The sequence below is a fragment of the Escherichia sp. WS3063 genome, from assembly GCF_046486595.1.
Classification (GTDB): Bacteria; Pseudomonadota; Gammaproteobacteria; order Enterobacterales; family Enterobacteriaceae; genus Escherichia; species Escherichia coli.
Window position 1 is genome coordinate 57,672 of sequence record NZ_JBJQKY010000010.1, and the last position, 57,671, is coordinate 115,342.

Consider the following 57,671-nt stretch of genomic DNA (forward strand, 5'->3'; position numbering starts at 1 on the left):
AATTGTTTACCCGCTTTCATTGGTCCAACGGTATGAGAACTGGAAGGGCCAATGCCGATTTTGAAAATATCGAATACGCTAATCATAGGAAATACATCGCGTTAAAACGGAGGAAGCGCCGCCCGAAAGCGGCGCGAAAGGACTTAGCTGAACAGAGAGTAGAAGATTGCGGAGATTGCAATCAGACCCATCACGACAACGAATACGTTGCTGATGTGACCGCTGTACTTACGCATTGCCGGTACTTTCTGAATTGCGTACATCGGCATCAGGAACAGGATCATCGCGATGATTGGGCCGCCCAGGGTTTCAATCATACCCAGGATGCTCGGGTTCAGGGTGGCAACAATCCAGGTCGTTACCAGCATGAACAGCGCAGTGATACGGTTCAGCTTGTTGATTTCGATAGACTTACCTTTACCACGCAGAGATTTAATCACCATACCGTTGAAGCCTTCACGTGCGCCCAGGTAGTGGCCGAGGAAGGATTTGGTGATAGCGATAATCGCGATAATCGGTGCCATCCACGCGATAACCGGTGCGTTAAAGTGGTTAGCCAGGTAAGACAGAATCGAGATGTTCTGCTCTTTAGCCGCAGCCAGGTCTGCCGGAGTCAGGCTCAGTACGCAGCTGAAGACGAAGAACATTACGGTCAGCACCATCATGATGTGTGCGAATGCCAGGATCTTAGAGCATTTCTGTTCTGCCATATCGCCGTACTCTTCACGCTTCGCAACGGCGAAAGAAGAGATGATCGGAGAGTGGTTGAACGAGAACACCATTACCGGAATTGCCAGCCACAGGGTCATCCACAGACCGTTTCCGGTTGCAGATGCAGTGTCCAGAGACAGCGTTTCCAGTGCTGCGCCGTTCCACTGCGGGATCAGGTACAGAGCCAGCAGCATCAGTACGCCAACAAACGGGAATACCAGAATACTCATCGCTTTAACGATCATTTGCTCACCGAAGCGAACGATGGTCATCATACCCACGATCAGGATCAGCGACAGAATCGCACGCGGCGGTGGTGTCATACCCAGCTGGTGAGACATGAAGCTTTCAACTGTATTGGTGATTGCCACGCTATAAACCAGCAGGATCGGGTAGATAGCGAAGAAGTAGAGCAGGGTAATCAGTTTACCTGCGCCAATACCAAAGTGTTCTTCTACAACCTCGGTGATGTCTTCGCCTGGGTTTTTACCAGACAGTACGAAGCGAGTCAGGCCGCGGTGAGCAAAAAATGTCATCGGGAACGCAAGGATAGCCATGATGATCAGCGGGATCATACCGCCAACACCGGCGTTGATTGGCAGGAACAGCACGCCCGCGCCGATTGCCGTGCCGTAAAGGCCCAGCATCCACATGGTGTCTGTCTTGCGCCAGGCACTACGAGAGTCTTTCGACGCAATCGTGCTGGTTTGAGTTGTTTCCATCTATTTCTCCTGGAGGAATGCAAATAATTCAGCTTTTAGCCAGTTCAGCCCGGGAAGGTGCCTGACCGTAAAAATGAAATCTGTCTATCGGCGATGGCTTAATCATTTACCGCCGTAATAATTTGAGGGCGGAAAGATACACACAAGTTATGTATCTATCAGTGATCTTGATCCCAAATACAATAATCTACTTGGAAGATAGATTATCCCAACGCTTTACTCTGTAAATCAAAAGTAAAAGAGAATTTAAGGGCAATATTTGCCCATTAAACGACATCTGACTTCTTCCGGGGCGCGCAATATATGTAGGTTGAACTGAAAAAATCAATACTTTTAGTTAATCATGGCGATAATTTCTTTTTCATAGCGATAAAATGTGGTTTATGAAAATAGGGAAACGTTTGCGTTACAACATAAATTGTATGACATATTAACTGTAATGATATTTATCGCGTGAGGGTGGTAAGAAACATTCATATAACAAATGAAATAAATTGATGGGTATGTGACCAAAAACGAGAAAACCCGGCAACAAACGTCACCGGGGGAGGGAGATTACGTGCAGATTTCGTAGCAAGGGATGTAGGCTGAGCCTGGCAACTTCATACGATGCTGGGCAACAAAACCCTGTAGCAGGTCATCCATACGACGCATAATCTCTTTATCGCCGTTGATTTTATAAGGACCAAACTCTTCAATGGCGCGAATACCGACTTCTTTTACGTTACCCGCCACAATACCGGAGAACGCACGGCGCAGGTCGGCAGCCAGCACTTCAACGGGTTGATCCGGGTAAAGCTTCAGATTAGCCATATTCTCGTGAGACGGCTCAAACGGCATTTGCAAATCTGGCGCAATGCGCATTGACCAGTTAAAGCTGTAGGCATCGCCTGTGTCGCGGCGATTTTCTTTCACCAGCGGCATCGATTTTTTCATCTGACGAGCGACTTCAGCGGCGTCATCAATGATGATGCGGTAATGGCGGCGCGCGTTTTCACCCAACGTATGCACGACAAACTCGTCCAGTACGCGGAAGTAGTCGGCGCTCTCTTTCGGGCCGGTGAGGATCAATGGTAAAACCTGATCTTTGTTGGCCGGGTTCATTAAAATTCCCAGCAAATACAGCAACTCTTCTGCCGTACCCACACCGCCAGGGAAGATAATGATACCGTGAGCGATACGGACAAACGCTTCCAGACGTTTTTCGATATCCGGCATGATGATCAATTCGTTGACCAGCGGGTTAGGCGGTTCAGCGGCGATAATCGATGGCTCTGTCATACCAATAAAACGACTGTCTTTGTAACGCTGCTGTGCGTGTCCGACCGCAGCACCTTTCATTGGCGCTTCCATCGCTCCCGGACCACAGCCGGTGCAGATATTCAGCTCACGCAGGCCCAGCTGATTCCCGACGCGACGGGCATACAAATACTCGTTTTCGTTAATTGAGTGCCCGCCCCAGCAGACCACCATATTTGGCGCTTCACCAACATGCAGCGCGCGAGCGTTACGCAAGATGGAAAAGACCAGGTTAGTGATGTGGACGGAGTTGTCGAGATTCAGGTTGGGAAAACGAACGGTGTTATGGATTTGCCCGTAAACGAAGAGAATGTCGCGCAGAACCGCGAACAAGTTGGCCTGCAAAGCGCGAATAATTCGCCCATCGACAAAAGCCTCTTCCGGGGGATTAATCAGTTCCAGCTTTACGCCGCGTTCACGGCGCAGGACGTTAATATCGAAATTTTCAAAACGAGACAGCAATTCTTTGCTGTTATCGGTCAAACTACCGGAGTTCAGTACGGCAAGTGAACAGTTGCGAAACAGTTGATAGAGGTCGCTGCTGGCGGTGCGTTTAAGCATATCCACTTCCAGCTGCGACAACATATCCATGGAGCCAAGCGGGCTAATATGTGTAATCAAGAAAAACTCCTTATGGGACGAATATCGTCATTCCCTTTGATTACAATAGCCCTGCCTGATGACCTTTCACAACCTTCTGCGTGAATCCAGCACGCAAAATTGAGAAAAAATTTATTGCCGAACCAGTCTTGTGGTCGATGGGACAAAATCGTTATTACTGCGCCACGGGTTAATGTCCAGACCGCCACGACGGGTATAACGTGCGTAAACGCTCAATTTTTCTGGCTGGCAGAAGCGTAACAGGTCATTAAAGATGCGTTCCACGCACTGTTCGTGGAACTCGTTGTGATGACGGAAAGAAACCAGGTAACGCAGCAGTTTTTCTCTGTCAATTTGGCGTCCACGATACTGAATTTGGATCGATCCCCAATCTGGTTGATGGGTGATCAGGCAGTTTGATTTCAGCAGGTGGCTGACGAGCGTCTCTTCTACTACTTTTTCGCCACTGGTGGCATTCTCCAGATAGTCAGTAGTGAATTCATAGTTATCGATAGTGATATCCTGGTCATCAATGCAAGTGCCATTGAAATGACCTATCGGTTGGCCTTCCAGTTCATCAAGACGATATAACGCCACGCTAACCTTACCCTGAGCGCAAGTGCTTAAGTCGCGCTCCAGCGTCTGGCGCACCTCATCCCAGTTATTAAAACGCGTCTGGTTAAAACTGTTGAGATAGAGCTTAAAACTCTTCGACTCAATCAGATTTGCGCTGGTGTAATCAAGTTCAACGTGACCGACGGCGACCTGCGGCAAACCTTTCGCATTCAGCCAGGAAAGTTCATACAGCGTCCAGATATCCGTACCGTGAAAAGGCAGGTTATCCGCTTTCAGACCCAGCGGATCGCGATTCAGACTACGCGGAACGCCTTGCAGTAGGCTGGCGTCATAGGTATCCCGGTAATCGGTTGATTTTCCAAGAGTCAGGCCCGCAAGTGCCTGATGGTTTGCATAAGAAGACATGTTTCACCGTCATAAACCAGATAAACTAAACGACAAGTGTATCTGGTTTAAGTGAAGAGAGAAATTAGTGGACGATTTGACCGCACAAGCCCTGAAAGATTTTACTGCACGCTACTGCGATGCGTGGCATGAAGAGCATAAAAGCTGGCCGTTGAGTGAGGAACTGTACGGCGTTCCTTCACCGTGCATTATTTCAACCACCGAAGACGCCGTATACTGGCAACCCCAGCCGTTTACCGGGGAACAAAATGTAAACGCGGTTGAACGCGCTTTTGATATTGTGATACAACCCACAATTCATACCTTTTATACGACTCAGTTTGCCGGGGATATGCACGCGCAGTTTGGCGATATCAAACTGACATTGCTGCAAACCTGGAGTGAAGACGACTTCCGTCGGGTGCAGGAAAATCTGATTGGTCATCTGGTGACTCAGAAAAGGCTAAAACTGCCGCCCACGCTATTTATCGCGACGCTGGAAGAAGAGTTAGAGGTCATCTCGGTGTGTAATCTCTCCGGTGAAGTGTGCAAAGAGACGCTGGGAACACGCAAACGGACGCATTTAGCCTCAAATCTTGCGGAATTCCTTAATCAACTTAAGCCTCTTCTGTAATCCAAATACCCCATCTTGTTGTGAGAGATCTCTTACAGACTCTGTAGGAGATCGCCAGGAAATAAGCGAATACTTAAAAAGATAAGAATCGTTATTTTCATTTAAAATCAATATATTGCTTGTCAATTCTTAACTTTCATATGAAATTTTCCTTAAGGCATTGTCTGTAAGCGCCTTGTAAGACTTCGCGAAAAAGACGATTCTATCTTCGTCGACAGGGAGTCAGACAACGAAGTGAACATCAGGATGATGACACTTCTGAAGGACACACCAGGATGGTGTTTCAGGGAAAGGCTTCTGGATGAAGCGAAGAGGATGACGCAGGACGCGTTAAAGGACACCTCCAGGATGGAGAATGAGAACCGGTCAGGATGATTCGGTGGGTCAGGAAGGCCAGGGACACTTCAGGATGAAGTATCACATCGGGGTGGTGTGAGCAGGAAGCAATAGTTCAGGATGAACGATTGGCCGCAAGGCCAGAGGAAAAGTTGTCAAGGATGAGCAGGGAGCAACAAAAGTAGCTGGAATGCTGCGAAACGAACCGGGAGCACTGTGAATACAGTGCTCCCTTTTTTTATTCCTGCTATCCTTCGCGGCAGTTTTTCTTATTGAGGTTGCTTTATGACCACTCATGACCGCGTTCGTTTCCAGTTGCAGGCGCTTGAAGCGTTACTGCGTGAACATCAGCACTGGCGAAACGATGAACCCCAGCCGCATCAATTTAATAGTACCCAACCGTTCTTTATGGACACCATGGAACCACTGGAGTGGTTGCAGTGGGTGCTGATCCCGCGAATGCACGATTTGTTAGAAAACAACCAGCCGTTACCGGGCGCTTTTGCCGTTGCTCCCTATTATGAAATGGCGCTGGCGACGGACCACCCGCAACGCGCGCTTATTCTGGCTGAGCTGGAAAAACTGGATGCTCTTTTTGCGGATGATGCGAGCTAATGCTGGAAATACTCTATCAGGATGAATGGCTGGTTGCGGTAAATAAACCCTCCGGCTGGCTGGTTCACCGCAGCTGGCTGGATCGCGACGAGAAAGTAGTGGTCATGCAAACCGTGCGTGACCAGATAGGCCAGCATGTGTTTACTGCTCATCGTCTGGACCGACCCACTTCTGGTGTGTTGTTGATGGGATTATCCAGCGAGGCCGGACGGCTGCTGGCACAACAGTTTGAACAGCACCAAATCCAGAAACGTTATCATGCGATTGTGCGCGGCTGGTTGATGGAAGAAGCGCTGCTGGATTATCCACTGGTGGAAGAACTGGACAAAATCGCTGATAAATTTGCCCGCGAAGATAAAGGCCCGCAGCCAGCAGTGACGCATTATCGCGGTCTGGCGACCGTAGAAATGCCGGTAGCGACCGGACGTTACCCGACCACGCGCTACGGCCTGGTGGAACTGGAGCCGAAAACCGGACGTAAGCACCAGCTCCGTCGCCATCTTGCCCATTTGCGTCACCCGATTATTGGCGACAGCAAACATGGTGATTTACGCCAGAATCGCAGCGGTGCTGAACATTTTGGCCTTCAGCGGTTAATGCTGCATGCCAGTCAGTTGTCATTGACGCATCCTTTTACTGGCGAGCCACTGACTATTCACGCGGGCCTGGACGACACCTGGATGCAGGCGTTATCACAATTTGGCTGGCGGGGTCTGCTTCCTGAAAATGAAAGGGTTGAGTTCAGTGCGCCATCGGGTCAGGATGGAGAGATAAGTTCCTAATCCAGGGAGAAAACGGTATGGCGGAAATTGGTATTTTTGTCGGCACTATGTACGGAAATTCGCTGTTAGTGGCGGAAGAAGCGGAAGCAATTCTGACCGCGCAGGGCCACAAAGCAACGGTATTTGAAGATCCTGAATTAAGCGACTGGCTGCCCTATCAGGATAAGTATGTTCTGGTGGTTACGTCCACGACCGGGCAGGGCGACCTTCCTGATTGCATTGTGCCGCTCTTTCAGGGAATTAAAGATACCCTGGGCTTCCAGCCGAATCTGCGTTATGGCGTGATTGCGCTCGGCGACAGTAGTTATGTGAATTTCTGCAATGGCGGCAAACAGTTCGATGCCTTGTTGCAGGAACAGAGCGCTCAGCGAGTGGGAGAAATGCTGTTGATTGACGCCAGTGAGAACCCGGAACCGGAAACGGAATCAAATCCGTGGGTCGAACATTGGGGCACGCTGTTGTCCTGATATGTTCAGCGAGCGGTAAATGCCGTTTTAGCAGTGCTGAATCGAATCTTTTCAGGCAAATGCCAGTAAAAACTGCTTCATAGTGCGGATTTTTACTGGCGTTTGCCTGGAGTCAAGCGATCCATTTCATACTCTTCTTTATTTCTTCGTTTTAACCCTTCCTTTCTTGTTCTTGTTTTCATTTCCGTGAAGTGGATTCCACCGTCCAGGGCTAATGCCAAAATCGGGCCTCATTGAACGCATTAATGTTGTGTTGTTGCACGGTGAGCCGCTATGGCGCGCTTTTTATACTGCTATTGCCAGATATAAACACGCGCCGCATTCGGCGAACGACCTATAAAAACGGCAAAAAACACCCTACGTCACCTCTGATTTCCTGGCGATGTCGCAGTCCAGAGTGAGCGTGGCTAACGCGAATTTTCAGGAGTGCAACAATGAGTTCTTTAAGTCAGGCTGCGAGCAGTGTGGAAAAACGCACGAATGCTCGTTACTGGATAGTGGTGATGTTGTTTATCGTCACATCCTTCAACTACGGCGACCGCGCTACGCTCTCTATCGCCGGTTCGGAAATGGCCAAAGATATCGGCCTTGATCCTGTGGGAATGGGCTATGTGTTCTCTGCTTTCTCATGGGCTTATGTTATCGGGCAGATCCCTGGTGGTTGGTTGCTGGATCGTTTTGGTTCAAAACGCGTCTACTTCTGGTCGATCTTTATCTGGTCGATGTTTACCTTGCTGCAAGGCTTCGTCGATATTTTTAGTGGATTCGGCATTATCGTTGCCCTGTTTACGCTGCGCTTCCTGGTCGGGCTTGCTGAAGCGCCATCTTTCCCCGGTAACAGTCGCATTGTAGCGGCCTGGTTTCCGGCGCAGGAAAGGGGAACGGCGGTGTCGATTTTTAACTCCGCTCAATACTTCGCAACGGTGATCTTCGCGCCGATTATGGGCTGGCTGACGCATGAAGTGGGCTGGTCACACGTCTTCTTCTTTATGGGCGGTCTGGGCATTGTCATCAGCTTTATCTGGTTGAAAGTCATCCACGAGCCAAATCAACATCCGGGTGTAAATCAGAAAGAGCTGGAGTACATCGCCGCGGGTGGCGCGCTGATCAATATGGATCAGCAAAACACCAAAGTTAAAGTGCCGTTCAGCGTGAAGTGGGGGCAGATCAAACAGCTGCTCGGGTCACGGATGATGATCGGCGTTTATATCGGTCAGTACTGTATCAACGCCCTGACTTACTTTTTCATTACCTGGTTTCCGGTTTATCTGGTGCAGGCGCGTGGGATGTCGATTCTGAAAGCGGGCTTTGTGGCTTCCGTTCCGGCGGTTTGCGGTTTTATCGGCGGTGTGCTGGGTGGGATTATTTCCGACTGGCTGATGCGCCGCACGGGATCGCTGAACATTGCGCGTAAAACACCGATCGTAATGGGCATGTTGCTGTCGATGGTGATGGTGTTCTGCAACTACGTCAACGTTGAGTGGATGATCATCGGCTTTATGGCGCTGGCCTTCTTCGGTAAGGGCATCGGGGCGCTGGGTTGGGCTGTAATGGCTGATACTGCGCCAAAAGAGATCAGCGGTCTTTCCGGTGGCCTGTTCAACATGTTTGGTAACATTTCTGGCATCGTCACGCCAATCGCAATTGGTTATATCGTTGGCACGACTGGCTCCTTTAATGGGGCGCTGATTTATGTTGGTGTTCATGCCTTAATCGCGGTACTGAGCTACCTGGTGCTGGTGGGCGATATCAAGCGTATCGAGCTGAAACCTGTCGCGGGGCAATAAGATGACGACACAATCCAGTCCTGTTATTACTGATATGAAAGTCATTCCGGTCGCCGGACATGACAGCATGTTGCTTAATATTGGTGGTGCACATAACGCATATTTCACCCGCAATATTGTGGTACTCACCGATAACGCCGGGCATACCGGCATTGGTGAAGCGCCGGGCGGAGAGGTGATTTATCAGACACTGGTCGAGGCTATTCCGATGGTGCTGGGCCAGGAAGTTGCGCGCCTGAATAAAGTGGTTCAGCAGGTGCATAAAGGTAATCAGGCAGCCGATTTTGATACCTTCGGCAAAGGTGCCTGGACTTTTGAATTGCGCGTTAATGCCGTGGCGGCGCTGGAAGCCGCCTTGCTTGACCTGCTAGGTAAGGCGCTGAATGTTCCGGTCTGCGAACTGTTAGGGCCAGGCAAGCAACGTGATGCTATTACCGTTCTCGGTTATCTGTTTTATATCGGTGATCGGATCAAAACCGATCTTCCTTATCTGGAAAATACTCCGGGCAACCATGAGTGGTATCAATTGCGGCATCAGAAAGCGATGAACAGCGAAGCCGTTGTGCGTCTGGCGGAAGCTTCACAGGATCGCTATGGCTTTAAAGATTTCAAACTTAAGGGCGGAGTGTTACCTGGCGAGCAAGAAATCGACACTGTTCGTGCATTGAAGAAACGCTTCCCGGATGCGCGGATTACCGTTGATCCCAACGGAGCATGGCTGCTTGATGAAGCTATTTCTCTGTGCAAAGGGCTGAATGATGTTCTCACCTATGCCGAAGATCCGTGTGGCGCAGAACAGGGTTTCTCCGGACGTGAAGTGATGGCGGAATTTCGGCGGGCGACCGGCTTGCCCGTCGCGACTAATATGATCGCCACCAACTGGCGCGAAATGGGCCATGCGGTGATGCTCAATGCGGTAGATATTCCACTTGCCGACCCGCACTTCTGGACGCTTTCCGGTGCAGTCCGCGTAGCGCAGCTTTGCGACGACTGGGGGCTGACCTGGGGCTGCCATTCCAATAACCACTTTGATATCTCTCTGGCGATGTTTACCCATGTGGGCGCGGCGGCACCGGGTAATCCTACCGCTATCGATACCCACTGGATTTGGCAGGAGGGCGATTGTCGCCTGACCAAAAATCCGCTGGAGATTAAAAATGGAAAAATTGCCGTTCCTGATGCGCCCGGTCTGGGCGTGGAACTGGACTGGGAGCAGGTACAAAAGGCGCATGAGGCCTATAAACGTCTGCCTGGCGGTGCGCGTAACGACGCGGGCCCGATGCAGTACCTGATCCCCGGCTGGACCTTTGACCGTAAACGTCCCGTTTTCGGCCGTCATTGATTTTGAAAAAGGACATAAAGATGAGTTCTCAATTTTCGACGCCTGTTGTTACTGAAATGCAGGTCATCCCGGTGGCGGGCCATGACAGTATGCTGATGAATCTGAGTGGTGCACACGCACCGTTCTTCACGCGTAATATTGTGATTATCAAAGATAATTCTGGTCACACTGGGGTAGGGGAAATTCCCGGCGGCGAGAAAATCCGTAAAACGCTGGAAGATGCGATTCCGCTGGTGGTGGGTAAAACGCTGGGTGAATACAAAAACGTTCTGACGCTGGTGCGTAATACATTTGCCGATCGTGATGCCGGCGGGCGCGGTTTGCAGACATTTGACCTGCGGACCACTATTCATGTGGTTACCGGGATAGAAGCGGCAATGCTGGATCTGCTGGGGCAGCATCTGGGGGTTAACGTGGCATCGCTGCTGGGCGATGGTCAACAGCGTAGCGAAGTCGAAATGCTCGGTTATCTGTTCTTCGTCGGTAATCGCAAAGCCACACCGCTGCCGTATCAAAGCCAGCCGGATGATCAATGTGACTGGTATCGCCTGCGTCACGAAGAAGCGATGACGCCGGATGCGGTGGTGCGCCTGGCGGAAGCGGCATATGAAAAATATGGCTTCAACGATTTCAAACTGAAGGGCGGTGTACTGGCCGGGGAAGAAGAAGCAGAATCTATTGTGGCACTGGCGCAACGCTTCCCACAGGCGCGTATTACCCTCGATCCTAACGGTGCCTGGTCGCTGAACGAAGCGATTAAAATTGGTACATACCTGAAAGGTTCGCTGGCTTATGCAGAAGATCCGTGTGGTGCGGAGCAAGGTTTCTCCGGGCGTGAAGTGATGGCAGAGTTCCGTCGCGCGACTGGCCTGCCGACCGCAACCAATATGATCGCCACCGACTGGCGGCAGATGGGCCATACGCTCTCCCTGCAATCCGTTGATATCCCGCTGGCGGATCCGCATTTCTGGACGATGCAAGGTTCGGTACGTGTGGCGCAAATGTGCCATGAATTTGGCCTGACCTGGGGTTCACACTCTAACAACCACTTCGATATTTCCCTGGCGATGTTTACCCATGTAGCCGCTGCTGCACCGGGTAAAATTACTGCTATTGATACGCACTGGATCTGGCAGGAAGGCAATCAGCGTCTGACCAAAGAACCGTTTGAGATCAAAGGCGGGCTGGTACAGGTGCCGCAAAAACCAGGATTGGGCGTAGAAATCGATATGGATCAGGTGATGAAAGCCCACGAGCTGTATCAGAAACATGGGCTTGGTGCGCGTGACGATGCGATGGGAATGCAGTACCTGATTCCTGGCTGGACGTTTGATAACAAGCGCCCGTGCATGGTGCGTTAAGACTGAAAACAAAAACCGGCTCTGTCAGGAGCCGGTTTGAGACTGATGCCAAACGCAAAATTGCCTGTTGCGCTACGTATCAGGCCAACATACTTTTTAATTCATTGAATTTAATTGGTTTTGTAGGCAGGATAAGGCGTTAACGCCGCATCCGGCATAAACACAGGCACTTTGTCACCAGTCTGAAACCAGCTTCATAAAAAGCCGATTGCTACTCGACAAGACGTCCGTTACCCGAGAATTTTGCTGGCTTCGCGCGCTACATTATCCATCTCGTCTAACAGTTCCAGCAGCTCCGGCTCCAAATCTTCTTCTTTAGTACCGCTACGTAGCTGTTGTTCGATCAGTTGGCAGAGATTCTTCATACGCGGCACACCGCTATAGCCGCAACTGCCATGCAGTTTATGAATCAAATCAACCAGGCCTTCCGGGTTTTCTCCAACCAGCTGTTCCTCAACTTTGTTGCGAACTTCAGGCAGGAAATCGAGTAACATTTGCAGCATATCGCGCGCTAAATCGGTTTTTCCTGCTGCCTGGCGTAGTGCCAGTTGCCAGTCGAGGGTCGCATTCGGGTTCACCACAATTTCGTTGACTTCGGGCGTCACGACGCGAGAGGAAATACCGCTGCCAGGCTTATAGCGCAACAACAAATTATGCAATCGCTCTTCTTCAATCGGTTTCGCCAGATAATCGCTCATCCCTGCGCCAAGCAGCTTCTCTTTTTGCCCGGCCATTGCATGCGCCGTTACCGCGATAACCGGCGTTTGTTGCTGATGGGGGAGCTGGTGGATGAGTTCGCAGGCCCGAATGCCGTCCATGTCCGGCATTTGAATATCCATTAAGATCAAATCGAACGGCATCTGTTTCGCCCGTTCAACCGCCTGATGCCCGCTATCGCAAAGTTCCACATGTTGCACCATATCTTCCAGCAATGCGCCGATAAGTTTCAGGTTAGCGGGGTTGTCATCAACCGCCATGACTGTCATTGCCAGCTTACTTTCATCGGTTACAGGCAAAAGCGTGTTTTGTTTGTGATGACAAAATTCCGTCAGGGCAGGTAACAGGCGCGTAGGTGTTAATGGTTTCAGCAGACACGCGCCGATACCATCTTGCTTAAGTTTTTCAGCATTGACTTGTGCATGGCAAGGAAGTGCCAGCATCAGAAAATCGGTCATCGATACTGCTTTCGCTAATCGCTCATGTTGCATTGTTAGCGGCTCGCGGAAGGTCACCGCGATGCCTAACAACATCATGTCGTAATGCGCGGGAGGCAGCGCGGAGAACGTTGGGCTATAAACCACTTCCAGCGGCGTTTCACTTAAAATATCCAGCGTGCATTGCGCTGCTGCGGAGTTTGGTTCGACATAGGCCAGGCGCTTACCGGTGAGGCACTGGGTGGATGGCCCTTCGATAATAATGTTCGGGTTCAGATCGAGATTAATGTGGAACCAGAAAGTTGAACCACGATTCGGCTGGCTATGGAACGAAATATCACCGCCCATTTCATTAACCAGTTTTTGTGTAATCACCAGCCCCAGCCCGGTGCCACCATGACGGCGGGAAATACTGGCATCAGCCTGTCTGAAGGCCTGGAATAAGCGCGATTGATCGCGTTCAGGAATACCAATGCCGGTATCCCGAATCTGCACTTCAATTTGCACTTTGGTATTACTCAGCGCACGTTTTTCTACCAGAATATCAATGTTGCCATTCTCGGTGAATTTAATTGCATTCCCCACCAGGTTAGTGATGATTTGCTGTAATCGTAGTGGGTCGCCGATAACGTTATCAGGCACGTCGCTTTTAATATTGAGCGTCAGTTCCAGCCCTTTATCGTGAGAAGAATGTGCCAGCAGGGTAACGACTTCATCCAGCGTGCTGCGTAGTGGGAATGGAATACTTTCCAGAATCAGCTTACCTGCTTCCAGTTTCGAGAAGTCGAGAACATCATTAATAATTGCCAGCAAATTATTTGCCGAACGTTCAATCGTATTCAGGTGATCGCGCTGCGTTGGTGTTAATTCTGTTTTCAGCGTCAGGCGGGTAAAGCCAATAACACCATTCAGTGGTGTACGCAGCTCGTGTGACATATTTGCCAGAAACTCGGATTTAATACGCGCCGCTTCCTGGGCGCGCTTTTTCGCCAGATCCAACTCAACGTTCTGAATCTCCATTTGCTCCAGCGTCTCACGCAGATCGGACGTCGCCTGGTCGATATTGTGTTGCATCTCTTCGTGATAAGCCGCCAGCGACATTGCCATCGAGTTGATACCGTTTTTCAGCATATCCAGCTCGCCGAGCATAAATCCTTCCACCCGGCTGTCGAGTTGCCCGCGACGGATGCGGTCGACGGTATTCACCATGTTGCGAATCGGGCCGGTAACATCGCGCATTAAGCGCCAGCCAAAAATAAGCGCAATACCGATACAAAACAGCATCATCACGCTGGAAATAAAGATCTCTTTATATTGCTGCAAGCGAACCGATTTAAGATCCAGCTCCAGCGCAATATATCCCAGCATATTTTGACTATTTTTGGCATCGCTACTGGGCGATTCGTCGGGGGAGTAACTTTCAGAAATAATCGGCGTGCGGAGGATCATTATATCGCCGTCACGAGTGACAGTGAGCTGGCGAGGAAATGGCACGTTGCTGCCGAGCTGCATTGATGAGGGATCAAGATGAAAATTGGAGGTGACAAAGAGTCGGTTATTTTCATCATAAACCGAAATCGCGCGAACAATATCAGAATGGCGACGATGCAGTACGCTTATTAACTGACCGATAGATTCGCGATTTTGCAGACTCATGCCATATTCAGTAGAAACTGCAAGCGGCTCAATAATGCTGGCACCGGCATCTTCCAGTTGACGCTGCAAGTCGTTATAGCGATGCACGACGAAAAAGATACTCAGCAATAAACCAATAAGGACGGTCGGTGCCAGGATCAGAATCATCATGCGTGCGCGCAGGCTGTAGTTGGTCATGGAGTTCCGTTATGGGACAATTAAGGTCACACTGTTAAATTGAGAAAGTCTCGCCAATGGCGCAATTCTACTCTGCAAAACGACGCACGACGACGCGTCAGATCATAACCGTTTCAGTCAACGACCTCGACTCTTTTGGTCAGGGTGTGGCGCGACATAACGGCAAAACGTTGTTTATCCCCGGATTATTGCCGCAGGAAAACGCGGAAGTTACTGTTACTGAAGATAAAAAACAGTATGCCCGCGCTAAAGTCGTACGCCGGTTAAGCGATAGTCCGGAACGCGAAACGCCACGCTGTCCTCATTTTGGCGTATGCGGCGGCTGTCAGCAACAACACGCCAGTGTGGATTTACAGCAGCGAAGCAAAAGTGCGGCACTCGCCCGATTAATGAAACACGAAGTCTCTGAAGTGATCGCCGATGTTCCCTGGGGCTATCGCCGTCGCGCGCGTTTAAGTCTGAACTACTTACCGAAAACACAGCAACTTCAGATGGGGTTTCGCAAAGCGGGCTCCAGTGACATTGTCGACGTTAAACAATGCCCCATTTTAGTGCCCCAACTTGAAGCATTGCTGCCCAAAGTCAGGGCATGCCTGGGCAGCTTACAAGCTATGCGCCATCTTGGTCATGTTGAACTGGTACAGGCAACCAGCGGCACGCTAATGATTTTGCGCCATACCGCACCGCTAAGTTCGGCAGATCGCGAAAAACTGGAATGCTTTTCGCATTCTGAAGGCCTGGATCTGTATCTCGCCCCCGATAGTGAGATACTCGAAACCGTCTCTGGTGAGATGCCCTGGTATGACTCAAATGGGTTGCGCTTAACTTTTAGCCCGCGCGATTTTATTCAGGTCAATGCGGGTGTGAACCAAAAAATGGTAGCGCGTGCGTTGGAATGGCTGGATGTGCAACCTGAAGATCGCGTACTGGATCTGTTCTGCGGTATGGGCAACTTTACACTGCCATTGGCGACACAAGCTGCCAGTGTGGTGGGTGTAGAAGGTGTTCCGGCGCTGGTGGAAAAAGGCCAGCAGAATGCGCGTCTTAATGGCTTACACAATGTGACGTTTTATCACGAAAATCTTGAAGAAGATGTCACAAAGCAGCCGTGGGCGAAAAACGGCTTCGATAAAGTGTTGCTGGACCCGGCGCGAGCAGGTGCCGCAGGTGTTATGCAGCAAATTATAAAACTGGAACCTATTCGTATAGTTTATGTATCCTGTAACCCTGCAACGCTGGCTCGGGATAGCGAAGCGTTATTAAAAGCAGGATATACCATTGCGCGACTGGCGATGCTGGATATGTTCCCACACACGGGACATCTGGAATCGATGGTACTTTTCTCGCGCGTTAAATAGTTGCGATTTGCCGATTTCGGCAGGTCTGGTCCCTAAAGGAGAGGACGATGGTTGCGGTAAGAAGTGCACATATCAATAAGGCTGGTGAATTTGATCCGGAAAAATGGATCGCAAGTCTGGGTATTACCAGCCAGAAGTCGTGTGAGTGCTTAGCCGAAACCTGGGCGTATTGTCTGCAACAGACGCAGGGGCATCCGGATGCCAGTTTGTTATTGTGGCGTGGTGTTGAGATGGTGGAGATCCTCTCGACATTAAGTATGGACATTGACACGCTGCGGGCGGCGCTGCTGTTCCCTCTGGCTGATGCCAACGTAGTCAGCGAAGATGTGCTGCGTGAGAGCGTCGGTAAGTCGGTCGTTAACCTTATTCACGGCGTGCGTGATATGGCGGCGATCCGCCAGCTGAAAGCGACGCACACTGATTCTGTTTCCTCCGAACAGGTCGATAACGTTCGCCGGATGTTATTGGCGATGGTCGATGATTTTCGCTGCGTGGTCATCAAACTGGCGGAGCGTATTGCTCACCTGCGCGAAGTAAAAGATGCGCCGGAAGATGAACGCGTACTGGCGGCAAAAGAGTGCACCAATATCTACGCGCCGTTGGCGAACCGTCTTGGGATTGGGCAACTGAAATGGGAGCTGGAAGATTACTGCTTCCGTTATCTGCACCCGACCGAATACAAACGCATCGCAAAACTGCTGCATGAACGCCGTCTCGACCGCGAACACTATATCGAAGAGTTTGTCGGCCATCTGCGCGCTGAGATGAAAGCTGAAGGCGTTAAAGCTGAAGTGTATGGTCGTCCGAAACACATCTACAGCATCTGGCGCAAAATGCAGAAAAAGAACCTCGCCTTCGATGAGCTGTTTGATGTGCGTGCGGTACGTATTGTCGCCGAGCGTTTACAGGATTGTTATGCCGCACTGGGGATAGTGCACACTCACTATCGCCACCTGCCGGATGAGTTCGACGATTACGTTGCTAACCCGAAACCAAACGGTTATCAGTCTATTCATACCGTGGTTCTGGGGCCGGGTGGAAAAACCGTTGAGATCCAAATCCGCACCAAACAGATGCATGAAGATGCAGAGCTGGGTGTTGCTGCGCACTGGAAATATAAAGAGGGCGCGGCTGCTGGCGGCGCACGTTCGGGACATGAAGACCGGATTGCCTGGCTGCGTAAACTGATTGCGTGGCAGGAAGAGATGGCTGATTCCGGCGAAATGCTCGACGAAGTACGTAGCCAGGTCTTTGACGACCGGGTGTACGTCTTTACGCCGAAAGGTGATGTCGTTGATTTGCCTGCGGGATCAACACCGCTGGACTTCGCTTACCACATCCACAGTGATGTCGGACACCGCTGCATCGGGGCAAAAATTGGCGGGCGCATTGTGCCGTTCACCTACCAGCTGCAGATGGGCGACCAGATTGAAATTATCACCCAGAAACAGCCGAACCCCAGCCGTGACTGGTTAAACCCAAATCTCGGTTACGTCACAACCAGTCGTGGGCGCTCGAAAATTCACGCCTGGTTCCGTAAACAGGATCGTGACAAAAACATTCTGGCTGGACGGCAAATCCTTGATGACGAGCTGGAACATCTGGGGATCAGCCTGAAAGAAGCAGAAAAACACCTGCTGCCGCGTTACAACTTCAATGATGTCGACGAGTTGCTGGCGGCGATTGGTGGCGGGGATATCCGTCTCAATCAGATGGTGAACTTCCTGCAATCGCAATTTAATAAGCCGAGTGCCGAAGAGCAGGATGCCGCCGCGCTGAAACAGCTTCAGCAAAAAAGCTACACGCCGCAAAACCGCAGTAAAGATAACGGTCGTGTGGTGGTAGAAGGTGTCGGTAACCTGATGCACCACATCGCGCGCTGCTGCCAGCCGATTCCTGGAGATGAGATTGTCGGCTTCATTACCCAGGGACGCGGTATTTCAGTACACCGCGCCGATTGCGAACAACTGGCGGAACTGCGCTCCCATGCGCCAGAACGCATTGTTGACGCGGTATGGGGCGAGAGCTACTCCGCCGGATATTCGCTGGTGGTCCGCGTGGTGGCTAATGATCGTAGTGGGTTGTTACGTGATATCACGACCATTCTCGCCAACGAGAAGGTGAACGTACTTGGCGTTGCCAGCCGTAGCGACACCAAACAGCAACTGGCAACCATCGACATGACTATTGAGATTTATAACCTGCAGGTGTTGGGGCGCGTGCTGGGTAAACTCAACCAGGTGCCGGATGTTATCGATGCACGTCGGTTGCACGGGAGTTAGGCCGAAATTTGCTCGTATCTACAATGTAGATTGATATATACTGTATCTACATATGATAGCGGTTTGAGGAAAGGGTTATGATCCACAGTAGCGTAAAGCGTTGGGGAAATTCTCCTGCAGTGCGGATCCCAGCTACGTTAATGCAGGCGCTCAATCTGAATATTGATGATGAAGTGAAGATTGGCCTGGTGGATGGCAAATTAATTATTGAGCCAGTACGTAAAGAGCCCGTATTTACGCTTGCTGAACTGGTCAGCGACATCACGCCGGAAAACCTCCACGAGAATATCGACTGGGGGGAGCCGAAAGATAAGGAAGTCTGGTAATGGTAAGCCGATACGTACCCGATATGGGCGATCTGATTTGGGTTGATTTTGACCCGACAAAAGGTAGCGAGCAAGCCGGACATCGTCCGGCTGTTGTCCTCAGTCCGTTCATGTACAACAACAAAACAGGTATGTGTCTGTGTGTTCCTTGTACAACGCAATCAAAAGGATATCCGTTTGAAGTTGTTCTATCCGGTCAGGAACGTGATGGCGTAGCGTTAGCTGATCAGGTAAAAAGTATCGCCTGGCGGGCAAGAGGAGCAACGAAGAAAGGAACAGTTGCCCCAGAGGAATTACAACTCATTAAAGCCAAAATTAACGTGCTGATTGGGTAGGTGTTACTAACTCACTTCTATTCTGGTCACAGGTTTCCACCTGACGGACCCGCAATTTTCAGGACAATTCAATGAATCAAATCGACCGTTTGCTCACCATCATGCAGCGCCTGCGCGACCCGGAAAACGGCTGCCCGTGGGATAAAGAGCAGACATTTGCCACCATTGCGCCTTACACCCTTGAAGAAACCTACGAGGTGCTGGACGCCATCGCCCGTGAAGATTTTGACGATCTGCGCGGTGAACTGGGCGATCTGCTGTTCCAGGTGGTGTTTTACGCGCAAATGGCTCAGGAAGAAGGGCGCTTTGACTTTAATGATATTTGCGCCGCGATTAGCGATAAATTAGAGCGTCGCCATCCGCATGTTTTTGCTGACAGTTCTGCCGAAAACAGTAGTGAAGTGCTCGCCCGTTGGGAGCAAATCAAAACCGAAGAACGCGCGCAGAAAGCACAGCATTCGGCGCTGGATGATATTCCTCGTAGTTTACCGGCTTTAATGCGTGCGCAAAAAATCCAGAAACGTTGCGCCAACGTTGGCTTCGACTGGACGACGCTTGGTCCGGTAGTCGATAAAGTCTACGAAGAGATCGACGAGGTGATGTACGAGGCGCAGCAGGCTGTTGTCGACCAGGCTAAACTGGAGGAGGAAATGGGTGACCTGCTGTTTGCCACGGTCAATCTGGCTCGTCATTTAGGGACAAAAGCGGAAATCGCATTGCAAAAAGCGAACGAAAAATTCGAGCGTCGTTTTCGCGAAGTGGAGCGTATTGTTGCCGCGCGTGGACTGGAAATGACAGGTGTTGACCTCGAAACAATGGAAGAAGTCTGGCAACAGGTAAAACGGCAGGAAATTGATCTCTAAGGGAATTACGCGGTCAAGCGCCATTTGTGTCATTTTTTAAATGACAAGCGCTTGATTTGCGTCAAAAACATTTACCCCAAAGGGGCTATTTTCTCACTCCTGATTTCAATAGTGCGCTGGCGAAGAGGAGGGATAATGAAAGTTTGTGGCACAGGTCATGTTCGGGTATACTGCTTTCCCGTCCTGGTTATTCCATCGTCTTTTCAACCTAACTTCTCAGGTTCAGCATGACAACGAACTATATTTTTGTGACCGGCGGGGTCGTATCCTCTCTGGGTAAAGGCATTGCCGCAGCCTCCCTCGCAGCCATTCTTGAAGCCCGTGGCCTCAATGTGACCATCATGAAACTGGATCCGTACATCAACGTCGATCCAGGTACTATGAGCCCAATCCAACACGGGGAAGTGTTCGTTACTGAAGACGGCGCTGAAACCGACCTGGACCTGGGGCACTACGAGCGTTTCATTCGTACCAAAATGAGCCGCCGCAACAACTTCACCACGGGTCGTATCTACTCTGACGTTCTGCGTAAAGAACGCCGTGGCGACTACCTCGGCGCAACCGTACAGGTTATTCCGCACATCACTAACGCTATCAAAGAGCGCGTGCTGGAAGGCGGCGAAGGTCATGACGTGGTACTGGTAGAAATCGGCGGTACTGTAGGTGATATCGAATCCCTGCCGTTCCTTGAAGCGATTCGCCAGATGGCTGTTGAAATTGGCCGTGAGCACACCCTGTTTATGCACCTGACGCTGGTGCCGTACATGGCAGCGTCTGGTGAAGTCAAAACCAAACCGACTCAGCACTCTGTAAAAGAGCTGCTTTCAATCGGTATCCAGCCTGATATCCTGATTTGTCGTTCAGATCGCGCCGTTCCGGCGAACGAACGTGCGAAGATTGCATTGTTCTGTAATGTTCCGGAAAAAGCGGTTATTTCTCTGAAAGACGTCGATTCCATCTATAAAATTCCGGGCCTGTTGAAATCTCAGGGGCTGGACGATTATATTTGTAAACGATTCAGCTTAAACTGCCCGGAAGCGAATCTGTCCGAATGGGAACAGGTTATCTTCGAAGAAGCGAATCCGGTAAGTGAAGTCACCATTGGTATGGTCGGCAAATACATTGAGCTGCCGGATGCATACAAATCCGTGATCGAAGCACTGAAACACGGTGGGCTGAAGAATCGTGTCAGCGTCAACATCAAACTGATCGATTCACAAGATGTTGAAACGCGCGGCGTTGAAATCCTTAAAGGTCTGGACGCAATCCTCGTACCTGGCGGTTTCGGCTATCGTGGCGTAGAAGGCATGATTACGACCGCGCGTTTTGCGCGTGAGAACAATATTCCTTATCTGGGCATTTGCCTGGGTATGCAGGTGGCGTTAATTGATTACGCTCGCCATGTTGCCAACATGGAGAACGCCAACTCTACGGAATTTGTGCCAGACTGTAAGTACCCGGTTGTGGCGCTGATTACCGAGTGGCGCGATGAAAACGGCAACGTTGAAGTTCGTAGCGAGAAGAGCGATCTCGGCGGTACCATGCGTCTCGGCGCACAGCAGTGCCAGTTGGTTGACGATAGCCTGGTTCGCCAGCTGTACAATGCGCCGACAATTGTTGAGCGTCATCGTCACCGTTACGAAGTCAACAACATGCTGTTGAAACAGATTGAAGATGCAGGTCTGCGCGTTGCGGGCCGTTCCGGGGATGATCAGTTGGTCGAGATCATCGAAGTTCCGAATCACCCGTGGTTCGTGGCTTGCCAGTTCCATCCGGAGTTTACTTCTACTCCACGTGATGGTCACCCGCTGTTTGCAGGCTTTGTGAAAGCCGCCAGCGAGTTCCAGAAGCGTCAGGCGAAGTAAGAAAAAAGTTAGAACGGCAACGCGTACCCTGGGTACGCGTTGTTTGTCTGGAGTTTCAGTTTAACTAGTGACTTGAGGAAAACCTAATGTCCAAAATCGTAAAAATCATCGGTCGTGAAATCATCGACTCCCGTGGTAACCCGACTGTTGAAGCCGAAGTACATCTGGAGGGTGGTTTCGTCGGTATGGCAGCTGCTCCGTCAGGTGCTTCTACTGGTTCCCGTGAAGCTCTGGAACTGCGCGATGGCGACAAATCCCGTTTCCTGGGTAAAGGCGTAACCAAAGCTGTTGCTGCGGTAAACGGCCCGATCGCTCAGGCGCTGATTGGCAAAGATGCTAAAGATCAGGCTGGCATTGACAAGATCATGATCGACCTGGACGGCACCGAAAACAAATCCAAATTCGGCGCGAACGCAATCCTGGCTGTATCTCTGGCTAACGCCAAAGCTGCTGCAGCTGCTAAAGGTATGCCGCTGTACGAGCACATCGCTGAACTGAACGGCACTCCGGGCAAATACTCCATGCCGGTTCCGATGATGAACATCATCAACGGTGGTGAGCACGCTGACAACAACGTTGATATCCAGGAATTCATGATTCAGCCGGTTGGCGCGAAAACTGTGAAAGAAGCCATCCGCATGGGTTCTGAAGTTTTCCATCACCTGGCAAAAGTTCTGAAAGCGAAAGGCATGAACACTGCTGTTGGTGACGAAGGTGGCTATGCGCCGAACCTGGGTTCCAACGCTGAAGCTCTGGCTGTTATCGCTGAAGCTGTTAAAGCTGCTGGTTATGAACTGGGCAAAGACATCACTCTGGCGATGGACTGCGCAGCTTCTGAATTCTACAAAGACGGTAAATACGTTCTGGCTGGCGAAGGCAACAAAGCATTCACCTCTGAAGAATTCACTCACTTCCTGGAAGAACTGACCAAACAGTACCCGATCGTTTCTATCGAAGACGGTCTGGACGAATCTGACTGGGACGGTTTCGCATACCAGACCAAAGTTCTGGGCGACAAAATCCAGCTGGTTGGTGACGACCTGTTCGTAACCAACACCAAGATCCTGAAAGAAGGTATCGAAAAAGGTATCGCTAACTCCATCCTGATCAAATTCAACCAGATCGGTTCCCTGACCGAAACTCTGGCTGCAATCAAGATGGCGAAAGACGCTGGCTACACTGCAGTAATCTCTCACCGTTCTGGCGAAACTGAAGATGCTACCATCGCTGACCTGGCTGTTGGTACTGCTGCAGGCCAGATCAAAACGGGTTCTATGAGCCGTTCTGACCGTGTTGCTAAATACAACCAGCTGATTCGTATCGAAGAAGCTCTGGGCGAAAAAGCACCGTACAACGGTCGTAAAGAGATCAAAGGCCAGGCATAAGTCTGACTTTATCTGATTTAAAAATGCCAGCCTTCGGGCTGGCATTTTTTATGGTTGAGTTACCAGCGACCGGACGCGCCGCCACCGCCAGAAGAACCGCCCCCGCCGCTAAATCCGCCGCCACTTGAGCCGCCACCGGAACCGCTGTTGTCTGAATGATAACTTCTACCAGATGCTTTTTTCTGAAGTACACATAAACAGGTAAAGACCATAATGGTGGTGAAAGTAAAAAAGAAGAAAAATACAGCAATGGAAAAAGTTTTATCGGAGAACAGGAATAAATCTAAAAGATAGATTGCTGAAATACAGACACTGCTTTTACATGCGCGACAAAAATTACTGCCTTGATGAAAAAACCAGAAAGGGAAGAACATCACTGCAAATACCCAAAAAATAGCAAAGTAATAATGATCACTGGAAGACGCTGATTCAATTTCTGAAGGATTAGCCGGATATTGGTGTTGTGAAGTGAGTTGGTTATTCAAAGCGTTTATAGCTAGCTCTAATCCCTGAGCTAATTTTTGTTGTTTAAATGCGGGTATCATGTTGCTACGGATGATATCTCCAGCCAGAGCATCGGTTACCTTTTCTTCCAGCCCATAACCTACCTGGATGCGGACAGTGCGGTCCGACCAGGCAACAATGATCAGTATCCCATCATTGCGTTTGGCATCTCCTAAACGCCAATTGTTAAAAACCCTTGTAGCATATTGTTCAATAGAATCGTCTCCGGTGGATGGCACTATTAATACAGCGACCTGTGCCCGTGTTTTTTGTGTAATATCCTGCAGCTGTTGTGTTAGTGATTGTTGTTCAGACGTGCTTAAGGTACCAGTAATATCGGTCACCTGTTGGCGCAGCTCCGGCACTGCAATTTGCTGGGTAAGCCCAGGAAGGCACCATAAAGTAAGTAGAAAAAAGATTAAGCGCATAATGATCACCAGCGTCCGGATGAACCGCCGCCTCCTGAAGAACCGCCACCACCGCGGAAAGAATTTCTCGACGAAGAGCGAGAATGAGCATTACGATTCCCCGTTTTCCTGTTGCTTTTTTCTCCTGACCCCAGTTTAAGATTGCCAGTAAATTTGGCCACAATGATCAGCAGAACGATGCCAGCAATGGTTATTGGGCCGATAAAATGATCAATTAACCCAATAATTGTTGAGATGAATGCAATATCTTTATTACTGGCGAACACCAGGCACCATCCCACAACAATTATCAGCATCACGACAAACAATGAATTTCGTCCTGATTCAGGAAATTGCTGGGTCTTCTTTTGTTTTTTCACTTTAGTGTTTTTATTTTTGGGGGCCAGCATCATAGGAAATGCGCGGCACATATTAAAAACTACCGCGAGACGCTGCCAGCAGGTTGTTGCTAACAATAAACTAAAACAAACGATCGACACCCGCCGAATGATGACATCATCCTGAAAGAAGAAAAACCAGACCATAGGGGTAATCATCGATATCATCCATATGCCAGGCCCAGGACGGCTGGTAAATCGCCAGAGGACAACGATGGCAACGATCATCAGCAGTGTCCAGGCAAGACATGGCAGCGAACGTTGTGGATTAGCAAACAGATGATTGGCTAAAGCATCCAAAGGGCTAAGGTTCGCTTTGATATGGGTAAACTGTGCGATGCTTTCAATTCCGCCCGTTAATCCAGCAAAGAGATTGCTTTTTTCGAATTCTGGCTGCATATGGTAACGAACAATTTGCGCAGCTTGTTCTGGCGGCAACATCTGTTCCAGTCCATGTCCAATCTTCATTGACGCCAGCCCTTCCGGCCATACGACGAGAATTAAGATACCTTCGCCATATCGCTTCTCTCCAACGGGTTTCCAGTGATATAACCCGTATCTCTGCGAGGCTGCAAGTTTAATGTTTTTGCCCCCTGTAGTCGGCGTAACCAACACGGCCACCTGGAAGTGGTTTTGCTGCTCGAGAGTCTGTAATTGTTGATTTAAAGCAGTTTGTTCTTCTGTCGTTAATGTCCCGGTTAAGTCAGTTACTGAAGGCAATTGTTCAGCGAATACCTGAAAACCGCATAGCATCAGAAGTAAGAGAAAAATACGCATATCAATTCCTTTTGTTACCAGCGTCCGGAAGCGCCACCGCCACCAGATGAACCGCCACCACCGCGGAAATTGTCATTGTCGAATGAAGAGGATGACGATGACGAATAGTGGGAGGAAGAATTACTTCTTGTATGGCGTGATGGCTGGTTGGTATTACGCATCGAATCCCGAACCTTTTTGCCGAAGGGAGTAAAAGCGATGGCGACAGCCAGGAACGGTGTGGCGAAGCAGAGTAATGTTGCGAGCACTCCCCAGCTTCCGCTGAAACCTGCTATAGGTAAAACAAAGGCCAGTACAATAGCTGCGAAGCAAATCAGTCCCAGCGTTTTGATATATCCTCTGGCAGAAATAAACGTCAGTATTATCGCCCAGACTAACAAAGCCCACCAACCGCTAAAGGGCAAAGGGTGATCGGTCGGTGTTATCGTTGCTGAATTATTCCCCGTCAGGCGACTTTCAATATCGTTGATCCCCTTTTGTAAACCACCAGCCAGGTCGCCTTTTTTAAATGCCGGAATAATACTGTTGCGAATAATTTTCCCGGACTGTGCATCCGTAATAATACCTTCCAGTCCGTAACCGATTTCAATACGCACGGTATGATCCTGCCAGGCGACTAACAGTAGAACGCCATCATCGCGGTCTTTATCACCCGGTTTCCAGCTATCGAATACCCGCGTTGCGTACTGCTCGATGGTTTCATCGCCTGTTGTATCAACCACTAACACGACCAACTGTGCGTGGTTTTTTTGCGTCAGGGCTTTAATCTGGTTGGTCAGGGTGTTTACTTCGCTGTTTGTTAATGTGCCGGTTAAGTCATTCACATACTTGGGGGATTCAGGTACTGGAATTTGTGTGGCAAACACAGATGAACAGAAGAAAGCCATAAGGAAGATAAAATTTCGCATAGAACTTCCCCGCTTAATGCGCATTAGCATTCTGGCTAAAATCTATTGTTGGGGCTTTACTTACTGCGGTGACATCATCCGGCAAATAATTTTTCTTTGGTGTGTAATCCATGACCTTTGCGGTTAATACAGCGGGGAATTTGCGGATAGTGACATTATATTGTTCAATGGCTTTAATATATCTTCCTCGCGCAACGGCAATTCTATTTTCACTTCCTTCGAGCTGTACCATTAAGTTTTGATAGAGTTCCTGAGCTTTTAACTCAGGGTAACGTTCACTAATTATCGTTAACTGACCGAGAGTGCGAGACACCTGCGCCTGGGCTTGTTGCCAGGCTTGTAATTTTTGCGCATCTCCCGGAGCTTGCTGAAGATCGCTACTGGCGCGATTAGCCTGGCTACGTGCCAATGTTACGGCTTCCAGTACCTCTTGTTCATGGCTGGAATAACCTTTAATACTGGCGACAAGATTAGGAATAAGATCGGCGCGACGTTGATATTGATTCAATACCTCAGACCAGGAGGCGTTAACCTGCTCATCATAGGTTTGAATATCGTTATATCCACAGCCTGATAAATTGACAATAAATATAATTACGATGAATATCCTGAGCATGTCTATGTCCCTTTTAATTAATTCCTTAAAACATAATACGCCGCTTCATTTTATTCTTTATGATCTCATCCACTTTTTGCCTTAAACCTGCCTGTAACAGAATGTTAATAAGACATGATTGTTGTGGCAGGATCTGCAATAATTAACAATTATCCACTTCACAGAGAATGCTATGCAGTACCCGATTAACGAGATGTTCCAGACCCTGCAAGGTGAGGGTTACTTTACCGGCGTCCCCGCCATTTTTATTCGTTTACAGGGATGCCCGGTTGGCTGTGCCTGGTGCGACACCAAACACACCTGGGAAAAGCTTGAGGATCGGGAAGTTTCCCTTTTCAGCATTCTGGCGAAGACCAAAGAGAGTGATAAGTGGGGGGCTGCGAGCAGTGAAGATTTGCTGGCTGTCATTGGTCGCCAGGGATACACCGCGCGGCATGTGGTGATTACGGGTGGTGAGCCTTGCATTCATGATTTGCTGCCACTGACTGACCTGCTCGAAAAGAACGGTTTTAGCTGCCAGATCGAAACCAGTGGTACTCATGAAGTACGCTGCACACCGAATACCTGGGTTACCGTATCGCCAAAGCTGAATATGCGCGGCGGCTATGAAGTGTTGTCACAGGCACTGGAGCGAGCCAACGAAATCAAGCATCCAGTGGGACGCGTACGTGATATCGAAGCACTGGATGAATTGCTTGCGACGCTGACCGATGATAAACCGCGAGTCATTGCACTTCAGCCAATTAGCCAGAAGGAAGATGCTACGCGTTTATGTATCGATACCTGCATAGCGCGCAACTGGCGTTTGTCGATGCAGACACATAAATATTTGAATATTGCCTGATTTGATTATTCATCATTAATATTTAACGTTCAGAATGAAAATAATCGCCCCGTTTTACAGGGGCGATGCAAGATAGTGACGGGATTATCGGTAGCGTTTTTGTAGACTGGCTGGAAGATAACGCTGTAATGGGGATGGCGTTTCACCTTCAATCAGTTGCGAAATAAGCTCAAAGCAGTGAAAAGCAAGTTGGCGATTATCCTGTTGTATTGTGTCGATTCTTACCGAAAGTGAATCATACAAGTAATGATCATCAAAACTCGCCAGGTGGATTTTACTGTCGAGTAAATTATATTGGCTCATATAGCGCAGAACGCCTTCCAGTAATCCACAAGCGGCAGTGAATAAGGCTTTAGGGGGACGTCCTAAACGAGCGCATAGCGCGGCAAACATTTCATAGCCTGAGCTCGGATGATAATTACCGTGAATAATCCATTCAGGTTGTAGCGTTACTCCGGCTTGCTGCAAGCCTTGTGTAAATCCTTCCAGTCGATCGCGAGTCGGTGACAAACGGGGTTGTCCCCCCAGAAAATAGAATTCATCCGGGTGACTCCGTGCAATATCTGCCACCAGAGCGGTGGTGGGAGAAACAGAGTCAGTAATGACCAATGGCAATGTGCTGCCGTTCATGTGGCGATCGAACAACACAACAGGTAATTGCTCGCTAAGTTTTTGATAGTCATTATCATGCAGCATACTGGATGCGACGATTAACCCATCAACCTGGCGGGCAATCATATTGTTCACCACCATTGTTTCCTGTGAAGGATTTTCATCAGTACAGGATATGAGGAGTTGGACGCCCGCTTCCCGACACAATGTTTCCAGTTCATGGGAAAATACTGCAAATCCGTAGTTAGTGATTTCAGGAACGACGAGACCAATGGTATGACTGCGGTTGTCCCGTAATGAGCGGGCATGAATGCTGGGCTGATAATGCTGCTGTTGGGCAATACTCAGCACACGCTCACGCGTTTCCTGCGCAACACGTAACTCTTTGCCACGACCATTGAGAACCAGACTGGCGGTTGCTTTCGACACTCCCGCCAGTTCAGCAATGTCTTTAATAGTAACGCGTTTGGTTTTTCTCACGACGAGGATCCGTAATTCAAAACCCTCATTCTACCATGCAGGCGCGTAGCGACCAGTAGCGTAACGTGACGTCAGACTCACCCTGTAATATCAGCGAAGCTGGATGATGGGGAAAATAACGATTACTCATTACACCTTCACCATTATTGATGAATATCTCTACGCTGGAACTGTCACAGAGAATCTTCAGTGACGTTACGCTTCCTCGCCAGTAACGAGTTAGTTTCTCTTGCCCTGCAAGGCTTCTCCTCTGTAGTTGAATACCATCGTCATTAAGATGCAGTGCCAGCGCATTGCCAAAATTCAGATACAGCTCACCCGACGGAATGATGTCCATTTCCAGGCGTTCAATTTCGACATGCGGCGCATGATCTGCTTTTCCTTGCCAGAAGTGTTCAGCTTCACGCAGTTGCGCGAGTTCCCTGATTGGCATCTGAAACAATTTTCCCTTCTGGAATGAGAGTTCGCGAAAACAGGTCATTTGATGCTGCCAATGATGCTTTCTGGTTGGTTGCAACATCTCTTCGCCATCAGGAACCCCCATCCAGCCGACCAGCAATCGTCGCCCGTCCGGGGCTTCCATCGTCTGTGGTGCATAGAATTCAAATCCCGCATCCAGCTCTGAGAAAGCGCCATGCGTAAATTTGCCTGTCTCGTAATCAAACTGTCCATGTAGCCAGGCGCAGGGATAAGTATTCAGATAGCGCTCATGTTCGCGCACCATTCCCTGGGGGCAACAGAGGAGAATGTATTCACCATCAAGGGCGAAAAAATCAGGACATTCCCACATGTATCCTGCGTTATCTATTTCATTCAGACCGTTACCAGCAATTTCTCCATGAAAAGACCAGGTATAGAGATCGACAGAGGAATACAGCAGCACTTTCCCCCGTTTCTCTTTATCTTGCGCGCCAAGCACCATGTACCATTGGCTGTTGTGCTTCCAGACTTTTGGATCACGAACATGTCCGGTGTAACCATCAGGTAACGGTATGACAGGGCCTAGTTTATCAAACCCGCCCTGGTTATTTTCGGTGGCCAGGCATTGCCATGCCGTTCTGCTGCCATCATCAAACTTAACATTACCGGTATAGCAAAGTGTGAGAACGCCCTGATTATTAACCGCGCTTCCTGAGTAACAACCATTACGGTCGTACTCTTTATCGGGCATTAGCGCTAATGGTTCATGCTGCCAGTGCAATAAATCCGTCGAACTCCAGTGCCCCCAACATTTGTACTTATGATCACAAGCCAGTGGATTCCACTGATAAAACAGATGATAGCGGCCTCCAGACCAGCAAAAGCCATTTGGATCGTTCATTAGTCCAGTGACGGGAGCGAGATGCCAACAAGGATAGTGGGCATCTGCCAGTACTTTGGACTGACCTTTCATCACTGCCTGTAAAATCGCGGGCATTTGTGAAGGCATCGACATTACTCCTCGTCCGTTTTGTATTTGAGTAATAAAGAGAGGCTAAAAGCGACAGCGAAAGCAATCACCATTCCAATAATATAATTAACCAACGATGTTGGCTGAACGATTGCCATGCCGGGTATTGCGGTCAGACCAACGGCAGTCATATAAACGTGAACAGAGACAACCCAGGCACCGCCGGCAGCGCCACCAATTAAGGCCGCAATAAAAGGTTTAACAAAACGAAGGTTGATACCAAAAATAGCGGCTTCAGTAATCCCTAACATTGCGGAAAAGGCCGAGGGTAGGGTGATTGCTTTAATTTTTGTATCTTTGGTTTTAAACCATACCGCCAGACATGCACCGCCTTGCGCAACGTTTGCCATTGCCCAAATAGGCAGCAGGAAATTAACACCGATTGCAGGGTTACCTAAAAGTCCTGCTTCAATTGCGTGGAAGCTATGATGAATACCCGTAATAACAATCGCTGAATATAGTCCGCCGAATAACAACCCTGCTAACCAGCCTGCGTGTGCAATCAGCGTGCTGAGAACGAAAGAGATACCGTCACCTAACGCTCGTCCTGCCGGACCAATAATCAAAAGAGCGATAAAGCCAGAAATGACGACAGTCAGAAATGGCGTCAGAATGAGATCCAGAGCATCAGGGATAAACCTGCGTAACTGTTTTTCCACTATGCTCATAAACCATACTGCCAGAAGTACGGGGAAAACCGTTCCCTGATAGCCAATCATGGCGATTTCAAAACCGAAGAAGTTCATTGTCTGAAATCCCGCAGCAACGCCCCAGGCATTTGTGAGTGCCGGGTGAGTCAGAATCCCTCCTAATGTCGCGCCAAGATAAGGATTTCCACCAAATTCACGAGCAGCAGTAAAGCCAATAAGGATGGGGAGAATAATAAATGCGGCTGAACTGCACATATCCAGCAGGATATAAATCGCATTATCGGCATTCACCCAGCCATATATTTTCACCATTCCCAGAAGCCCCATTAATAAACCAGAAGCAACAATGGCTGGAATGATGGGGACAAAAATATTAGAAAGTAGCCGTGCTATTCGCTGAAAAGGATTGAGTTTTTGAGCGGCGAGTCGAGCGGTATCTGCTTTACTGGATTCGCTAATACCTGCAACCTGAATAAAGGCAGCATAGACTTTATTAACCACGCCGGTGCCAAAGATGATTTGCATTTGCCCTGAATTACGAAAACAACCTTTCACTCCATCAATCTGGCCAATGGCATGTTGATCGGCAAGTGTGTCGTCAACCAGTACCAGCCGTAGGCGAGTGGCGCAATGTGCTGCACTGGTGATGTTCTCCTTACCACCTAATAAAGGAAGCAACGATTGGGCGATTTTATCGAAATCCATATAACCCTCTAATTCATTGTTATTTCAGTAAAAGCCTCACATCCGTGAGGCTGTCTGGTATTAAAACCAGGTTTCCATTTGGACACCAAAATTCCACTCTCCGCCAGTATTGAAACCACTGCTGCCGAAAGCGTCATTGCTGGCAAAATCATCAAGTTTGCTGCTCCAGTCCATCCAGGTGGCAAACAGGCGAAGCTCCGGACGGCTAAAGAAATTATTGATATCGTTAGCTTTTAGAGTTGGAGCAAAGGTGAGTTTATAGAAGCTGCCGTTTACGGCGTTGTGGTTTTGATACCCCTTTGGCTTCAGATCCATATATTGATAGCTACCCTCAAAGGCCAGAGCAAAATTCTGTGTTACCTCTTTGATCAGACGTGTATTGAAGGTCACCCATTCGTAGCTATCGCCTTTGACGTAACGATCTTTACTGCTTTGCGCGAGAATTGCTGGCGCAACATACCAACCGCTTCCCAGAGGTGTTGTGCCGTAAGATGCGAAGCGCCAGGTATTCGCCTCAGACAGCAGAGCGCCATCGGAGCCAATCCCTTTGACTTCCGCACCCAGGCCATGGCCATATAGCAGTGCTGTTTTTGCCGTCCCTTCACGCAGGCCATAGAAAGTGTCATTGTGCAGACCAACTAACGCATGTACGCCAGTATTTGCAGCATCAGTTTGAATGAGATCACCATTGGCATCTTTTCGATCATCATTATCTTTTGCCCGTAATCCGCTAACCATCAACTGGAAGGGGCCTGCATAATGATTCATGGTGAGGATGTAGTTCTGAACGTTATTGTCGATATCATCAAGATCGCCGAAATTACGTCCGTAGAGAGAAAAGTTACTGCGGAATGTATCGTTCCATTTTACGTCATAGATACCGCCGCCCGTTCCCGCTAAAAATACGACATCGGAGTCTAACCAGTGAATATCAAAATTGTCGCGATCAAAGCGTTTACCAGCCCAGACAGTACTGTCTTTGAATGCTCCGGTAAAACTTGGTAATGCGCCCAGTTCGGCAAAAGCCTGTCGGATATTCAGGTTACTGGAGCCGCCAGTCCAGTCGTTGTAATCTCTTTGTCCGTCAGCCAACATAGCTTTAAAGCGTGTGGTCGCACCGTTATCCAGTGTTTGTTTATGTTCTACATTTAACTCGACATAGGTATCGGCTTCATCTCCCAGACGGCCAACAGCTCCACCAGTTTCACCTGCGGGAGTCAGATACGGCCCACTTTTGCTACTGGAAGCGGCATCATTCATCAGTAACCCGGAACGGGCATAGCCATGAAACTCAAAACCACTGTTTTCTGCGGATTTCTGTTCGAGCTGAACTGTTCTCTGTGCTACTTCTTGAGTTGTTAGCTGATTTTGTTGTTGTGTTTCAGCCAGTTTCTGAACCTGTAATTCAGCTGTTTTGGCCCTTGCTTCTGCCGCCTGGGCGCGGGATTCCGCATTTTTTAAACGTTGTTCCAACGCCGCCAGTCGAGATTCGATACTGCTAATATCCGTTTGCGCATGTACCGTTGTAGCACCGGTCAGCAAAGCAATTAACATTGCCAAAGTTGTTTTTTTATACATAATTTGTCGCGTCCCATCAGAGAATTATAAAAATTGCTAAAATGCTAAACCGGTTTAGGTGTTGATAATAAAGCTGACTTTTTAGCCAGAGCAATTATTTTCGCTAAACCGATTTAGTAAATGTGACAGGCACGACAAATCGGGTTACAGATACAACAGCAGGATCACTATTATGAAGGGAGATCGTGTTGTCGGGGTAAGGCGGTCATCGCGCCTTTAGCCGTGGTCGCCAGAGCACCACAAATCTGAGCTTGTGCAATGATTCGTTCAAGCTGTCTGGTATTTGTTGGTATTCCAGAATCAGCCAGACCTGCAAGTAATCCAGCGACAAAAGCATCTCCTGCCCCGGTCGTATCGACGACAGAAACAGGTTTGGCGGGATAGTGGATAAACTGCCCCTGAAAATACACAAGTACGCCATTTTTTCCTTGTGTAATAAGCAATAAAGTCAACGAATAACGTTGTACTAATGAATATGCGCCTTGCTGAACCTGGCTTTCGCCACTGATGAATAGCAACTCTTCTTCGGACAATTTAGCGATATTCGCCAGCGAAAGTGCGCGATCAAGGTATTTCCTTAATAGCGCTTCACTCTGCCAGAGATCGCTGCGGATATTGGGATCAAAACTGATGTTTCCGCCAGCCTGACGTATTTTCTCCATAGCCAGAAATGCGGTACTTCGGGAAGGTTCTGCACTGAGCGCAATGGAACAAAGATGGAGCCATTCACCCGGCCCAAATGCAGGAAGGTCACCAGGTTGTAAAAAAAGATCGGCACTTGGGCGTACCATAAAGGTAAAGTTTCTTTCTCCTTGCTCATCAAGTCCTACAGCCACAATTGAGGTGCGTTGTTGAGGATCAAGAGACATATAACGTGTATCAACATTTTCTGTACTCAGTGTCTGATACATAAAGCGACCGAAAGGATCATCGCCAACTTTGCCAATAAAGGCACTTTTCCCCCCCAGCCTTGCGATACCGACTGCAACATTAGCAGGCGCCCCGCCAGGACACTGTAGTAGTCTCCCCTGGCTTTCGGGTAATAAATCAACAACCGCATCACCGAGTACCCATACTCTTGCGCTCATAAAGGCTCCAATATACTAATTGCTAAACTAATTAAATCGGTTTAGCAATTAAAGCATAAACGCTGCTCAGGAGAGAACAATATTCAGCAGTGGTTACCCGGTATTTTGTGGTGGAAACGTGAATATGCCGGGATTAATCATCTACCCGGCACTGTTTATCTCACTTACGCATTCGACCAGCTCTGGATCGAATCTTCATTCCCCAGCTCACCATGCATCACTTCATACGATTTTTTCAGGATCACATCAGTGTGCTTGGTTAGGTCTTTGAAAATGCCTTTATTCATCGCGTCGTAGCGTTTGGCATTGCTCTCAATCGGTATGAAGATATCTTTCACGCGAACCATTTTATCGACAGCCGTTGCGTAATCCGGGTATAGCCCCAGACCTACCGCCGTATTGATCGCTGCCCCCAGACTTGCACAACCATTAATGGCGTTACGGCGTGCCGGAAGGTTGAACACGTCGGCAAAAATCTGCATAAACAGATCGCTGTTCGAACCGCCGCCAGTAATGATCACATGCTTTGCAAAGTGATTCATTTCATTACACATATTGTCGTAATTGTTCTTCAGCGTCAGCGCCACGCTTTCCAGTATCGAACGATATATCCATGCGTAATCCATGCTGGAATCAAAGCCGATCATAATCCCGCGTTTGTATGGTTCCCACGGATTGGTCAGCCAGTCCAGCACCGTCATCAGACCATTACAGCCAGGCGGCACACAAGACGCTTTTTTGTTGAGCAAATCTTCCGGTGAAAGATCCTGTGCTTTGGCATCCTGAATTAACGACTCGCCTAGCATGTCGCGTAGCCAGCTCACCGTCCACATGCCTTTGCGAATACCGTAACCTTCATACAGCAAGGTTTGCGGAATAGAAGACATAATCGGCCAGTACGCTACCGGATCTTTCGGCAGTGCTTTACCGTTCATCATCAGCGCGATGTAGGTGCCAAGAGAAATCACCGCCGTTTCATCATCCAGTAATCCGGCTCCCAGAGCTTCTACCGGTTTATCACTGGTGGTACAAACAACCGGCAGCCCAGCCGGGAAATGTGTCGCCAGCGCGGCTTGACGAGTGATATGCCCAAGAACAGTGCCCGGCATTTGCACATCAAAAAGCATCTGTCGGGGAATATTAAACTTCTCCATTACCGCGGTATCTTCGCTCCATGCCCAGGTCTTATAATCCACCGGCCACTGACCAAAATAGTTGGCGATATTGTCTTTAAACTCGCCGGTTAAGCGATGCGTCAGATAACCTGAAAAAGAGGTGACATATGCCACGTCAGGATTCGTATGTTCGTAAGGGCGTGTAACGCGTGCATCCTGCCAGCTAATCAACGGCGCAGCTGGCGTGCCATCGGCTTTCAATAACGCACGGCAGCAACGGATGGATCCCAGACCAATACCGACAATATCTTCTTTATTTCCGGCAAACTGACTCATCAAATCGTGACCGGCAAAACATAATGATGCCCATAAATCGTCGTCAGGATGTTCTGCGGTATCGGCATCTGGCGTGTGCATCGGCTGCAATAAGCCTTTGCCTTCGCAAACCACATTACCTTCCAGATCGTACATCACCACTTTTGTGCTCTGACTTCCGCCATCAATCCCTATGATGTATTTTTTCGACATGATTTTTCTCCTGTAATTTTCCTGGCTTACTTGCTGCTAGCCATTGCGGGGGCGCTATCAGCAGTACGAATTTTTTGGAACAGCAAAAAGGTAAAGATGATCACCATGGCAAGCGCCGCCATGCCCATTAGCCACATGTTGCGGTAGGCTTCTGCAGCGGGCAGGGTGTCTTGCCAGTGGCCGATAATCGGGTAAACGAAGACATCCGGCAGGAATCCAATCACCGAACAAATACCTACCGTGGTGCCCATAATGTAAGACGGTGTTCTCGCTTCGCCGGGGCAGGCCCAGTACAGTCCACGTGAGGCGTAGCAGGTGAATCCCAGTAGTAAAATCAGGCCAATCCCCATAGCGACCGATTGCGGGTTAGAGTTGGTAACAAGCAGGGCAGTCAGTGCCAGCAGGCCGATGATGGAAAGGATTTGAATTACGCGGGTAGGGGATTTCACTTTACTGTAGGTGGTGATAATGCCGCCAAGTGGACCACACAGCGCGCGGAATATTTTGTTGATCACAATCCCCATGTAGCTCGCCGCCACCAGCGACATGCCGTACATTTCGGTGAGATAGTTGGTGGAGTAACTCAGAATGGCGTAGATGGTGAAGACGCCAAAAATCACCATGCTGCAATACCAGGTGGTGCTGATGCGCAAAACGGCCAGGATGTCGCTAAGCTGGAATGATTGTTTTTCTTCGTTATTGGCACTGCGCAGGTTGTTGTTATCGCTAACAAAAAACCAACACAGAATCCCCAACAAGATGTAAACCACACTATAGATGATAATGACCGTTTTCAGGCTGGCGCTGTCATCCGGTGCAAAGCGAGAAAAGACCCACATGGTAAACACCGCCAGCGACATTACACCGACGCCGCGCAGCCCTTCCATCCAGCCCATAATTTTCCCTTGCTCGCTATGATCGCCCAGCAACGATGCGGCTTTAATCGACACCGACCACAGCATTAAAATCGTCGTTATCGCAAAGGCAACCTGAATACAGAGCATTACCCACAGCGGTGGATAAGTTGCCATTAACAGACCCAGTAATCCGGTAATGATCATCGCGGAAGTAATCATTTTGCGATGTGAGAATTTATCGGCAATAACGCCACTGGGCGCATAAAGAATAATAGCTGCAATACCAAAGGTACTCATTATTAAACCTATCTCGGTATTGCTGAATCCCATAAATTTCGCCATGGGAATTTGATAAATATAACGTAAATAAGCCAGGTCGAAACTAACGCCGCCGCTAAAACTAATTATCGCGAGGGTTATCCAACGGCGATATGAGTTGTGTTGCATATCGTATTCCCATTTGTAATAGACAAAAAAAGAGAAAAGTAAGCCGCCCTTTCAGGTGGATTACTTTTCTCAGGTCTCTAGTAATTGCAATAAGAAATAACATGGAAAGCAGTGGTGTTGTGTGAGAGTAGTCACGCTTCTGCTTTTTAAAATTATTTGATAATACGAATATCACACTGTGATTACGATCACATTAGCGCTTATGCCCTTATGCTAAAAATTATATCCAGTTACCAGAGATAATGAGAAAGGTAACTTCCCTCTCGCGGGGGAAGTTACCTTTCTTTTTTTTTTGCTTTACGGAAATTGGAGCTAACTATGTCAATCGAATCTCTCAATGCGTTCTCAATGGATTTTTTCTCCCTGAAAGGTAAAACATCAATTGTTACCGGCGGGAATAGTGGATTAGGCCAGGCATTTGCCATGGCGCTGGCCAAGGCTGGCGCAAATGTCTTTATTCCAAGTTTCGTCAAAGATAACGGCGAAACAAAGGAAATGATTGAAAAACAGGGTGTTGAAGTGGACTTCATGCAGGTGGATATCACCGCAGAAGGCGCACCACAGAAGATTATCGCTGCCTGCTGTGAGCGTTTCGGTACCGTCGATATTCTGGTTAACAATGCCGGTATATGTAAGCTGAATAAGGTGCTGGACTTCGGGCGTGCCGACTGGGATCCGATGATTGACGTGAACCTTACCGCCGCATTCGAGTTAAGCTATGAAGCTGCAAAAATTATGATCCCGCAGAAAAGCGGTAAAATCATTAATATCTGTTCATTATTCTCTTACTTAGGTGGACAATGGTCACCTGCATATTCTGCCACTAAACATGCTCTTGCCGGATTCACCAAAGCTTATTGTGATGAACTAGGTCAATATAATATTCAGGTAAATGGTATTGCCCCTGGATATTACGCTACCGATATCACCCTGGCGACACGCAGTAATCCAGAAACCAATCAGCGCGTTCTTGATCATATTCCAGCAAACCGTTGGGGCGATACTCAGGATTTAATGGGCGCAGCCGTCTTCCTCGCAAGTCCGGCTTCAAATTATGTTAACGGGCATTTATTAGTGGTCGATGGCGGTTATTTAGTGCGCTAATCCATAACGGTGGTTTCTGTTTTCTCTTATTAATGATTATTCTATTTTTATTATCAGGAAGGAATTACTATGTCTTTATCTCGCGCAGCGATTGTCGACCAGCTAAAGGAAATTGTTGGTGCAGATCGCGTAATTACCGATGAAACAGTATTAAAGAAAAACAGTATTGACCGTTTTCGCAAATTTCCGGATATTCATGGCATTTATACTTTGCCGATTCCGGCAGCGGTCGTAAAACTCGGTTCCACAGAACAAGTATCCCGTGTGCTGAATTTTATGAATGCGCACAAAATTAACGGTGTGCCGCGTACCGGTGCTTCCGCTACCGAAGGTGGACTGGAAACCGTTGTGGAAAACTCGGTGGTGCTCGACGGCTCCGCCATGAATCAAATCATTAATATTGATATTGAGAATATGCAGGCCACGGCGCAATGTGGCGTTCCGCTGGAAGTGCTGGAAAACGCGTTGCGTGAAAAAGGTTACACCACGGGGCACTCTCCGCAGTCAAAACCGTTGGCGCAGATGGGTGGACTGGTGGCGACCCGTAGTATCGGGCAGTTCTCCACACTCTACGGCGCAATCGAGGATATGGTCGTTGGTCTGGAAGCAGTATTGGCTGATGGCACCGTCACACGTATTAAAAACGTGCCACGCCGCGCGGCTGGCCCGGACATTCGTCACATTATCATCGGCAACGAAGGTGCATTGTGCTATATCACTGAAGTAACAGTGAAAATCTTTAAGTTCACCCCGGAAAACAACCTCTTCTACGGCTATATCCTGGAAGACATGAAAACCGGCTTCAACATCCTGCGTGAAATCATGGTGGAAGGGTATCGTCCGTCGATCGCTCGTTTGTATGACGCTGAAGATGGCACCCAACACTTCACCCATTTTGCCGATGGTAAATGTGTGCTGATCTTTATGGCTGAAGGTAACCCTCGCATTGCGAAGGCGACGGGCGAAGGGATTGCTGAAATCGTGGCACGTTACCCGCAATGCCAGCGCGTGGACAGTGAGCTGATCGAAACCTGGTTTAATCACCTGAACTGGGGGCCGGATAAAGTGGCTGCCGAACGTGTGCAGATCCTCAAAACCGGCAACATGGGCTTTACCACCGAAGTGTCCGGCTGCTGGAGCTGCATCCACGAAATCTACGAAAGCGTTATTAACCGTATTCGTACCGAGTTCGCGCACGCCGACGACATCACCATGCTGGGCGGTCACTCCTCTCATAGCTATCAGAACGGCACCAACATGTACTTCGTCTACGACTACAACGTCGTTGACTGTAAGCCGGAAGAGGAAATCGACAAGTACCACAATCCGCTCAACAAAATCATCTGCGAAGAAACCATTCGTCTCGGCGGTTCGATGGTGCACCACCACGGTATCGGTAAACATCGCGTTCACTGGAGCAAACTGGAACACGGCAGCGCGTGGGCGTTGCTGGAAGGGCTGAAAAAGCAGTTCGATCCTAATGGCATTATGAACACGGGTACTATCTATCCGATTGAAAAATAATGTGTCAGGCAGCGTTCCGCGATGACGGTGCGTTGCCTTTTCGGCTTCTCAGGCGAGAAGCCGTTCTTATTACCGGACAATGAAGGGGTAAAGATGAACACTTCACCGGTGCGAATGGATGATTTACCGCTTAACCGTTTTCACTGTCGAATTGCTGCGCTCACTTTCGGTGCACACCTGACCGACGGTTATGTTCTCGGCGTCATTGGTTACGCCATTATTCAGCTTACGCCCGCCATGCAACTGACGCCGTTTATGGCGGGAATGATCGGCGGCTCGGCGTTACTTGGTTTGTTTCTTGGCAGCCTGGTTTTGGGGTGGATCTCCGACCATATCGGGCGGCAAAAAATCTTCACCTTCAGTTTTATGCTGATTACGCTCGCTTCGTTCTTGCAATTTTTTGCCACCACGCCAGAGCATCTTATTGGATTGCGCATTTTGATCGGCATTGGTCTGGGAGGCGATTACTCAGTCGGTCACACCTTGCTGGCTGAATTTTCCCCGCGCCGCCATCGCGGTATTTTGCTGGGCGCATTCAGTGTGGTGTGGACCGTAGGCTATGTGCTGGCAAGTATTGCCGGACATCACTTTATTACCGAAAGCCCGGAGGCCTGGCGCTGGCTGCTGGCATCAGCAGCGTTACCAGCCTTGCTGATTACGCTGCTACGTTGGGGCACGCCGGAATCGCCACGCTGGCTACTGCGCCAGGGGCGTTTTGCTGAAGCTCACGCTATCGTGCATCGCTACTTTGGTCCCCATGTTTTACTGGGCGATGAAGTGGCAACGGCGACCCATAAACACATCAAAACCTTGTTCTCTTCGCGCTACTGGCGGCGCACAGCGTTTAACAGCGTCTTCTTTGTCTGCCTCGTAATCCCATGGTTTGTGATTTATACCTGGCTGCCAACTATCGCCCAGACTATTGGACTGGAAGATGCGCTGACTGCCAGCCTGATGCTTAATGCGTTGTTAATTGTTGGCGCGCTGCTGGGATTAGTTCTGACGCACCTGCTGGCACATCGCAAGTTTTTGCTGGGAAGTTTTTTGCTGCTGGCGGCAACGCTGGTAGTGATGGCCTGTTTGCCTTCCGGCAGTTCATTAACGCTGCTGCTTTTTGTTCTCTTCAGCACCACCATTTCGGCAGTCAGTAATCTGGTGGGCATTTTGCCTGCGGAAAGTTTTCCTACTGACATTCGCTCGCTGGGCGTCGGTTTTGCCACCGCCATGAGTCGGCTCGGCGCGGCGGTAAGCACTGGTCTGCTGCCGTGGATTCTGGCGCAGTGGGGGATGCCGGTCACTTTATTGCTTCTGGCGGCAGTGTTGTTGGTTGGTTTTGTTGTGACCTGGTTATGGGCGCCAGAAACCAAAGCTCTCCCGCTGGTGGCGGCGGGAAATGTAGGAGGTGCGAATGAACATTCTGTTAGCGTTTAAAGCCGAACCGGATGCCGGAATGCTGGCGGAAAAAGAGTGGCAGGCGGCGGCTCAGGGTAATATTGGACCAGATGTTTCGCTACTGCGAAGTTTACTCGGTGCTGATGAACAGGCTGCCGCCGCGCTGCTGTTGGCGCAGAGAAAAAACGGTACGCCGATGTCTTTAACCGCGTTGAGCATGGGGGATGAACGGGCGTTGCACTGGCTGCGCTATCTCATGGCTCTTGGGTTTGAGGACGCTGTATTGCTGGAGACGGTGGCAGATCTGCGCTTTGCGCCGGAATTTGTCGCTCGCCATATTGCCGAATGGCAGCGTCAGAATCCGCTGGATCTGATAATTACCGGCTGCCAAAGCAGCGAAGGGCAGAATGGGCAAACGCCATTTTTGCTGGCGGAAATGCTGGGCTGGCCCTGCTTCACCCAGGTGGAGCGTTTTACTCTCGACGCGCCGTTTATCACCCTTGAACAGCGTACTGAACATGGGCTGCGCTGTTACCGGGTTCGCTTGCCTGCGGTGATTGCCGTGCGCCAGTGTGGTGAAGTGGCCTTGCCAGTACCGGGAATGCGCCAGCGAATGGCTGCGGGGAAAGCAGAAATTATCCGTAAAACTGTTGCTGTCGAATTGCCAGCGATGCAGTGTCTGCAACTGGCAAGAGCAGAGCAACGACGCGGAGCGACGCTGATTGATGGGCAAACGGTAGCAGAAAAAGCGCAAAAGCTATGGCAGGACTATTTACGCCAAAGGATGCAGCCATGAATATCGCCATTGTGACAATAAATCAGGAGAATGCCGCAATAGCGAGCTGGCTGGCGGCACAGGATTTCAGCGGTTGTACCCTGGCGCACTGGCAGATTGAACCTCAGCCCGTAGTGGCGGAACAGGTGCTGGATGCGTTGGTGGAACAGTGGCAGCGAACGCCAGCGGACGTTGTTCTCTTTCCGCCGGGAACGTTTGGTGATGAACTGTCGACACGGCTGGCCTGGCGTTTACATGGTGCAAGCATCTGCCAGGTGACTTCATTAGATATTCCAACCGTAAACGTACGCAAATCCCACTGGGGAAATGCGCTAACGGCGACGCTGCAAACAGAAAAACGCCCGCTATGCCTTTCCCTTGCCCGCCAGGCGGGAGCAGTGAAAAACGCCACATTGCCCTCTGGTATGCAGCAACTGAACATTGTCCCCGGCGCGCTTCCCGACTGGCTGGTTAGCACAGAGGATCTGAAAAATGTTACCCGTGACCCATTAGCTGAGGCCAGACGGGTGCTGGTGGTGGGGCAGGGCGGAGAGGCAGATAACCAGGAAATCGCTATGCTGGCAGAAAAGCTGGGAGCCGAAGTGGGCTACAGTCGGGCGCGAGTAATGAACGGTGGCGTTGATGCCGAAAAAGTGATTGGTATTTCCGGACATCTGCTGGCACCTGAGGTGTGTATTGTTGTTGGCGCTTCTGGCGCAGCAGCGTTAATGGCAGGCGTATGCAATAGCAAGTTTGTGGTGGCGATTAATCATGACGCCAGCGCAGCGATATTTTTACAGGCAGATGTTGGCGTGGTTGATGACTGGAAAGCGGTGCTGGAGGCACTGGTGACAAACATTCACGCAGATTGCCAATAACGTGTTGCCGGATGATCCTGCCTACGGTTCTGGCCTGGGGACTTGTAAGCCTGATAAGACGCGTCAAGCGTCGCATCAGGCGCTGAATGTCGGATGTGGCGTGCAGCCTACAAATCACACAAATTCAATTCGTTACGAATATCCCGTCAAAGCAATTTTTTCGCTAATGTCCAGACCCCGGTATTCGTGGTGGAAAGCGCCACGACACCTGCGTTAATCGCATTACGCGCATCTTCTTCATCGCACACCAGCCCGCCAGCAATCAGCGGTTGGCGGATTTTCTCCGTCACCCAGCCCAGCACTTTGGGCATACAGCCAGGCAGGATCTCAATACAATCCGGATTCGATTGCGCAACTTGCTTATCAATGTTGTGAAACGAAATCGAATCAACAATAAACAGGCGATGAATACAGAAAAAACCTTCCGCTCTTGCTGCTTTCAGCATCGATGCTTTCGTGCTGATAATGCCGTCCGCCTCGGTCACCAGTTTCAGAAACTGAATCACCACTTCTTTGTTCGATGCGCCTTCCAGCAAATCGACATGAATAAATGCATATTTCCCGGCACTTTTAATCTTTTTGACGATATGACTGATGGTGCAGATATTGCCGTACAACACGGAAATAAACTGGCATTCAGAGTCGATTGCCAGTTGCAGGCTGGCATTATCTTTAACGGCAGCAATCACCGGATTCTGGCGGAGCAGGTGTAAGAGGGGCATAAATTATCCTTATTATTTATCCAAAACGGTAGGTGATGCCGAATCCGGAAGGCGGATAGCGCCACTGTTGTAGTGTTGATTCGTCGCACAGCAAACGGCAGGTGCCACACTCCAGGCAGCCGCGATAATCAACGCGTAAGTCACCTTCCGGTGTGAGCGAAAAAAGACCAGCCGGACAAGCGTTAATCAACCGTTGTACCGTCTGGCGCTCAACGGAGTCAGCCGGAACAATGTGCGGCGCATCGGCAACGCGCCAGAGATTACGGGCTACAGACATCGCAGACTCCTGATAACATCGCCCGCCAGATGCCACAGGCCGTGACGACGTAAATGACGCCAGAATAACTGGCGCAGCGGTGGAACAGGTTTATCACCCTGATCCCATAAATCGCGGGAAATATCCTGCATTAACGCAGGCCACGCCCGATACCAGCCAGGGCGTTGCAAAAGCGCCGGAACATGCTGATAACGTTGTAGAACATCCCATAGCAGGCTGCGCTCTACGTTGTGATGATAAAGCGCAAACAGATTTTGCGGCTCGCGGTGCTGGCAGGCGCTTATCAGCGTTTGTGCCGCCGCCTGCGCGCCAGTTAGCGCCATATCCATGCCGCGCACGGAAATTCCGGTATTGACGCAACTGCGCAACGCATCGCCCAGCAGCAGCCAGCCGTTACCGGCGTATTGCACCGGCATACTGTGCAAGCCACCTTCTGGCACCAGATGCGCACCATACTCCAGTGATTCTGTGTTTTTGATAAGCGGGCGCACTGCCGGATGCGTTTTAAAGCGAGCCAGCAGCTCGCTTGCCGGAACACGACTTTGCGTAAGGGAAGAGAGCGGGCAAACAATCCCTAACGAGAGCGTTTGTTGATTAGTATAAAGAAATGCGCCGCCGGGTAAGTCATCACAGATCCCGCCGCTGAACAGCAACGCTGCGCCTTCGTTATTCTCCAGATGAAAACGTTCTTCAATAGCGGATGTTTCCAGCGACAGCACTTCTTTGATCCCCAACGCCATCGCTTCGCCAGCAGGACGAGTCACTAACCCGTGACGCTCAGCCAGGACGCTGTTGGCACCTTCTGCCAGCACCACATAACGGGCGCGGAGAATATCGTCACCACAAATGACACCACACACCCTGCCGTTTTCTTCATACAGCGCATCCACCGTCGCACCGGGGATGCATTCGACACCTTCTTTTTCGGCTTCGGCAACCAGCCACGGATCGAACCGTGCACGTAATACACTCCAGGATTCACCGCCGGGCTGTAAGCTGGAAAACGTCGTTGCGCCATCCGGCGTTAACAGGGAAAGGCTTTCGTGAGTGATGCGTCGTTCAAGAGGCGCGGTCAGATGAAATTGTGGGAGGAGTTCCGCGAGCGCCTGGGTATATAAACGCCCGCCGGAAAGGTTTTTACTGCCGGGGATTTCAGCGCGTTCCAGTAACAAAACGGATAAACCCGCTCGCGCGCAGCGTAACGCGCAAGCGGTGCCTGCAATACCGGCACCAATAATAATAATGTCGCAGTCGTCTTCCATGTCATGCCCCAGATATCCAGAACACAACACCCTAACATAGCGTTACTTAAGGGAAATTGACCGCCGACACACTCTTATCATTCGCCGCGATAGATACAACCTGCGGTGCAGGTTTCTTTTACCATCACCGCACTTAACAGCGGCACAACGGGTTTAACCTGATCCCAAATCCATTTTGCTAAAACTTCGCTGGTTGGGTTTTCCAGACCTGGAATATCATTGAGATAATGGTGATCGAGGCGCTCATAAGTTGGCTTAAACGCCGCTTTCAGTTCAGCGAAATCGATAATCCAGCCCGTATGCGGATCGACTTCCCCGGTAATTTCCAGTCGCACCATAAAGGAATGCCCGTGCAGGCGACCACATTTATGTCCTTCCGGGACGTGTGGTAAGCGGTGAGCGGCTTCGAAGGTGAAATCTTTAAATAACGTGGTGGACATCATAATTTCTCTACAGGACGATAAAACCGCCGTAGAGTACCGGAAAGCCTGTTTTTTCGCATTATCTAAAACGACTTTGTTGCGCAAAATCGCTGATTTATCTTGATGATGGGAAATATTCATTTATTTTTCATTGGGTTGGTTAATCTGTTTTGTTGTTAAAGACTATTGCTAAAACAGGTTAGTCGATTTGGTTATTAGTTATCGCTATCCCGTCTTTAATCCACACCGTTCGCCCCGTTAACCTTACCTTCTCTTCTGTTTTATGGGCGCTGACAGGGCGCAGAAACAGCTTTGCTTACTGGAACATAACGACGCATGACGACACAGGCCCCACCTTCCGCGTTGCTTCCGTTGAACCCGGAGCAACTGGCACGCCTTCAGGCGGCCACGACCGATTTAACTCCCACCCAGCTTGCCTGGGTTTCTGGCTATTTCTGGGGCGTGCTCAACCAGCAGCCTGCTGCGCTTGCAGCGACGCCAGCGCCCGCCGCAGAAATGCCGGGTATAACTATTATCTCCGCCTCGCAAACCGGCAATGCGCGCCGGGTTGCTGAAGCATTACGCGATGATTTATTGGCAGCAAAACTGAACGTTAAGCTGGTGAACGCGGGCGACTATAAATTCAAACAAATCGCCAGCGAAAAACTGCTTATCGTGGTGACGTCAACGCAAGGAGAAGGGGAACCGCCGGAAGAAGCCGTCGCGCTGCATAAGTTCCTGTTCTCCAAAAAAGCGCCGAAGCTGGAAAACACCGCATTTGCCGTGTTTAGCCTCGGCGATAGCTCTTATGAATTTTTCTGCCAGTCCGGGAAAGATTTTGACAGCAAGCTGGCGGAACTGGGCGGTGAACGCCTGCTCGACCGTGTCGATGCCGATGTTGAATATCAGGCCGCTGCCAGCGAGTGGCGCGCCCGCGTGGTTGATGCGCTTAAATCGCGTGCGCCTGTCGCGGCACCTTCGCAATCCGTCGCTACTGGCGCGGTAAATGAAATCCACACCAGCCCGTACAGCAAAGACGCGCCGCTGGTGGCGAGCCTCTCTGTTAACCAGAAAATTACCGGGCGTAACTCTGAAAAAGACGTTCGCCATATCGAAATTGACTTAGGTGACTCGGGCCTGCGTTACCAGCCGGGTGACGCGCTGGGTGTCTGGTATCAGAACGATCCGGCACTGGTGAAAGAACTTGTCGAACTGCTGTGGCTGAAAGGCGATGAACCTGTCACCGTCGAGGGCAAAACGTTGCCTCTGAACGAAGCGCTACAGTGGCACTTCGAACTGACCGTCAACACCGCCAACATTGTTGAGAACTATGCCACGCTTACCCGCAGCGAAACGCTGCTGCCGCTGGTGGGCGATAAAGCGAAGTTACAGCATTACGCCGCGACCACGCCGATTGTCGACATGGTGCGTTTCTCTCCGGCGCAACTGGATGCCGAAGCGCTGATTAATCTGCTGCGCCCGCTGACCCCGCGCCTGTATTCCATCGCCTCCTCGCAGGCGGAAGTCGAGAACGAAGTACACGTCACCGTTGGCGTGGTGCGTTACGACGTGGAAGGCCGCGCCCGTGCCGGTGGTGCCTCCAGCTTCCTCGCGGACCGCGTGGAAGAAGAGGGCGAAGTCCGCGTATTTATCGAACATAACGACAACTTCCGCCTGCCAGCCAACCCAGAAACCCCGGTGATTATGATTGGCCCAGGCACCGGCATCGCGCCGTTCCGCGCCTTTATGCAGCAGCGCGCCGCTGACGAAGCGCCGGGTAAAAACTGGTTGTTCTTTGGCAACCCGCACTTTACGGAAGATTTCCTCTACCAGGTGGAGTGGCAGCGCTACGTCAAAGAGGGCGTGCTGACGCGTATCGATCTTGCCTGGTCGCGCGATCAAAAAGAAAAAATTTACGTACAAGACAAACTGCGCGAACAGGGCGCAGAGCTGTGGCGCTGGATCAATGACGGTGCCCACATTTATGTCTGCGGCGACGCTAATCGCATGGCGAAAGACGTTGAGCAGGCACTTCTGGAAGTGATTGCCGAATTTGGTGGCATGGACACCGAAGCGGCGGATGAATTTTTAAGTGAGCTGCGCGTAGAGCGCCGTTATCAGCGAGATGTCTACTAATGAGCGAAAAACATCCAGGGCCTTTAGTGGTCGAAGGAAAACTGACAGACGCCGAGCGCATGAAGCTTGAAAGCAACTACCTGCGCGGCACCATTGCGGAAGATTTAAACGACGGCCTGACCGGCGGCTTTAAGGGCGATAACTTCCTGCTGATCCGCTTCCACGGCATGTATCAGCAGGATGACCGCGACATCCGCGCCGAACGTGCTGAACAGAAGCTGGAGCCGCGCCACGCGATGCTGTTGCGCTGCCGTCTGCCGGGTGGCGTGATCACCACCAAACAGTGGCAGGCGATAGACAAATTTGCCGGTGAAAACACCATCTATGGCAGCATTCGCCTGACCAACCGCCAGACGTTTCAGTTCCACGGCATTCTGAAAAAGAACGTCAAACCGGTGCACCAGATGCTGCACTCGGTCGGTCTTGATGCGCTGGCGACCGCCAACGACATGAACCGTAACGTACTCTGCACCTCGAACCCTTACGAGTCGCAGCTGCACGCGGAAGCCTATGAATGGGCGAAGAAAATTTCTGAACATCTGCTGCCTCGTACCCGCGCGTATGCGGAGATCTGGCTCGATCAGGAAAAAGTCGCCACTACTGATGAAGAGCCGATCCTTGGTCAGACCTACCTGCCGCGTAAGTTCAAAACCACGGTAGTGATCCCGCCGCAGAACGATATCGATCTGCACGCCAACGACATGAACTTCGTGGCGATCGCCGAAAACGGCAAGCTGGTGGGCTTTAACCTGCTGGTGGGCGGTGGGCTTTCCATCGAACATGGCAACAAGAAAACCTACGCCCGCACGGCGAGTGAGTTTGGCTATCTGCCGCTGGAGCATACGCTGGCGGTGGCGGAAGCCGTCGTGACAACTCAGCGTGACTGGGGTAACCGAACCGATCGTAAAAATGCCAAAACCAAATACACGCTGGAGCGCGTAGGGGTTGAGACGTTTAAAGCGGAAGTGGAGCGTCGCGCGGGGATCAAATTCGAGCCGATTCGCCCGTATGAGTTTACCGGACGTGGCGATCGTATTGGCTGGGTTAAGGGCATTGATGATAACTGGCACCTGACGCTGTTTATCGAAAATGGTCGCATCCTTGATTATCCGGGGCGTCCGCTGAAAACCGGCTTGCTGGAGATCGCGAAGATCCACAAAGGTGATTTCCGCATTACGGCGAACCAGAATCTGATCATCGCCGGCGTGCCGGAAAGCGAGAAAGCGAAGATCGAGAAGATCGCCAAAGAAAGCGGGTTAATGAATGCCGTCACGCCGCAGCGTGAAAACTCAATGGCCTGCGTGTCATTCCCGACTTGCCCGCTGGCGATGGCCGAAGCCGAGCGTTTCCTGCCGTCTTTTATCGACAACATCGATAATTTAATGGCGAAACATGGTGTCAGCGATGAGCATATCGTGATGCGTGTAACAGGCTGCCCGAACGGTTGTGGTCGCGCGATGCTGGCGGAAGTGGGCCTGGTGGGTAAAGCGCCGGGTCGCTACAACCTGCATCTTGGCGGCAACCGCATTGGGACACGTATCCCACGGATGTATAAAGAAAACATCACCGAACCGGAAATCCTGGCGTCGCTTGATGAACTGATAGGGCGCTGGGCGAAAGAGCGCGAAGCGGGTGAAGGCTTCGGCGACTTTACGGTGCGTGCGGGCATCATTCGCCCGGTGCTCGATCCGGCGCGCGATTTGTGGGATTAACCATCAGCCCGGTCTTGTAGGCCTGATAAGACGCGTGAGCGTCGCATCAGGCAAGGCAAACAGTGAGGAATCTATGTCCAAACTCGATCTAAACGCCCTGAACGAACTGCCGAAGGTAGATCGCATTCTGGCGCTGGCGGAAACTAACGCCGAACTGGAAAAACTGGACGCTGAAGGCCGCGTTGCCTGGGCGCTGGATAATCTGCCTGGTGAATATGTACTTTCTTCCAGCTTTGGCATTCAGGCGGCGGTGAGCCTGCATCTGGTGAATCAGATTCGCCCGGATATTCCAGTGATCCTCACCGATACGGGTTACTTGTTCCCGGAAACCTACCGCTTTATTGACGAGTTAACGGACAAACTCAAACTCAACCTGAAAGTGTACCGCGCTACCGAAAGCGCCGCCTGGCAGGAAGCACGTTACGGAAAACTATGGGAGCAGGGCGTTGAAGGCATTGAAAAGTACAATGACATCAACAAAGTCGAACCGATGAACCGGGCGCTGAAAGAACTAAACGCGCAAACGTGGTTTGCTGGCCTGCGCCGTGAACAATCCGGCAGCCGCGCCAATTTACCGGTGCTGGCAATTCAGCGTGGCGTATTTAAAGTGCTGCCGATTATCGACTGGAATAACCGAACGATATATCAGTACCTGCAAAAACATGGCCTGAAATATCACCCATTATGGGACGAAGGATATTTATCGGTCGGTGATACCCATACAACCCGTAAATGGGAACCCGGCATGGCGGAAGAAGAAACGCGTTTCTTTGGCTTGAAAAGGGAATGTGGATTACACGAAGGGTAAATATTGCTGCTTAAATTAAACGCCTCTGTCTGAAAAGATGGGGGCGTTTTTATTTTGCGAGCAGGATTCCTGATTTTAAACGTGAACGCCGCAGGAAGAATCAACAGGCATAGAATGGCGTTGGGTGCTTGAGGCTGTCTGGCGTTAAGCATTCGCGAGGTTCCAGATGGACAAAAGCCCCAGGCGATATTTCTATCAACCTGAGGCCAGCGTTCGAACCTAAGCAATTCGGATGTTAGTCTCTTCTTTGCAGGGAGGCAAGACATGCTGACAAAATATGCCCTTGTGGCAATCATCGTACTGTGTTGTACAGTACTGGGATTCACGTTGATGGTAGGCGACTCGTTGTGTGAGTTGAGTATCAGAGAACGTGGTATGGAGTTTAAGGCAGTTCTCGCTTACGAATCGAAGAAGTAGCCACCACGCGGGGTAAAACCCCGCGTACTGAATTGTGATTGTTTGGCCTCCTGCACCCCTTTTTTATACTCTGTTTCTGGTGGCATTGATTTCCTGCAGGCAAGGGAGTAATCATTTCAAACCCATTAAGATGCCTTCGCCAGCTCCTTCACCAACGGTAGCATTATCCGCATAACATCACGGCAGCGACGTTCTATTCTTCCTGGAAGTGCCTTATCAATATGCTGTTGATTATCCAGTCTTACGTCATGCCAGCTATTTCCTGCAGGGAATGCGGCTGTTTTTGCGCGTTGCTGATAACCATCCTTATTCCCAAGATTCCAGTTTGTCGCTTCCACCGAAAGTACAGCAATGCCCGCTTTGTCGAATATTTCTGCGTCATTACAACACCCAGTGCCTTTCGGATAGTTTTTATTCAAACCTGGATTTGTGGTGGCGGCAATTCCATGACTGCGGGCAATTGCCAGCGCCCGGTCGCGCGTTAATTTCCTTACTGCTTCAGGTGTTTTTACGCCACTGTTGAAATACAGCTTATCGCCAACAATCAGATTATCGAGATTAATCACCAATAAAGTATTTTTCTTTTCGGTATCACTCATGCGCTTGAGTAAATTCTCAGCGCCTAATTTCCCTTCTTCTTCACCACTGGTTGCCACAAAACGAATGCCATATTCGGTTGGCGTATTTTTCAGGCGTTCAGCCAGCTCCAGCATGACACCTAAACCTGCGGCGTTATCATCCATTCCTTGTAACGTCAGCCCGCCGAGATTGGCATCGGCGTCAGCATCGCTCAGCGGGGCGTAAGTATCCAGATGCGCCATAATGATGATCTGCTGCGGCGCTTTGCCTTCATGAGCGGCAATCACCGTACTTCCCGTCACGTTATGCCAGCTCTTGCGATTATCGCGGGCGGTATAAATATACCGACTATTAAATGTCCGAATATCACTGCGATAACCCATTTGCTGAAACTGTTGGCGAATATAATCGGCAGATAACATTTCTGCAGGAGTTCCGGTCATGCGTCCCGGAAAGAAAGTAGCAATATGTCGTGCCTGGGTATTAGCAAAATCGCCAGGTTTAGGTGACGAGGCGTGTACGGGGAGAATAAAGCATACGCCGAGCGCCAGGGCAGCGGTACGGTGGCGCAATGCGGAAAACATAGTGAGTCCTTAAATACCATGCAAATTTTTTTACCGCCATAGTATGAAACTGCCGCTGCGCTAAAACAATTTCAAATCTTCCTAAACGCCCGAAATCCGGTGCCTTAAGCACTTTTTGATATTAGCTTTGCCAAATCGTTATTCCGTTAAGGAACTACTCATTCTAATTGGTAATTTCATTCGTTCTCTTACGCTCCCTATAGTCGAAACATCTGATGGCAAGAAAATAGCGGTATTGCAAAGGAACGGTTATGGATCAAAAACGACTTACCCACCTGCGGCAACTGGAGGCGGAAAGCATCCACATTATTCGCGAGGTGGCTGCAGAATTCTCAAATCCGGTGATGCTCTACTCTATCGGTAAAGATTCCAGCGTCATGCTGCATCTGGCGCGCAAGGCGTTTTATCCAGGTACGCTGCCTTTCCCGTTGCTGCATGTCGATACCGGCTGGAAATTCCGCGAGATGTATGAGTTCCGCGATCGTACGGCGAAAGCCTACGGCTGCGAGCTGCTGGTGCATAAAAACCCGGAAGGCGTGGCGATGGGGATTAATCCATTCGTACACGGCAGCGCGAAACATACCGATATTATGAAAACTGAAGGCCTGAAACAGGCGCTGAACAAATACGGTTTTGATGCCGCCTTCGGTGGTGCGCGCCGTGACGAAGAGAAATCCCGCGCTAAAGAGCGAATCTACTCTTTCCGTGACCGCTTCCATCGCTGGGATCCGAAAAATCAGCGCCCGGAGCTGTGGCACAACTACAACGGGCAAATTAACAAAGGCGAAAGCATCCGCGTCTTCCCGCTCTCTAACTGGACCGAGCAGGATATCTGGCAATACATCTGGCTGGAAAATATCGACATTGTGCCGCTGTATCTCGCTGCGGAACGTCCGGTTCTGGAACGCGACGGTATGTTGATGATGATTGATGACAACCGTATCGACCTGCAACCGGGCGAAGTGATTAAAAAACGGATGGTGCGTTTCCGTACGCTGGGCTGCTGGCCGCTGACCGGTGCGGTGGAGTCAAATGCACAAACACTGCCGGAGATCATCGAAGAGATGCTGGTTTCCACCACCAGTGAACGTCAGGGCCGCGTGATTGACCGCGACCAGGCGGGGTCTATGGAGCTGAAAAAACGTCAGGGGTATTTTTAAGATGAACACCGCACTTGCACAACAAATCGCCAATGAAGGCGGCGTCGAAGCCTGGATGATTGCGCAACAACATAAAAGCCTGCTGCGTTTTCTGACCTGTGGTAGCGTCGATGACGGCAAAAGTACCCTGATTGGTCGCCTGCTGCACGATACCCGCCAAATCTACGAAGATCAGCTCTCATCGCTGCATAACGACAGTAAGCGTCACGGCACCCAGGGCGAAAAGCTGGATCTGGCGCTTCTGGTGGATGGTCTGCAAGCCGAGCGTGAACAGGGCATTACTATTGATGTGGCCTACCGCTATTTCTCTACCGAGAAGCGTAAATTTATTATCGCCGACACACCTGGGCACGAGCAGTACACCCGCAATATGGCGACCGGCGCATCGACATGCGAACTGGCGATCTTACTGATCGACGCCCGTAAAGGCGTGCTCGATCAAACCCGTCGTCACAGTTTTATCTCCACACTGTTGGGGATCAAACATCTGGTCGTGGCGATCAACAAAATGGATCTGGTGGATTACAGTGAAGAGACGTTCACCCGTATTCGTGAAGATTATCTGACTTTTGCCGGGCAGCTGCCGGGTAATCTGGATATCCGCTTTGTGCCGCTCTCTGCACTGGAAGGCGACAACGTGGCTTCGCAAAGTGAAAGTATGCCGTGGTACAGCGGTCCGACACTGCTCGAAGTGCTGGAAACCGTGGAGATCCAGCGAGTGGTGGATGCCCAGCCAATGCGCTTCCCGGTGCAGTACGTTAATCGCCCGAATCTCGATTTTCGTGGCTACGCCGGAACGCTGGCATCCGGTCGCGTGGAAGTCGGGCAACGTGTCAAAGTGCTGCCCTCTGGTGTGGAATCAAACGTCGCGCGGATCGTGACCTTTGATGGCGATCGCGAAGAAGCCTTTGCCGGAGAAGCGATCACCCTGGTGCTGACGGATGAAATCGACATTAGCCGTGGCGATCTGCTGCTGGCGGCAGACGAAGCGTTACCGGCTGTGCAGAGCGCGTCGGTGGATGTGGTATGGATGGCGGAACAGCCGCTTTCCCCGGGCCAGAGTTATGACATCAAAATTGCCGGTAAGAAGACGCGTGCTCGTGTTGATGGCATTCGTTATCAGGTTGATATTAATAACCTTACCCAACGCGAGGTTGAAAACCTGCCGCTGAACGGCATCGGCCTGGTGGATCTCACTTTTGACGAGCCACTGGTGTTAGATCGTTATCAGCAAAATCCGGTGACCGGTGGGCTGATTTTTATCGATCGCCTGAGCAATGTGACCGTGGGTGCCGGTATGGTGCACGAGCCAGTTAGCCAGGCAACTGCTGCGCCATCTCAATTCAGTGTATTCGAACTTGAATTGAATGCTCTGGTTCGCCGCCACTTTCCGCACTGGGGCGCGCGCGATTTGCTGGGAGATAAATAATGGCGCTGCATGACGAAAACGTCGTCTGGCATAGCCATCCAGTCACTGTGCAACAACGCGAGCTACACCACGGTCATCGTGGTGTAGTGCTGTGGTTTACCGGCCTCTCCGGGTCCGGTAAATCAACGGTCGCCGGGGCGCTGGAGGAGGCGTTACATAAACTCGGCGTCAGTACGTATCTGCTGGATGGCGACAATGTTCGCCACGGATTATGCAGCGATCTCGGTTTTAGCGATGCCGATCGTAAAGAGAATATCCGTCGCGTCGGTGAAGTGGCGAATTTGATGGTTGAAGCCGGACTGGTGGTGCTGACCGCATTTATCTCGCCACACCGCGCCGAACGCCAGATGGTTCGTGAACGCGTAGGAGAAGGGCGCTTTATCGAAGTGTTTGTCGATACACCGCTGGCGATTTGCGAAGCCCGCGATCCAAAAGGCTTATATAAGAAAGCGCGTGCCGGTGAACTGCGTAACTTTACGGGAATAGATTCTGTTTACGAAGCGCCTGAATCGGCAGAAATTCATCTCAATGGTGAACAATTAGTAACAAATTTGGTACAGCAATTATTAGATCTGTTGAGACAGAACGATATTATCAGATCCTGAGACACCACCGGGTTTCCATGCCCGGTTCGTCAAAGTAACAGGATCAAATATGCGTAATAGCCATAACATTACACTAACAAATAACGACAGCCTTACTGAGGATGAAGAAACCACATGGTCACTGCCTGGTGCCGTGGTCGGTTTTATCTCCTGGTTATTTGCGCTGGCGATGCCGATGTTGATTTATGGCTCTAACACGCTGTTCTTCTTTATCTACACCTGGCCTTTCTTTCTGGCACTGATGCCTGTCGCGGTAGTGGTGGGGATTGCGCTGCATTCATTGATGGACGGAAAGCTACGCTACAGTATTGTTTTCACCCTGATGACAGTAGGCATTATGTTTGGCGCACTGTTTATGTGGCTACTGGGCTAATTTGTACTTTCTTGTCTCCTCTGTTCATAATTCAAACCGTAACTAATAATGAGATTATGTTCTGCACGCCCTGGGTATACGTAACAATGGACAAATGTGGTACATTTGCCCGCGTTGTCGCGGTATCCCCAACAGAGGATGTAGAGTCGTCTTCGGATGCATGGGATGATGATGCCGTTTTTCAGGGGGCAGGATGGGTAAACTAACGCTGCTGTTGCTGGCTATTCTGGTCTGGCTACAGTATTCGCTGTGGTTCGGTAAGAACGGTATACATGACTATACCCGCGTCAATGATGATGTGGCGGCACAGCAAGCTACAAACGCGAAACTTAAAGCGCGAAACGATCAACTTTTTGCCGAAATTGACGATCTCAATGGCGGCCAGGAGGCGCTCGAAGAGCGTGCGCGTAATGAACTCAGCATGACCAGGCCGGGCGAAACTTTTTATCGTCTGGTGCCTGACGCGTCGAAGCGCGCACAGTCTGCGGGGCAAAACAATCGATAAATCAGCCCAGGAATTAACATGGCAACCACTCATTTGGATGTTTGCGCCGTGGTTCCGGCGGCCGGATTTGGCCGTCGAATGCAAACGGAATGTCCTAAGCAATATCTCTCAATCGGTAATCAAACCATTCTTGAACACTCGGTGCATGCGCTGCTGGCGCATCCCCGGGTGACACGTGTCGTCATTGCCATAAGTCCTGGCGATAGCCGTTTTGCAAAACTTCCTCTGGCGAATCATCCGCAAATCACCGTTGTAGATGGCGGTGATGAGCGTGCCGATTCCGTGCTGGCAGGTTTGAAAGCCGCTGGCGACGCGCAGTGGGTATTGGTGCATGATGCCGCTCGTCCTTGTCTGCATCAGGATGACCTCGCGCGATTGTTGGCGTTGAGCGAAACCAGCCGCACGGGAGGGATCCTCGCCGCACCAGTGCGCGATACGATGAAACGTGCCGAACCGGGCAAAAATGCCATTGCTCATACCGTTGATCGCAACGGCTTATGGCACGCGCTGACGCCGCAATTTTTCCCTCGTGAGCTGTTACATGACTGTCTGACGCGCGCTCTAAATGAAGGCGCGACTATTACTGACGAAGCCTCGGCGCTGGAATATTGCGGATTTCATCCGCAGTTGGTCGAAGGCCGCGCGGATAACATTAAAGTCACGCGCCCGGAGGATTTGGCGCTGGCCGAATTTTACCTCACCCGAACCATCCATCAGGAGAATACATAATGCGAATTGGACACGGTTTTGACGTACACGCCTTTGGCGGTGAAGGCCCAATTATCATTGGTGGCGTGCGCATTCCTTACGAAAAAGGGCTGCTGGCGCATTCTGATGGCGACGTGGCGCTCCATGCGTTGACCGATGCATTGCTTGGCGCGGCGGCGCTGGGGGATATCGGCAAACTGTTCCCGGATACCGATCCGGCATTTAAAGGTGCCGACAGCCGCGAGCTGTTGCGCGAAGCCTGGCGTCGTATTCAGGCGAAAGGTTATGCCCTCGGCAACGTCGATGTCACTATCATCGCTCAGGCACCGAAGATGTTGCCGCACATTCCACAAATGCGCGTGTTTATTGCCGAAGATCTCGGCTGCCATATGGATGATGTTAACGTGAAAGCCACTACTACGGAAAAACTGGGATTTACCGGACGTGGGGAAGGGATTGCCTGTGAAGCGGTGGCGCTACTCATTAAGGCAACGAAATGATTGAGTTCGATAATCTCACTTACCTCCACGGCAAACCGCAAGGCACCGGGCTGCTGAAAGCGAATCCGGAAGACTTTGTGGTGGTGGAAGATTTGGGCTTTGAGCCTGATGGTGAAGGTGAGCATATTCTGGTTAGAATCCTCAAAAACGGCTGCAATACCCGTTTTGTGGCGGATGCACTGGCGAAATTCCTGAAAATTCATGCCCGTGAAGTCAGCTTCGCTGGGCAAAAAGATAAACATGCTGTTACGGAACAGTGGTTTTGTGCACGAGTGCCAGGTAAAGAGATGCCGGACCTCAGTGCTTTTCAACTGGAAGGTTGTCAGGTGCTGGAGTATGCGCGACACAAGCGTAAGTTGCGTTTAGGTGCACTAAAAGGTAATGCTTTCACTCTGGTGCTGCGCGATGTAAGCAACCGTGACGATGTTGAACAACGTCTCATCGATATTTGCGTAAAAGGCGTGCCTAATTATTTTGGTGCTCAGCGTTTTGGTATTGGCGGTAGCAACTTGCAGGGTGCGCTGCGCTGGGCGCAAACCAATACTCCGGTGCGCGATCGCAATAAACGGAGTTTTTGGTTGTCGGCAGCCCGCAGTGCGTTGTTTAATCAGATTGTTGCTGAGCGCCTCAAAAAAGCAGACGTTAATCAAGTTGTTGACGGCGATGCGCTACAATTAGCCGGACGTGGTAGCTGGTTTGTTGCAACCACCGAAGAACTGGCGGAATTACAGCGTCGCGTCAACGATAAAGAGCTAATGATAACCGCCGCATTGCCGGGCAGTGGCGAATGGGGAACTCAGTGTGAAGCGCTGGCATTC

At 50.3% G+C, this 57,671-nt stretch carries 52 protein-coding genes and 1 pseudogene (2 of these 53 cut by a window edge); 32 read left to right on the forward strand and 21 right to left on the reverse strand.

Translation table 11 applies throughout. From position 1 onward, the window contains the following. The 4 genes from sdaB to queF form a co-directional block, all read right to left on the reverse strand. Nucleotides 1–86, reverse strand: partial view of an L-serine ammonia-lyase II gene (gene sdaB, locus ACJHYW_RS12155; RefSeq protein ID WP_000626404.1) — the start only. It extends 1,282 nt beyond the left edge of the window; 86 of the gene's 1,368 nt are visible here — the first part of the coding sequence; the start codon lies at nt 84–86; its stop codon lies off the left edge, out of view. 57 nt (nt 87–143) lie between these two features. Further along, entirely contained in the window at nt 144–1,433 is a 1,290-nt protein-coding gene (gene sdaC, locus ACJHYW_RS12160; protein ID WP_000450476.1) for an HAAAP family serine/threonine permease SdaC, read from the reverse strand. A 555-nt stretch (nt 1,434–1,988) separates the two neighbouring features. After that, a complete protein-coding gene (gene ppnN, locus ACJHYW_RS12165; RefSeq protein ID WP_000627995.1) occupies nt 1,989–3,353 on the reverse strand; it encodes a nucleotide 5'-monophosphate nucleosidase PpnN in 1,365 nt (454 codons plus the stop codon). Nucleotides 3,354–3,464: 111 nt separating this feature from the next. Next, nucleotides 3,465–4,313: an NADPH-dependent 7-cyano-7-deazaguanine reductase QueF gene (gene queF / locus ACJHYW_RS12170; protein ID WP_000100410.1), complete on the reverse strand. Its 849-nt coding sequence runs from the start codon at nt 4,311–4,313 to the stop codon at nt 3,465–3,467. Between the two features lie 67 nt (nt 4,314–4,380). Between queF and syd the strand changes: the two genes are divergently transcribed. The 7 genes from syd to gudD all read left to right on the forward strand — a co-directional run bounded on the left by syd (nt 4,381) and on the right by gudD (nt 11,616). Further along, nucleotides 4,381–4,926 (forward strand): SecY-interacting protein, encoded by a 546-nt coding sequence (gene syd / locus ACJHYW_RS12175; RefSeq protein ID WP_000342431.1) that lies wholly within the window; start codon nt 4,381–4,383, stop codon nt 4,924–4,926. Between the two features lie 621 nt (nt 4,927–5,547). Beyond that, nucleotides 5,548–5,877, forward strand: coding sequence for a YqcC family protein (locus ACJHYW_RS12180; RefSeq protein WP_000206975.1), 330 nt, complete (start codon nt 5,548–5,550; stop codon nt 5,875–5,877). Beyond that, nucleotides 5,877–6,659, forward strand: a complete 783-nt coding sequence (gene truC / locus ACJHYW_RS12185; RefSeq protein ID WP_000889991.1) for a tRNA pseudouridine(65) synthase TruC — start codon at nt 5,877–5,879, stop codon at nt 6,657–6,659. The genes ACJHYW_RS12180 and truC overlap by 1 nt, the downstream gene beginning before the upstream one ends. Nucleotides 6,660–6,676: 17 nt before the next feature. Next, the gene (locus ACJHYW_RS12190) at nt 6,677–7,126 is read left to right on the forward strand and encodes a flavodoxin (protein ID WP_000807747.1); all 450 of its coding nucleotides are present in this window, start codon (nt 6,677–6,679) and stop codon (nt 7,124–7,126) included. 434 nt (nt 7,127–7,560) lie between these two features. Next, nucleotides 7,561–8,913, forward strand: a complete 1,353-nt coding sequence (gudP, locus tag ACJHYW_RS12195) for a galactarate/glucarate/glycerate transporter GudP (protein ID WP_000097082.1) — start codon at nt 7,561–7,563, stop codon at nt 8,911–8,913. Between the two features lies 1 nt (nt 8,914). Then, complete coding sequence (locus tag ACJHYW_RS12200) at nt 8,915–10,255, forward strand: enolase C-terminal domain-like protein (RefSeq protein WP_000211776.1); 1,341 nt, start codon at nt 8,915–8,917, stop codon at nt 10,253–10,255. Between the two features lie 20 nt (nt 10,256–10,275). Beyond that, nucleotides 10,276–11,616, forward strand: coding sequence for a glucarate dehydratase (gene gudD, locus ACJHYW_RS12205; protein WP_000098220.1), 1,341 nt, complete (start codon nt 10,276–10,278; stop codon nt 11,614–11,616). Between the two features lie 230 nt (nt 11,617–11,846). Here gudD and barA read toward each other — a convergent pair whose 3' ends face one another. Further along, nucleotides 11,847–14,603: a two-component sensor histidine kinase BarA gene (gene barA, locus ACJHYW_RS12210; RefSeq protein WP_000186462.1), complete on the reverse strand. Its 2,757-nt coding sequence runs from the start codon at nt 14,601–14,603 to the stop codon at nt 11,847–11,849. A 56-nt stretch (nt 14,604–14,659) separates the two neighbouring features. Here barA and rlmD point away from each other — a divergent pair, with 56 nt between their 5' ends. From rlmD to eno, 7 genes are all read left to right on the forward strand, one after another. Further along, complete coding sequence (rlmD, locus tag ACJHYW_RS12215; protein ID WP_000046818.1) at nt 14,660–15,961, forward strand: 23S rRNA (uracil(1939)-C(5))-methyltransferase RlmD; 1,302 nt, start codon at nt 14,660–14,662, stop codon at nt 15,959–15,961. 47 nt (nt 15,962–16,008) lie between these two features. Further along, nucleotides 16,009–18,243 (forward strand): GTP diphosphokinase, encoded by a 2,235-nt coding sequence (relA, locus tag ACJHYW_RS12220; protein ID WP_000226815.1) that lies wholly within the window; start codon nt 16,009–16,011, stop codon nt 18,241–18,243. 77 nt (nt 18,244–18,320) lie between these two features. Next, nucleotides 18,321–18,569, forward strand: coding sequence for a type II toxin-antitoxin system antitoxin MazE (gene mazE, locus ACJHYW_RS12225; protein ID WP_000581940.1), 249 nt, complete (start codon nt 18,321–18,323; stop codon nt 18,567–18,569). Then, nucleotides 18,569–18,904 carry an endoribonuclease MazF gene (gene mazF, locus ACJHYW_RS12230; protein ID WP_000254738.1) on the forward strand — a complete coding sequence of 112 codons (336 nt, stop codon included), beginning with the start codon at nt 18,569–18,571 and terminating at the stop codon, nt 18,902–18,904. Before mazE ends, mazF begins: the two co-directional genes overlap by 1 nt. A 71-nt stretch (nt 18,905–18,975) precedes the next feature. Beyond that, on the forward strand, nt 18,976–19,767 hold the full coding sequence (gene mazG, locus ACJHYW_RS12235) for a nucleoside triphosphate pyrophosphohydrolase (RefSeq protein WP_001071641.1): 792 nt from the start codon (nt 18,976–18,978) through the stop codon (nt 19,765–19,767). Between the two features lie 227 nt (nt 19,768–19,994). After that, complete coding sequence (gene pyrG, locus ACJHYW_RS12240) at nt 19,995–21,632, forward strand: glutamine hydrolyzing CTP synthase (protein ID WP_000210878.1); 1,638 nt, start codon at nt 19,995–19,997, stop codon at nt 21,630–21,632. A gap of 86 nt (nt 21,633–21,718) precedes the next feature. Continuing rightward, nucleotides 21,719–23,017 carry a phosphopyruvate hydratase gene (eno, locus tag ACJHYW_RS12245; protein ID WP_000036723.1) on the forward strand — a complete coding sequence of 433 codons (1,299 nt, stop codon included), beginning with the start codon at nt 21,719–21,721 and terminating at the stop codon, nt 23,015–23,017. Nucleotides 23,018–23,076: 59 nt separating this feature from the next. On the opposite strand, the gene ACJHYW_RS12250 is transcribed toward eno, so the two are convergent. The 4 genes and pseudogenes from ACJHYW_RS12250 to ACJHYW_RS12265 all read right to left on the reverse strand — a co-directional run bounded on the left by ACJHYW_RS12250 (nt 23,077) and on the right by ACJHYW_RS12265 (nt 26,627). After that, on the reverse strand, nt 23,077–23,949 hold the full coding sequence (locus ACJHYW_RS12250) for a TPM domain-containing protein (RefSeq protein ID WP_089075444.1): 873 nt from the start codon (nt 23,947–23,949) through the stop codon (nt 23,077–23,079). 5 nt (nt 23,950–23,954) lie between these two features. Beyond that, nucleotides 23,955–25,103 (reverse strand): TPM domain-containing protein, encoded by a 1,149-nt coding sequence (locus ACJHYW_RS12255; protein ID WP_001217974.1) that lies wholly within the window; start codon nt 25,101–25,103, stop codon nt 23,955–23,957. A gap of 236 nt (nt 25,104–25,339) precedes the next feature. After that, nucleotides 25,340–26,011: pseudogene (locus tag ACJHYW_RS12260) on the reverse strand (TPM domain-containing protein); the annotation flags it as partial. A gap of 13 nt (nt 26,012–26,024) precedes the next feature. Then, nucleotides 26,025–26,627, reverse strand: a complete 603-nt coding sequence (locus tag ACJHYW_RS12265) for a LemA family protein (RefSeq protein WP_000944228.1) — start codon at nt 26,625–26,627, stop codon at nt 26,025–26,027. Nucleotides 26,628–26,799: 172 nt separating this feature from the next. Between ACJHYW_RS12265 and queE the strand changes: the two genes are divergently transcribed. After that, a complete protein-coding gene (gene queE, locus ACJHYW_RS12270; RefSeq protein ID WP_001199974.1) occupies nt 26,800–27,471 on the forward strand; it encodes a 7-carboxy-7-deazaguanine synthase QueE in 672 nt (223 codons plus the stop codon). A gap of 84 nt (nt 27,472–27,555) precedes the next feature. Here the strand turns inward: queE and ACJHYW_RS12275 are convergent, their stop codons facing one another. The 7 genes from ACJHYW_RS12275 to ACJHYW_RS12305 all read right to left on the reverse strand — a co-directional run bounded on the left by ACJHYW_RS12275 (nt 27,556) and on the right by ACJHYW_RS12305 (nt 36,981). After that, entirely contained in the window at nt 27,556–28,563 is a 1,008-nt protein-coding gene (locus tag ACJHYW_RS12275) for a LacI family DNA-binding transcriptional regulator (RefSeq protein ID WP_001232705.1), read from the reverse strand. A 25-nt stretch (nt 28,564–28,588) separates the two neighbouring features. After that, nucleotides 28,589–29,998, reverse strand: coding sequence for a sucrose-6-phosphate hydrolase (locus ACJHYW_RS12280; RefSeq protein ID WP_032245922.1), 1,410 nt, complete (start codon nt 29,996–29,998; stop codon nt 28,589–28,591). Next, on the reverse strand, nt 29,998–31,368 hold the full coding sequence (locus ACJHYW_RS12285; protein ID WP_061092716.1) for a sucrose-specific PTS transporter subunit IIBC: 1,371 nt from the start codon (nt 31,366–31,368) through the stop codon (nt 29,998–30,000). Before ACJHYW_RS12285 ends, ACJHYW_RS12280 begins: the two co-directional genes overlap by 1 nt. 60 nt (nt 31,369–31,428) lie before the next feature. After that, nucleotides 31,429–32,946 carry a carbohydrate porin gene (locus ACJHYW_RS12290; protein ID WP_000277206.1) on the reverse strand — a complete coding sequence of 506 codons (1,518 nt, stop codon included), beginning with the start codon at nt 32,944–32,946 and terminating at the stop codon, nt 31,429–31,431. A gap of 170 nt (nt 32,947–33,116) precedes the next feature. Further along, nucleotides 33,117–34,034 carry an aminoimidazole riboside kinase gene (locus ACJHYW_RS12295; RefSeq protein ID WP_001276284.1) on the reverse strand — a complete coding sequence of 306 codons (918 nt, stop codon included), beginning with the start codon at nt 34,032–34,034 and terminating at the stop codon, nt 33,117–33,119. A 164-nt stretch (nt 34,035–34,198) separates the two neighbouring features. After that, on the reverse strand, nt 34,199–35,677 hold the full coding sequence (locus ACJHYW_RS12300) for an FGGY-family carbohydrate kinase (protein ID WP_000039729.1): 1,479 nt from the start codon (nt 35,675–35,677) through the stop codon (nt 34,199–34,201). Between the two features lie 26 nt (nt 35,678–35,703). After that, complete coding sequence (locus ACJHYW_RS12305) at nt 35,704–36,981, reverse strand: MFS transporter (protein ID WP_001164562.1); 1,278 nt, start codon at nt 36,979–36,981, stop codon at nt 35,704–35,706. A 318-nt stretch (nt 36,982–37,299) separates the two neighbouring features. Here ACJHYW_RS12305 and ACJHYW_RS12310 point away from each other — a divergent pair, with 318 nt between their 5' ends. The 5 genes from ACJHYW_RS12310 to ACJHYW_RS12330 all read left to right on the forward strand — a co-directional run bounded on the left by ACJHYW_RS12310 (nt 37,300) and on the right by ACJHYW_RS12330 (nt 42,654). Beyond that, nucleotides 37,300–38,085: an SDR family oxidoreductase gene (locus ACJHYW_RS12310; protein WP_001361315.1), complete on the forward strand. Its 786-nt coding sequence runs from the start codon at nt 37,300–37,302 to the stop codon at nt 38,083–38,085. A 69-nt stretch (nt 38,086–38,154) separates the two neighbouring features. Next, on the forward strand, nt 38,155–39,609 hold the full coding sequence (locus ACJHYW_RS12315; RefSeq protein WP_410233360.1) for an FAD-binding oxidoreductase: 1,455 nt from the start codon (nt 38,155–38,157) through the stop codon (nt 39,607–39,609). Nucleotides 39,610–39,630: 21 nt separating this feature from the next. Then, nucleotides 39,631–41,040 carry an MFS transporter gene (locus ACJHYW_RS12320; protein ID WP_000218268.1) on the forward strand — a complete coding sequence of 470 codons (1,410 nt, stop codon included), beginning with the start codon at nt 39,631–39,633 and terminating at the stop codon, nt 41,038–41,040. Further along, nucleotides 41,018–41,797, forward strand: a complete 780-nt coding sequence (locus tag ACJHYW_RS12325; protein ID WP_001361314.1) for an electron transfer flavoprotein subunit beta/FixA family protein — start codon at nt 41,018–41,020, stop codon at nt 41,795–41,797. The genes ACJHYW_RS12320 and ACJHYW_RS12325 overlap by 23 nt, the downstream gene beginning before the upstream one ends. Continuing rightward, the gene (locus ACJHYW_RS12330; protein ID WP_001361313.1) at nt 41,794–42,654 is read left to right on the forward strand and encodes an electron transfer flavoprotein subunit alpha/FixB family protein; all 861 of its coding nucleotides are present in this window, start codon (nt 41,794–41,796) and stop codon (nt 42,652–42,654) included. Before ACJHYW_RS12325 ends, ACJHYW_RS12330 begins: the two co-directional genes overlap by 4 nt. A 146-nt stretch (nt 42,655–42,800) precedes the next feature. Here ACJHYW_RS12330 and ACJHYW_RS12335 read toward each other — a convergent pair whose 3' ends face one another. The 4 genes from ACJHYW_RS12335 to queD all read right to left on the reverse strand — a co-directional run bounded on the left by ACJHYW_RS12335 (nt 42,801) and on the right by queD (nt 45,355). Further along, nucleotides 42,801–43,376: a glycerol-3-phosphate responsive antiterminator gene (locus tag ACJHYW_RS12335; RefSeq protein WP_001130256.1), complete on the reverse strand. Its 576-nt coding sequence runs from the start codon at nt 43,374–43,376 to the stop codon at nt 42,801–42,803. 16 nt (nt 43,377–43,392) lie between these two features. After that, a complete protein-coding gene (locus ACJHYW_RS12340) occupies nt 43,393–43,653 on the reverse strand; it encodes a ferredoxin family protein (protein WP_000109536.1) in 261 nt (86 codons plus the stop codon). Next, nucleotides 43,644–44,915 carry an FAD-dependent oxidoreductase gene (locus tag ACJHYW_RS12345; protein ID WP_001361312.1) on the reverse strand — a complete coding sequence of 424 codons (1,272 nt, stop codon included), beginning with the start codon at nt 44,913–44,915 and terminating at the stop codon, nt 43,644–43,646. The genes ACJHYW_RS12340 and ACJHYW_RS12345 overlap by 10 nt, the downstream gene beginning before the upstream one ends. Before the next feature lie 77 nt (nt 44,916–44,992). Next, nucleotides 44,993–45,355: a 6-carboxytetrahydropterin synthase QueD gene (queD, locus tag ACJHYW_RS12350; protein WP_000108294.1), complete on the reverse strand. Its 363-nt coding sequence runs from the start codon at nt 45,353–45,355 to the stop codon at nt 44,993–44,995. A gap of 318 nt (nt 45,356–45,673) precedes the next feature. Between queD and cysJ the strand changes: the two genes are divergently transcribed. From cysJ to ACJHYW_RS12370, 4 genes are all read left to right on the forward strand, one after another. Continuing rightward, complete coding sequence (cysJ, locus tag ACJHYW_RS12355) at nt 45,674–47,473, forward strand: NADPH-dependent assimilatory sulfite reductase flavoprotein subunit (RefSeq protein WP_000211339.1); 1,800 nt, start codon at nt 45,674–45,676, stop codon at nt 47,471–47,473. Further along, a complete protein-coding gene (gene cysI, locus ACJHYW_RS12360; protein WP_001290706.1) occupies nt 47,473–49,185 on the forward strand; it encodes an assimilatory sulfite reductase (NADPH) hemoprotein subunit in 1,713 nt (570 codons plus the stop codon). Before cysJ ends, cysI begins: the two co-directional genes overlap by 1 nt. Nucleotides 49,186–49,258: 73 nt before the next feature. Then, on the forward strand, nt 49,259–49,993 hold the full coding sequence (gene cysH / locus ACJHYW_RS12365; protein ID WP_000039852.1) for a phosphoadenosine phosphosulfate reductase: 735 nt from the start codon (nt 49,259–49,261) through the stop codon (nt 49,991–49,993). 264 nt (nt 49,994–50,257) lie between these two features. Beyond that, nucleotides 50,258–50,410, forward strand: a complete 153-nt coding sequence (locus ACJHYW_RS12370) for a Hok/Gef family protein (RefSeq protein ID WP_000956458.1) — start codon at nt 50,258–50,260, stop codon at nt 50,408–50,410. Between the two features lie 125 nt (nt 50,411–50,535). On the opposite strand, the gene iap is transcribed toward ACJHYW_RS12370, so the two are convergent. Next, entirely contained in the window at nt 50,536–51,573 is a 1,038-nt protein-coding gene (iap, locus tag ACJHYW_RS12375; protein ID WP_000490426.1) for an alkaline phosphatase isozyme conversion aminopeptidase, read from the reverse strand. Nucleotides 51,574–51,824: 251 nt separating this feature from the next. Here iap and cysD point away from each other — a divergent pair, with 251 nt between their 5' ends. The 8 genes from cysD to truD all read left to right on the forward strand — a co-directional run. Beyond that, nucleotides 51,825–52,733 carry a sulfate adenylyltransferase subunit CysD gene (gene cysD, locus ACJHYW_RS12380; RefSeq protein WP_000372392.1) on the forward strand — a complete coding sequence of 303 codons (909 nt, stop codon included), beginning with the start codon at nt 51,825–51,827 and terminating at the stop codon, nt 52,731–52,733. A 1-nt stretch (nt 52,734) separates the two neighbouring features. Next, nucleotides 52,735–54,162: a sulfate adenylyltransferase subunit CysN gene (gene cysN, locus ACJHYW_RS12385; RefSeq protein WP_001090363.1), complete on the forward strand. Its 1,428-nt coding sequence runs from the start codon at nt 52,735–52,737 to the stop codon at nt 54,160–54,162. Continuing rightward, the gene (gene cysC, locus ACJHYW_RS12390; protein ID WP_001173673.1) at nt 54,162–54,767 is read left to right on the forward strand and encodes an adenylyl-sulfate kinase; all 606 of its coding nucleotides are present in this window, start codon (nt 54,162–54,164) and stop codon (nt 54,765–54,767) included. The genes cysN and cysC overlap by 1 nt, the downstream gene beginning before the upstream one ends. Nucleotides 54,768–54,816: 49 nt before the next feature. Then, nucleotides 54,817–55,140, forward strand: coding sequence for a DUF3561 family protein (locus ACJHYW_RS12395; RefSeq protein ID WP_001246103.1), 324 nt, complete (start codon nt 54,817–54,819; stop codon nt 55,138–55,140). A gap of 193 nt (nt 55,141–55,333) precedes the next feature. Further along, complete coding sequence (ftsB, locus tag ACJHYW_RS12400) at nt 55,334–55,645, forward strand: cell division protein FtsB (protein WP_000517476.1); 312 nt, start codon at nt 55,334–55,336, stop codon at nt 55,643–55,645. Nucleotides 55,646–55,663: 18 nt separating this feature from the next. Next, nucleotides 55,664–56,374 carry a 2-C-methyl-D-erythritol 4-phosphate cytidylyltransferase gene (ispD, locus tag ACJHYW_RS12405; RefSeq protein ID WP_000246153.1) on the forward strand — a complete coding sequence of 237 codons (711 nt, stop codon included), beginning with the start codon at nt 55,664–55,666 and terminating at the stop codon, nt 56,372–56,374. Further along, nucleotides 56,374–56,853, forward strand: coding sequence for a 2-C-methyl-D-erythritol 2,4-cyclodiphosphate synthase (gene ispF / locus ACJHYW_RS12410; RefSeq protein WP_001219237.1), 480 nt, complete (start codon nt 56,374–56,376; stop codon nt 56,851–56,853). The genes ispD and ispF overlap by 1 nt, the downstream gene beginning before the upstream one ends. Continuing rightward, nucleotides 56,850–57,671: the 5' portion of a tRNA pseudouridine(13) synthase TruD gene (gene truD / locus ACJHYW_RS12415; protein ID WP_000568908.1), read on the forward strand. 228 nt of this gene lie beyond the right edge of the window; 822 of the gene's 1,050 nt are visible here — the first part of the coding sequence; the start codon lies at nt 56,850–56,852; its stop codon lies beyond the right edge, outside the window. The genes ispF and truD overlap by 4 nt, the downstream gene beginning before the upstream one ends.

What these genes read in the sequence shown, in the direction of transcription:
- ACJHYW_RS12310 (WP_001361315.1), top strand. Translation starts at nt 37,300, where the DNA reads ATGTCAATCGAATCTCTCAATGCGTTCTCAATGGATTTTTTCTCCCTG.
- pyrG (WP_000210878.1), top strand. Translation starts at nt 19,995, where the DNA reads ATGACAACGAACTATATTTTTGTGACCGGCGGGGTCGTATCCTCTCTG.
- barA (WP_000186462.1), bottom strand. Translation starts at nt 14,603, where the DNA reads ATGACCAACTACAGCCTGCGCGCACGCATGATGATTCTGATCCTGGCA.
- ACJHYW_RS12290 (WP_000277206.1), bottom strand. Translation starts at nt 32,946, where the DNA reads ATGTATAAAAAAACAACTTTGGCAATGTTAATTGCTTTGCTGACCGGT.
- mazE (WP_000581940.1), top strand. Translation starts at nt 18,321, where the DNA reads ATGATCCACAGTAGCGTAAAGCGTTGGGGAAATTCTCCTGCAGTGCGG.
- queF (WP_000100410.1), bottom strand. Translation starts at nt 4,313, where the DNA reads ATGTCTTCTTATGCAAACCATCAGGCACTTGCGGGCCTGACTCTTGGA.
- ACJHYW_RS12315 (WP_410233360.1), top strand. Translation starts at nt 38,155, where the DNA reads ATGTCTTTATCTCGCGCAGCGATTGTCGACCAGCTAAAGGAAATTGTT.
- rlmD (WP_000046818.1), top strand. Translation starts at nt 14,660, where the DNA reads ATGGCGCAATTCTACTCTGCAAAACGACGCACGACGACGCGTCAGATC.
- ACJHYW_RS12325 (WP_001361314.1), top strand. Translation starts at nt 41,018, where the DNA reads ATGAACATTCTGTTAGCGTTTAAAGCCGAACCGGATGCCGGAATGCTG.
- ACJHYW_RS12200 (WP_000211776.1), top strand. Translation starts at nt 8,915, where the DNA reads ATGACGACACAATCCAGTCCTGTTATTACTGATATGAAAGTCATTCCG.
- ispD (WP_000246153.1), top strand. Translation starts at nt 55,664, where the DNA reads ATGGCAACCACTCATTTGGATGTTTGCGCCGTGGTTCCGGCGGCCGGA.
- ispF (WP_001219237.1), top strand. Translation starts at nt 56,374, where the DNA reads ATGCGAATTGGACACGGTTTTGACGTACACGCCTTTGGCGGTGAAGGC.
- ACJHYW_RS12340 (WP_000109536.1), bottom strand. Translation starts at nt 43,653, where the DNA reads ATGTCTGTAGCCCGTAATCTCTGGCGCGTTGCCGATGCGCCGCACATT.
- cysN (WP_001090363.1), top strand. Translation starts at nt 52,735, where the DNA reads ATGAACACCGCACTTGCACAACAAATCGCCAATGAAGGCGGCGTCGAA.
- ACJHYW_RS12335 (WP_001130256.1), bottom strand. Translation starts at nt 43,376, where the DNA reads ATGCCCCTCTTACACCTGCTCCGCCAGAATCCGGTGATTGCTGCCGTT.
- cysC (WP_001173673.1), top strand. Translation starts at nt 54,162, where the DNA reads ATGGCGCTGCATGACGAAAACGTCGTCTGGCATAGCCATCCAGTCACT.
- ACJHYW_RS12295 (WP_001276284.1), bottom strand. Translation starts at nt 34,034, where the DNA reads ATGAGCGCAAGAGTATGGGTACTCGGTGATGCGGTTGTTGATTTATTA.
- mazG (WP_001071641.1), top strand. Translation starts at nt 18,976, where the DNA reads ATGAATCAAATCGACCGTTTGCTCACCATCATGCAGCGCCTGCGCGAC.
- cysD (WP_000372392.1), top strand. Translation starts at nt 51,825, where the DNA reads ATGGATCAAAAACGACTTACCCACCTGCGGCAACTGGAGGCGGAAAGC.
- ACJHYW_RS12285 (WP_061092716.1), bottom strand. Translation starts at nt 31,368, where the DNA reads ATGGATTTCGATAAAATCGCCCAATCGTTGCTTCCTTTATTAGGTGGT.
- ACJHYW_RS12330 (WP_001361313.1), top strand. Translation starts at nt 41,794, where the DNA reads ATGAATATCGCCATTGTGACAATAAATCAGGAGAATGCCGCAATAGCG.
- mazF (WP_000254738.1), top strand. Translation starts at nt 18,569, where the DNA reads ATGGTAAGCCGATACGTACCCGATATGGGCGATCTGATTTGGGTTGAT.
- truC (WP_000889991.1), top strand. Translation starts at nt 5,877, where the DNA reads ATGCTGGAAATACTCTATCAGGATGAATGGCTGGTTGCGGTAAATAAA.
- ACJHYW_RS12180 (WP_000206975.1), top strand. Translation starts at nt 5,548, where the DNA reads ATGACCACTCATGACCGCGTTCGTTTCCAGTTGCAGGCGCTTGAAGCG.
- ACJHYW_RS12280 (WP_032245922.1), bottom strand. Translation starts at nt 29,998, where the DNA reads ATGTCGATGCCTTCACAAATGCCCGCGATTTTACAGGCAGTGATGAAA.
- cysI (WP_001290706.1), top strand. Translation starts at nt 47,473, where the DNA reads ATGAGCGAAAAACATCCAGGGCCTTTAGTGGTCGAAGGAAAACTGACA.
- ACJHYW_RS12300 (WP_000039729.1), bottom strand. Translation starts at nt 35,677, where the DNA reads ATGTCGAAAAAATACATCATAGGGATTGATGGCGGAAGTCAGAGCACA.
- ftsB (WP_000517476.1), top strand. Translation starts at nt 55,334, where the DNA reads ATGGGTAAACTAACGCTGCTGTTGCTGGCTATTCTGGTCTGGCTACAG.
- cysJ (WP_000211339.1), top strand. Translation starts at nt 45,674, where the DNA reads ATGACGACACAGGCCCCACCTTCCGCGTTGCTTCCGTTGAACCCGGAG.
- iap (WP_000490426.1), bottom strand. Translation starts at nt 51,573, where the DNA reads ATGTTTTCCGCATTGCGCCACCGTACCGCTGCCCTGGCGCTCGGCGTA.
- eno (WP_000036723.1), top strand. Translation starts at nt 21,719, where the DNA reads ATGTCCAAAATCGTAAAAATCATCGGTCGTGAAATCATCGACTCCCGT.
- sdaC (WP_000450476.1), bottom strand. Translation starts at nt 1,433, where the DNA reads ATGGAAACAACTCAAACCAGCACGATTGCGTCGAAAGACTCTCGTAGT.
- queE (WP_001199974.1), top strand. Translation starts at nt 26,800, where the DNA reads ATGCAGTACCCGATTAACGAGATGTTCCAGACCCTGCAAGGTGAGGGT.
- ACJHYW_RS12370 (WP_000956458.1), top strand. Translation starts at nt 50,258, where the DNA reads ATGCTGACAAAATATGCCCTTGTGGCAATCATCGTACTGTGTTGTACA.
- ACJHYW_RS12305 (WP_001164562.1), bottom strand. Translation starts at nt 36,981, where the DNA reads ATGCAACACAACTCATATCGCCGTTGGATAACCCTCGCGATAATTAGT.
- ACJHYW_RS12255 (WP_001217974.1), bottom strand. Translation starts at nt 25,103, where the DNA reads ATGCGTATTTTTCTCTTACTTCTGATGCTATGCGGTTTTCAGGTATTC.
- ACJHYW_RS12250 (WP_089075444.1), bottom strand. Translation starts at nt 23,949, where the DNA reads ATGCGCTTAATCTTTTTTCTACTTACTTTATGGTGCCTTCCTGGGCTT.
- ACJHYW_RS12395 (WP_001246103.1), top strand. Translation starts at nt 54,817, where the DNA reads ATGCGTAATAGCCATAACATTACACTAACAAATAACGACAGCCTTACT.
- gudD (WP_000098220.1), top strand. Translation starts at nt 10,276, where the DNA reads ATGAGTTCTCAATTTTCGACGCCTGTTGTTACTGAAATGCAGGTCATC.
- cysH (WP_000039852.1), top strand. Translation starts at nt 49,259, where the DNA reads ATGTCCAAACTCGATCTAAACGCCCTGAACGAACTGCCGAAGGTAGAT.
- relA (WP_000226815.1), top strand. Translation starts at nt 16,009, where the DNA reads ATGGTTGCGGTAAGAAGTGCACATATCAATAAGGCTGGTGAATTTGAT.
- ACJHYW_RS12190 (WP_000807747.1), top strand. Translation starts at nt 6,677, where the DNA reads ATGGCGGAAATTGGTATTTTTGTCGGCACTATGTACGGAAATTCGCTG.
- ACJHYW_RS12320 (WP_000218268.1), top strand. Translation starts at nt 39,631, where the DNA reads ATGACGGTGCGTTGCCTTTTCGGCTTCTCAGGCGAGAAGCCGTTCTTA.
- ACJHYW_RS12265 (WP_000944228.1), bottom strand. Translation starts at nt 26,627, where the DNA reads ATGCTCAGGATATTCATCGTAATTATATTTATTGTCAATTTATCAGGC.
- queD (WP_000108294.1), bottom strand. Translation starts at nt 45,355, where the DNA reads ATGTCCACCACGTTATTTAAAGATTTCACCTTCGAAGCCGCTCACCGC.
- gudP (WP_000097082.1), top strand. Translation starts at nt 7,561, where the DNA reads ATGAGTTCTTTAAGTCAGGCTGCGAGCAGTGTGGAAAAACGCACGAAT.
- ACJHYW_RS12345 (WP_001361312.1), bottom strand. Translation starts at nt 44,915, where the DNA reads ATGGAAGACGACTGCGACATTATTATTATTGGTGCCGGTATTGCAGGC.